The sequence below is a fragment of the Spirillospora sp. CA-142024 genome (assembly GCF_050942325.1).
Taxonomy (GTDB): Bacteria; Actinomycetota; Actinomycetes; order Streptosporangiales; family Streptosporangiaceae; genus Spirillospora.
In genome coordinates this window covers 4,270,121-4,326,956 of the sequence record NZ_CP192077.1, presented here as the reverse complement: position 1 = coordinate 4,326,956, position 56,836 = coordinate 4,270,121, and the positions used below count along the sequence as shown (strand labels likewise).

The following is a 56,836-nucleotide window of genomic DNA, read 5'->3' as shown; positions in this document are numbered from 1 at the left end:
CGGCGCGGCGCAGGCCGTCCTCGATCAGGACGGTGGCGGGGGCCCAGATCGGGCCGCGCCAGTAGCCGTCCGGCCGGTAGTGCGGCGAGCGGGGCGACTCGGTCGCCAGCCCGTATTCGGTCAGATGCGCTTTGATCCGCTCGGCCAGGACGGCGGCGATGTCCCGCGGAAGCTCCTCGCCCAGCACGATCGGCATCAGGTCCAGCAGGCTGGAGGTGGCCCGGGTGCTCCCAGTGCCGAGGCCGCGGGCCGTGAAGGCACCGCCGTCCCACAGGCGGTCGATCAGGTCGCCCCGAAGCCGGTCGGCGGCCGTCGTCCAGCGGCCGGCCGCGCCGTCCTCGCCGAGTTCGGCGGCCAGGCCGGCGAGACAGCGCAGCTGCAGGACGAGGAACGCCGCCAGATCGGCCGACTCGACGACCCGCTCCCGGTCGAAGGTGGTCGCGTTGTCCCAGCCGCTGTCGTTGCCGTGCTGGTAGTGCGGCAACGGCTGCCCTGGAGCGCACCGGGCGTCCAGCCAGAAATCGGTCCAGGCCACGAGCCGCCGGTAGATCTGCGTCAGGGTGTCCCGGTCGAGGTCATCAGGGAGGCGCTCGCGCAGGTGCCGCAGGGCCCAGCCGTGGATCGGCGGCTTGACGAAGTTGTGGAGGATCTCCGAATGGGCGACGGAGTCGGGCAGCGCTCCGGCGGCGTCCTGGTGGTCGAAGGGGAGCTGGAACTGGTCGACGGCCAGCCCGGGCGCTCCCCCGCCGAGGGCGATGGCGTTGAAGCAGTGGTCCCAGCTCCAGACCTTGTCCATCCAGTGCTTGGACATCAGCACGGCCGGCCGGGTCAGGAATCCGGCCGGGCGCACCGTCGCCGACCAGAGCACGTAGGCGGCCAGTTCCGCGGCGGGGGTGGCGGTGCCGCGCCACGGGGCGATCGCGTCGGCGAACGCGGTGAACCGGTCGTGGGCGGCGCGCACCACCTCCGCGAACGGCGCCCGCGGAGTGTAGGACGGGCGCGCGGTCTCGTACTCCTCGATCGCCACCTCCCATTCCTGATCGGCGGGAAAGATCAGGCCGCGTTCGGACGAGTTCAGCGCCTGCTCCCCCACCGCGGCGGCGGGCGGCCCGCCGACCAGGGTGATCCGGTAACGGCGTCCGGTCTCGTACACGGTGAACACGTACGCGCCGTCGACGGGGTCGCGGTAGAAGTAGGGTCCGCTGAACGGAGTGAGGGACGGGTTCGCCGCGACGATCCGCATGCCCAGCGCGTGGCCGCGCACCCGGATGGTGTCGGTGTCTTCGTAGGCCAGCTCGACGCGTCCCGTCCCGTGGATCCAGCTGAGCCGGGCCGGGGTCGCGGTGACCGTGGCGTCGACCCGGTGGTCGCCGTCGGTGGGGACGAGACGGAGCACCGGATGCAACCCGGTCTGGTGGGAGACCAGATGCAGGTCGTCGGCGTAGGTCTTCTCGGCGATCACGGGCGAGATGTCGAACCAGGACCCGTGATGGCTGAACGGCATCTCGGCGACGGAGAACGTGGGGGACGAGGGGACGGCGGTCATCGGGGACTCTCACTTCTGCGGCGACGCGCGACCGTTCGGGTGTGCGCGTGAACGTTCACGGGCGTGCGGAACCGAACCGAACGCCGTGACGCTCGGCGGAAAGGCTGGGCGCGGGCGGCTAGTCCTTGACGGCCCCCGAAGTGACTCCCGCGGCGACGAAGCGCTGCGCGACGACCAGCAGCACCGCGGCCGGAATCGACGCCACGACCGCGGTGGCCATGATCGCGTTCCACTCCTGGTTGTTGTTGCCGATGTAGCGGTAGATCCCGAGCGTGATGGGGCGCAGCGTCCCGCCCCCGTCGAGGGTGGAGGCGAACACGAAGTCCGACCACGCCCACAGGAAGGCGAACAGCGACACGGTGACGGTGGCGTTGCGGCTGACCGGCAGGACGACCGACCAGAACGTGCGCAGCACGCCCGCTCCGTCGATCTTGGCGGCCTGGATGAGCTCGTCGGGGATCGCGGACATGAACGCGGTGTAGATCAGCACGGCGAACGGGACGGCGATGGTGGAGTCCGCGATGACCAGGCCGCCGACGGTGTTGAGCACGCCGAGCCTCAGGTAGACGGCGTAGAAGCCCATCGCCATGATGATCGCGGGGATCATCTGCGCGATCAGCAGCACGAACCCGAGCAGCCCGCCGCCGGCGGGCCGCAGCTTCGCCAGCGAGTACCCGGCGGGGGCGGCGAGGGCCACCGTCAGCGCCACCGTGCCGAGCCCGATGAGCAGGCTGGTGCCCAGATAGGGCAGCTGCTGGTCCAGGACCGCCCGGTAGCCGTCGAGTGTGCCGTCCACGGGGAACCAGTTCGGCGGGCTCTTGCGCATGTCGCGGTCCCGGGTGAACGACACGTTGATCATCCAGTAGACCGGGAACAGCATGACCGCCGTCAGCGCCAGCGCGGCCGCCGTCTTCCACCAGGTCCTGGTCGCGATCATGACGCGTACCGCCTTCGCTCCACCCGCAGGTACACCAGCCCCGCGATCAGGGTGACCACGATCAGCAGGTTGCCGACCGCCGCGCCCGGGCCGAAGGCGGGCAGCGTGTTGCCGAAGCCGAGCCGGTACGACCAGGTGGCGAGGGTGGCCGAGGAGCCGGCCGGGCCGCCCTTGGTCATGATCCAGATGATGTCGAAGACCTTCACGGTGTAGACCAGCCCCAGCAGCAGCGTGATCGCGGTGACCGGACGCAGCAGCGGCAGCGTGATGCTCCAGAACTGCCGCCACCCGCCGGCGCCGTCGAGGGCGGCGGCCTCGTAGAGCTGGACCGGGATGTTCTGCAGGCCGCTGTAGAGCATGACCAGGTTGAACGGGACGCCGATCCAGATGTTGGCGATGATCACCGAGGCCAGGGACCAGTCCGGCGAGGTGAGCCAGTTGACCGGGCCGATCCCGGCCAGGCTCAGCGCGGAGTTGACCACTCCCGAGTCGCTGTTGAGCATCCACGCCCAGGTGGACGCCGACACGATCAGCGGCAGCAGCCAGGGCACCAGGAACAGCCCGCGCAGCGTCACCGACAGGCGGAACGAGCGGCTGAAGAACACCGCCAGCGCGAGCCCGATCGCGAACTGGAAGACCAGGCACACCACGGTGAACACGGCCGTGTGCGTCAGCGCCGGGACGAAGGCCGGGTCCTCCAGCACGGTTCGGTAGTTGGACAGGCCGGCGAACTCCGCGCCGCCCTGGACGAACGAACGGACGTCGTAGTCGCGCAGGCTCAGGTCGAGGTTGCGGTAGAGCGGGTACGCGAAGAAGAGGGCCAGGTAGACGGTCACCGGGGCCAGGAAGGCCCAGGCCGCCCATGTCGTGGGGCGTGGCCGCCACCGCCGGCGGATCCCGTCCAGGGTCACTTGGTGGCGCTTTCGGCCGCGGTCTGCGCCTTGGCCAGCGCCTCCTGCGGCGAAGCCTTGCCGCTGAGCGCCGCCTGGGCCGCGGTCCACATCTGCTCGGAGATCTTCGGGTACTTCGTGCCCAGGTTGTCGCCGGTCCGGCCCTTGGCCGCCTTGACCGCGTCCACCCACACCTTCAGATCGGGATCGGCCGCCACCTGCTTGGCCTGCACCGCCGCGGTCGGGGCGATGTAGGACAGCGTGTTGGTCGTGGTGAACGAGTTGTCGGTGTTGGTCAGGCACTGCACCAGCTTCAGCGAGGTGGCGTAGCGGCCGGTCTGCTTCTGCACCGGGACGGTCACGAACTCACCGCCGGTCGGGGCGGGCGCGATGCCGCCGTTGACGCCGGGGACGGGGATGATGCCGTAGTCGAATCCGGCCTTCTCGGCGTTGGCCAGCTGCCAGGTACCGTTCTCGGCGAACGCGTAGTCGCCCGTGGCGAACTCCTGCCAGCTCGTGGTCTGGGTGTTGCTGATCACCGAGTTCGGGGCGTACCCCTTCTTCAGCCAGTCGGTCCACAGTGACAGCGCCGAAACACCCTGGGGCGAGTCCAGCTTGGTCAGCGCGGCGCCCGAACCCCAGAACCAGGGCAGGAACTGGAAGCTGCCCTCTTCGGTGCCGACCGCCGAGAAGGTGATCCCCTTCTTGCCCGCTTCCTTCACCTTGGCCAAGGCCGCGTTCAAAGAGGCCCAGTCCTTGACCGACGCGATGTCCACCCCGGCCTTCTTCAGAACCTCCTTGTTGTAGTAGAGCGCCAGGGTGTTGGCGCCGATGGGGATGCCGTAGGTCTTGCCGCCCGTCCGGCCCGCTCCGAGCAGGTTGGGATCGATCCCGGAAGTGTCGATCTTCGATTCCCCGGTGGTGGTGAGCGCGCCCGCGTCGGCCAGCGAGGACACGACCGGGTTGTCGACGATGAGCACGTCGGGGGCGTTGCCCTGCTGCGCCGCGAGCAGCGCCTTGTTGGTCAGGTCACTGGTGTCGTAGCCGGTGCGCTTCACCGTGACCCCGGCCTTGGTGCCGCACTCCTTCAGCAGCTTCACCCAGGCCGAACCGTCATCGAACTGCGGGTACGGATCCCACATCGTGTAGGTGCCCGACGCGGCACCGCCGGACCCGCTCCCCCCGCCACCGCAGGCGGCGAGCCCGCCCGTCAGGGCGAGCGCGGCCAGGCCCGCGCCCAGTGCCCGGCACCGCGCGATCCTTGTGTTCATGGAATCCCTCCTCGGACTCGACCCCGAGCCGCCGGTGCGCGCCGCCCCGGCCGGAACCGTGTCACCGCGCCGTCGTCACCGTGTGGCGAACCTCGCAGCGAATCGGTTCGACAGAACGTAGGATGGCCACGGGAGGCAAGTCAATACTTCGATGCGAGATTTCCCAGCTCCGCAAGCTGCGGCGTTGACAGGCGCCTACGGCGCGCCTAGCATGCTCGAATCGATTCGACGCTCAGCGAGGGGAACCGTTTGAACATCGGAGAGATCGCCCGCAGGGCCGGGGTGTCACGCAGCACCGTGTCCTACGCGCTGAGCGGGAAGCGGACGGTGTCGGAGGCGACGCGTCGTCGCATCCAGGAAGTGATCGACGAGATCGGCTACCAGCCCAACGCCAACGCGCGCGCGTTGAAGGAGGGCCGGACCCGGACCATCGGGCTCGTCATACCGCCGGCCGGGCGGCGGCTCACCGACATGCAGCTCGAGTTCGTCGCCAGCGTCGTGGACGCGGCCGCCCGCGCCGACCTCGACGTGCTGCTGTCGCCCTCCGGCGGCGATCACGACCGCTCGTTCGAACGCGTCGTCACCGGACGGCGGGTCGACGGCGTGATCCTCATGGAGATCCGCCTGGAAGACGCCCGGGTCACCCGGCTCCACCAGGCCGGAGTGCCGTTCGTCGGCATCGGGCGCACCGCCGAGCCCGACGACATGTCCTGGGTGGACGTCGACTACGCCGGACTCATCGCGCGCTGCGTGAACCATCTGGCCGATCTCGGACACCGGCACATCGCGCTGATCAACAGATCGGTCGAGCTCGCCGCCGCCGGCTACGGCCCGGCACACCGGGCGCTGACCGGTTTCACCGACGCCGTCGCACAGCGAGGGATCGACGGCGCCGACTTCTGCTGCGGCGACGACATCGTCTCCGGCGAGTCCTGCATGCGGCACATCCTGGAGACACGACCCGAGATCACCGCCGCGGCGACCATCAATGAGGCCGCGCTCCCCGGCGTCCAGCGCGCACTTGAGCAGGCGGGTCTCGCCGTGCCACGCGACTTCTCGGTCACCGGCGTCGCCGCTCAGCACTGGGCGGAGAACTTCCGCCCCCCGCTGACCGCCGCCGACGTGCTGGCGACCGACATGGGGGCACGCGCCGTCGAGCTGCTGATCGAGAAGATCTCCCGGCCCGACGCCCCGCCCAGGCATCTGCTGCTGAACCCGGCCATCTCCTTGCGATCCAGCACCGGCCCGGCACCACACCGCTGAGCCTCACCCGGGCGCGAATCGATTCGACGATGGACGCGCGGTGATGCTCATGCCGTTTCGCAGACATCATCCATGTCATTCCCACCAGGCTGAATGAGGTTGGAATCGGCTCTGGGATGTTCCAAATCGATTCGAGGCAGTCGAGCACGGCGAAAAGATTCGATAATTGCCCGCCGCCCACGCTGTAACACGGGTCTTGGCAGGGTATTCGGTCGCGGATAGCCTTTCCGTCATGCATCGCAGTCGAGTGGTCGGAATCCTCATCGACACTCCTGCCGCGCAGATCGGCGCGGCGGTGGACTTCTGGTCCGCCGCGCTGGGCGTCCCTGCCCGGCCCGCGCCGGGCGAGGAGCAGTTCACCGTTCTGAAGGGCGCCGTTCCCGAACTGTTCACCGTTGTCCAGTCGGTCGACGACGTGGGGCGGTACCACATCGACATCGAGACCGACGACCTGGCGGCGGAGGTCGCCCGCCTGACGGCGCTGGGCGCGGAGCCGGTCTCCCGCTGGCAGGACGCCCGCACACTGCGCGCGCCAGGTGGCCACCTGCTCTGTGTGGTGCCCGTGCACAGCGATCCCGAGACATTCGCCAGGTCAGCTCGCACCTGGTCGTGAGGCCGCACTTGATAAAGCACTTCGTCCCGGCGAAAGGGAGACGAAGTCGATCTTGGACTGTTAACGTCGGGGGCGCCGTTCGGCGCCTGCGGGAAACGCTGTCGGGCTGGGTGGCAGCGTCTCCTGTGGAGACCCCCATCGAGAATGAGGAAGGCTCCGTTGAAACGACGTTCCACGTTAATGGTGGCCGCGGTGACCGCCGTGTTCACCTGCACGGTTGCGGCTCAGCCCGTCTTCGCGGATGATTCCGGCACCGCCGTTGTGGTGCCGGTGTCGGGTAAGAGTGCGCTGCCCGCCGGTTGCGGTCAGCCCGAGGGCGACGGATACGTGCTGAACCCGAACACCGAGGTTCAGCCCATGGTGGCGCGGGATTCGAAGCGGCCGTGGCATCTCGTCACGGTGTACCAGCAGGACCGGTGGAACCGGTACGGCGGCAACGGAGCCGTCACCGCCGTGTCCGACGACTACGGCGCGACCTGGCGTCCGTCGGCGGAGAATCCCGTGTTCTCCAGGTGCAACGGCGGTACCGCGGCCAACGGCGGCGACTACGACGTCACGACGGACCACTGGGTCACGGTCACCCCGTCGGGCGCGGCCGTGGCCGCCTCGTTCTCGCTGTCGCGGACCGGTGAGGTCACGGCGATCCTGGTGTCGCGGTCCGGCGACGGCGGCGAGCACTGGGACGCCCCGGTGACCCTGCAGCGGGACGACGACCCGCGGTTCTTCAACGACCGCCCGGCGATCACCGCGGACCCGTACCACCCGGGAGTGGTCTACGCGGTGTGGGACCGGGTCGACACCCAGTCGGCGGACAACTGGGTACAGCCCGTCTACATGGCGAAGTCGACCGACGACGGACGCACCTGGACCACGAAGAAGGTGTACGACTTCCCCACCAACAGCGGCGTCATCGGGACCGAACTGGTGCCGATGGCCGACGGGACGCTGTTGATCGGCATGCACCACGAGACGAACACCACCGCCGCCACCCAGGTCATCCGCTCGACCGACGGCGGCGGCACGTGGTCGGCGCCGACGCTGAACGTGGCGGCCCCGTTCGCCGTGGGCACCAAGATCCCGGACCCCGACGGCTCGGGTGACCCGGTGCGCAACGCGTCGCTGCCGCTGCTGGCCGCCCGGCCGAACAGCAAGGTGGTGAACGCGGTCTGGCAGAGCCAGGACGCCGACGGCACCTTCCACGTCGTGTACGCGCGGTCCACCGACTCCGGGAAGACCTGGTCGAGCCCGGTTCGCGTGGACAAGACACCGACCGGCTCGGCCGCGGTTCCGGCGATCGCCGTGTCCCCCCAGGGAACGGTGGCGATCACGTACTACGACTTCCGGAACAACACGTCCGCCGCCACCCTGCCCACCGACTTCTGGGCCGTGACCTGCGCGGAGAACTGCACGCAGGCCGGATCGTGGCGGGAACGGCACATCGAGGGCCCGTTCGACGCGCGGACGGTGCCGTCGACGAGCTCCGGCCGGATGCTCGGTGACTACACCGGCCTGGTCTCGACCGGCTCGGCCTTCGTGGCCGTGTACGGCGTGTCCACGGGCGACACCGCCAACCCCGTGGACCTCCACAGCGCGACCTTCCGCAGCTGAGGCAGGGTGCGACCCGCCGGCGCGGTCTGCGCCGGCGGGTCGCGCGATGACCCCGGCCATCCCGGGGTTCGGGTGTCCGTATGGGTATTTCTACCCTCCCCGTGCTCGCCGGCACGGAGCATGCTGGTGGCAATGCAGGATTTCACCGCGACTCCCGTGCCGAGGAGAGCGAACCCGGTGCCGGTGTCGGCCGCCCCGCCCGTGTGCGTACGCACCCGATCACGCAGCGCGCTCACCGTCCGCGATCTTGGGCAGGTGCGGGGCCCTGCCGGCACCGGGATCGCGATCTGCGACGGCCGCGGGAGCCGCCGTCCGGCGGGCACGCCGTCACCGTGTGGTGGTCAGGTGCGCCCGCCGCGGCGGTGGTGCCCGGCAACGCATTCCCGATCCGTCATTGGAGCGGCTTGATGACCCACAGCACGGAGGACTTCCCTCTCTGGGGCGGTGTGGCGACCGTCATGGTGGAGGAGCCCGGCCGTCTCGGCGCGGCCCGGCGAGCCGTCGATCAGGTGATCAACGACATCGACGCCGCGTGCGGCGCGTTCCGCGAGGATTCGGAGCTGGCCCGGGTCAATGCCGCCGCCGGCCGTCCGGTACAGGTCGGCGCCACCTTTCTGGCGGTGTTGTGGACGGCTTTGCAGGCCTGTGAGCTGACCGGTGGGCTGGTCGATCCCCTCGTCGGTGGCCGCGGCTCCGAGAGCGGGACGGTCGTGATCGACGACCCGCCCGGAACGGTGATGATCCCCGCCGGGACGACCCTCGACCTGTGGGGCATGGCGGTGGCGTTCGCCGCCGACCGGGCCGCCGAGGCCGCCGCCGGGGAGGCCGGATGCGGCGTCTGCGTCTGTTTCCCCGGCAGCGTCGCCACCGCCGGACGGCTCCCGGATGCGGGCTGGCCGGTCCATATGGCGGGCGGTCGCGGCCAGGCACATCGCGACGAGCCCCACCACGGGCAGCGGATCGTGTTGCGGGCGCCCGGACTGGCCACCTCCTTCCTGCCCGCGCCGGGCGGCCCGGCGCGGCGCCTGCGGGCCAACCTGATCGGGCGGCCACGAACCGTTCCCCGCGCCGACCGTGCACGGCCCCCCGTGGGTGAGCATCGGCCCTGGAGCGCGGTCTCGGTCATCGGTCTGTGCTGCGTCGCCGCCAAGGCCGCGAGCATCGCCGCGCTCGCGTCGGGGAACACGGCCGCCACGTGGCTGGGGTCGCGCGAACTGCGGGCCCGGATGGTGGACGCCGACGGCGGGGTGACCACCGTCGGGAGCTGGCCCGCCGGCCCCTTTCGACCGCCCGCGGCGCTGAAGCGCGAACCGGCGTTCAGCTGCTGATCGCGTAGGAGACGGCGGCCTCCAGGCTCAGCCTCGCGCCCGAGTCGTAGGCCGCGGTGAACGCCCGTCCGCCGAGTTCCCGGCGGGCCCGGGCATCACAGTCCTGGTGGGAGCGTGTGAAGACCTGCAGTCCGAGAGGCGGGATGTCGAATGCCCGCCAGAGCCTGCTCGCCGCGCCCAGCAGCCGGGCGGCCCTGTCGTGTTGCCCTTGTGCGCAGGCGGTCCACGCGAGGGCCTCCAGGCACTGGATCAGCCCCCAGCGGTCACTGATCTCGGTGAGCTTGGTGGCCGCCTGGCGCATTCTGGCCCCGGTCAGGTTCAGGTCCCCCTGCCACCAGGCCGAGTACCCCAGGGTGATCAGGGCGTACGCCTCGAAGATCTGTGCCTGGTGGGCCTCGGCCAGGGCGAGGAGTTCCTCCCCCAGGGCCGCGGCCTGCCCCGGGCTCCGGGCGGCCACGCCGAACGAGGCGGCGTAGTAGAGGTTCACGGCGACGGCGTCCAGATCTTCCCTGGCGCGGTGACGGGCACGCGCGTCCTCCAGGAGCGCGAACCCCTGGCCGGTGTCGCCATCGGCCAGCGCCACGACCCCGCGGGCCTGGAGAAAGAACGCGAACGCCGCCTCGTCCCCGCAGCCTTCGGCGGCTGCGCCGCACTCGTCCGCACGCTGCCTGGCCGTTTCGAGATCCTGCTGGTAGGCGGCGAACAGGACGTCGACCCATAGCGCCATGACGCGATCGCCGTCGGTCGGACGTGCCAGGTCGATCGAGCGTTCCAGCCAATGGCGGCCCTCGTGGACCGCGCCCGCGAGCAGCCACGCCGCCCACAGGCTGATCGCGATCCGCAGTCCGGACGGGTCGTGGCGCCGAAGGCACAGATCCAGCGCCAGTCGCAGATTGGGGATCTCCGCCAGTGCCGCCCGGTAGCGATCGAACTGATCGGGAACCAGCAGATCGATCCGGTTGTGCTCGGCCAGCCGCCGGTAGTGGTCGCGGTACCGCCGGTGCAGTGCCGGCTCGTCCCCCGGCGCCAGCCGCTCGCGCCCGTAGGCGCGGAGGCTCTCCAGCATGCGATAGCGGCTGCGGCCGCCGCCGTGGACGCTGATCAGGACGGACTTGTCGACCAGCCCGGAGATCAGGTCGAGGATGTCCTCGGGCTCGATCCCATTGCCCGAGCAGACCGCTTCGGCGTCGTCCAGGTCCGCCCCGCCGGGGAACACCGCCATCCTCGTCCACAGCCGTTGCTCAGCGGGCGTGCACAGCCCGAAGCTCCAGTCGATGGTCGCGTAAAGGGTCCGGTGCCGCGGCAGGACCGCTGTGTCCGGGCCGGTGAGCAGGTCGAACCTGCGATCGAGCTCGCCCGCCAGCTCGGTCAGCGGCATCGTCCGCAGCCGCGCGGCGGCGAGCTCGATGGCCAGCGGGAGCCCGTCCAGTCGCCGGCACAGCCCGGCGACCGCGGGCGCGGTCGCCTCGTCCACCGTGAACCCCGGCCGCGCCTGGACCGCCCGTTCGGCGAACAGGCGCACCGCTTCACTGCGCAGGATCTCCTGGGCGGCGGTGCCGGCCGGCGGGACCGCGAGCGGGGGCACCACCAGCACCTGTTCACCGCCCACTCCCAGTGCCTGCCGGCTGGTGGTGAGGATCCGCAGCCGCGGCGCACCGCTCAGCAGCCTGGCCGCCAGTTCGGCGCATTCCGGCAACAGGTGCTCGCAGTTGTCCAGGACGAGCAGAAGGCGTTTGTCCGCCAGGTGGTCCACGAGGGCCGGCAGGGACTGCCGGCCGGTGTCACGAACTCCCAGCGCGGCCGCCACCGTCGTCTCCAGCAGGTGACCGTCCTGCACCATGGCCAGATCCACGATCCGGACCCCGGCCGGGAACCGTGCCCCCAGCGTCGACGCCACTTGGAGCGCCAGCCGGGTCTTACCGACACCACCGACGCCGGTCAGGGTCAGCAGGCGCGTTCCGGGCAGCAGGTACCGCACCCTCGTGAGCTCCTGGACGCGTCCGACGAACGCGGAACCCTCCGCCGCCCGGTCCGGCATGATCTTCCGTTCAGTCATGGCGCCCCGTCACCCGGCAGGCCCCGCCCCAGCGGCCCTGTCGTGTTCGTTGATCCAGCCGGCGATCTGAACCCGCGAGTTGAAACCGAGCTTGTTCATGATGTGCTCGATGTGCCCCTCCACGGTGCGCTGGGAGATCACCAGCGTGGCGGCGATCTTCTTGTTGCTCTCCCCCTCCGCCACCAGCCGGGCGATCTGCGTTTCCCGCGGTGTCAGCGGGGAGGGACGGCCGGCGTCGCGGTCCCCCGCTTCCGTGGCCGCGGTCTCCTCCAGTGCGTAGGCGAGGCCGTCACCGTCGGGCAGATCCGCGCCGTGCTCGACCTCCGCGAGGAATGCCGCCGAGCCGAGGGCCCGGCGGGTGTCGTCCACGCACGCGTCGTGGTACCGCATCAGGTGCCCGTACCCGGACAGGACCGCGCCGACCGCCTTCCACACCGCCTTGGCGATCCCGAGGAGCCGGGCCGCCCGCGTGAACTGCTTCTCGCCCGCGGCGACCCAGGCCAGCACCTCCAGATTGACGCCCATGCCGAGAGGATCGTCGAGCGAGCGGTTGAAGCGCAGGCTCTCCTGCTCCATCGAGGTGGCGCGGGCGGCATCGCCCTGCCGCCACAGCTCCACTCCCAGGGCCATCATCGCGTACGCCCTGTGCCAGCCCTCGCCGTGCGCCTCGCACACCGCGATGCCCTGCTCGCCGATGGAGACGGCGAGTGCCGAGTCGCCCAGGAAGGAGTGCGCGAGCGAGAGCCTGATCAGCGCCAGCGCATGGCCCACCGGGTCCCCGGTGGCGGTGTGGCGTTCCACCGCCTCCTTGTAGAGACCGATCGCGGTGTCGGCGTCCTGCCGGAACATGGCGATCATCCCGGAGTACAGCACCACGTACCCCAGGATCTCCTCTCGCCCCAGCCGCTCCCCGATGGCCCGGCTCTCCCGCAGCATCGCGGCGGCGTCGTCCAGGTCGCCCTGAATGATCGCCAGCCAGCTGTTGGACCACAGCGCCCGGGCACGGACCTCGTTCGCGCCGGAGTCCAGGGCCAGCGCCCGGTCCATCCAGTCGCGTCCCTCGGTCAGGTAGAAACTGGTGATCCAGTGGTAGAGAAGGTCGGCGCCCATTCCCAGAGCGGCCTCGACCTCTGCCGGGTCGGAGAGGCAGTACTCCAGTGCGGCGCGCAGATTGGCGTGTTCGAGTTGCAGCCTTTCCAGCAAGTCTGGCTGACCGGGGCCGAAGAGCCTGAAGCGGGCTTCGGCCGCCATTCTCTGGTAGAAGTCGCGATGGCCGCGCCGGAACCGCGCCGTCTGCCCGGACTCGGCGAGCCGCTCCCGGCCGTACTGCCGGATGCTCTCCAGCAGCCGGTACCGGACCGCGCCCCCATGATCCTCACGGCTCAGGATCGACTTCTCCACCAGGGCGGCGATCAGGTCGACGACCTCCTCGCGGACGATCCCGTCGCCCGAGCAGACCTCCTCGGCCGCCTCCAGATCGCAGCCGCCGGTGAAGACCGACATCCTCGCCCACAGCACGCGTTCCTGCTCGGTGCAGAGCAGGTGGCTCCAGTCGATCAGCGCGCGCAGCGTCTGGTGCCGTGGCAACACCGTCCGCGATCCTCCGGTGAGCAACCGGAAACGATCGTCGAGCCGTTCCAGCAACTGCTTCACCGACAGCACCCGGAGCCGCACCGCCGCCAGCTCGATGGCCAGCGGAAGCCCGTCCAGCCGGCGGCAGACCTGCTCGACCGCCGCCCGGTTGGCATCGGTGACGGCGAAGTCGGGGACCACCGAGCGGGCGCGGTCGGCGAACAGTTCCACCGCCTCCGGCATCGGCGGCGTCCGGCCCGTCCCGGACGAGTCGAGGCCGCTCAGCGACAGAGGCGGCACCGAGAGCGTCTGCTCGCCGGAGATCCCCAGAACGTGGCGGCTCGTGGCCAGGATGCGCAGTTGCGAGGCCGAGCGCAGGAGCGTCTCGGCCAGCACCGCGCACTCGTGGTGGAGGTGCTCGCAGTTGTCCAGGACCACCAGCGCGTGCTTGTCCCGCAGGCGCTCCACCAGCACGTCCATCGGCGGGCGATGGGAATGGTCCCTGATCTCCAGCGCCTCCATGACCGTCGTGATCAGCAGTTCCGGCTTCTCCACCTGGGCGAGCTCGACCATCTGCACGCCGTCCGGGAACGCCCGCCGCACGACCGTGGCCGTCCGCGTGGCCAGCCGCGTCTTGCCGACCCCGCCGACCCCGGACAGGGTCACCATCCGCGATTCGGACAGCATGCGTCTGACCTCGGCCAGTTCCTGCCGCCGGCCCACGAAACTCGTCGTGTCCGCGGGCAGCCGCGACGGCCGATGCCCGCTTGCCGCGCTCGATGCCGCTGAAGCCATCACCGCCTCGCACGGCGTGATCCGCACTGCGTCACACCCGATCGACTTCCACCCTAGTGACCCGGCTCGCCCATACACGGCCATGCAGCGGTCAAAACGGCTCGATCGTACGCAATGGCGGAGCAAACGGCTCGGTCCGCGGATCCGCCGGGAGATCGGCGACGACACGCAGGGGCCCACGTAGGTGAAAGGCCGCGCTTCGCGAGGCGGACGCGCGGGTCCGCAGAGGGCGGTAAAAGGCAATGGCAAGGAGATCCCACTCCCTGCCATTTCCAACATATAGCGCACCGGGGGGCTTGCGGCAAGACCCGGGTCGTACCTCAAGATTGTCGGCCGAGACCAGAACCTGCGGAAATGGGGGACGCGAAATGCGTGTGGTGTTGACGACGTGGGGATCGCGCGGGGACGTCGAACCGCTGGTGGGACTCGCGGTGCGGCTGCGGGAACTGGGCGCGGACGCCCTGGTGTGCGCGCCACCGGACGAGGAGTTCGCGGTGCTGCTGGCACGTGCCGGTGTGCCGCTGGTGCCGCTCGGCCCCACGGTGCGCTCGGTGGTCGCCGGCGCGAAGCCGCCCTCGGCCAAGGACGCGTTCCGGCTCGCTCCGGAGCTGGTCGCCGCGCGGTTCGCCACGCTCACCGCGGCGGCCGAGGGATGCGACGCGATCCTGGCGACCGGCCTGATGCCGGCCGGCGCACGGGACGTGGCCGAGAAACTGGGCATCCGCTATGTGCTCGCCTGCTTCCACACCCTCGGACTGCCGTCGCGGCACTTCCCGCCGGGCATCCGGCCGGGCACGCCGTCCCCGCAGGGCGAGACCGACAACCGGGCGCTGTGGAAGCAGGACGCCGAGAGAGTGAACGCGCTGTACGGCGAGGCGCTCAACACGCATCGGGCGGCGATCGGGCTGCCCCCGGTGGACAACGTCCGCGACCACGTCTTCACCGAGCGGCCATGGCTGGCGGCGGACCCGACCCTGTGGCCGGCGCAGGGCAGGACGGACCTCGACATCGTGCAGACCGGGGCATGGATCCTGCCTGACGACCGCCCGCTCCCGGCCGAGCTGGAGGCGTTCCTGGACGCCGGTGAACCACCGGTGTACGCCGGCTTCGGCAGCATGGCCGCGCACGCCCCGGACGGCATCGCCAAGGTGGCCATCGAGGCGATCCGCGCCCACGGTCGCCGCGTGCTCCTCGCCCGCGGCTGGGCGGGCCTGGCCCCGATCGACGACGGCGACGACTGCTTCACCGTCGGCGAGGTCAACCAGCAGGCGCTGTTTCCCAGGGTGGCGGCCGTCGTGCACCACGGCGGCGCCGGCACCACGACGACGGCCGCGCGCGCCGGCGCGCCCCAGGTCGTGGTGCCCCAGATCGCGGACCAGCCGTACTGGGCCACCCGGGTCGCCGAGCTGGGCATCGGCGCGGCGCACGACGGCCGGAGCCCGACCGTCGATTCCCTGTCGGTCTCGCTCACAACGGCCCTGACCTCCGAGACCCGAGCACGGGCGAAGGCCGTTGCCGGCACGATCCGCACCGACGGGACAACCGTGGCCGCGAAGCTGCTGCTCGACGCTTGAGCGAAGGCCCTCGGTCGTCGATTCCGCGTGGGACGAGGGGGCCGGCGGCGCCGGCCCCCTCGTCCTCGCGGTCCCAGGTCGTGACTCGGGATCAGGACGAGGCCGGCGGCCCGATCCGGGGCGCCCGCGGTTCCAGCATGGGCACCAGGAACCGCCGGGCGATCGCGGCCAGTTGCTCGTCGTCGTCGAGGTCGACGAGGTGGCTGGGGATCGCCAGGAAGGAGGCGGAGATCCGGACCATCATCTCGGCCACGAAGTCGACGTCCAGGTCGCCCGGCACGTTTCCGGCGTGCTGCTCCCGGCGGAGCTGGCCCGCGACGAACCGCCGCACGACCGCCATGGTCCGCCCGCCATCGTTGATCATGGAGGGCACGACCGTGTCCGGCTCGGTGGCCATCAGCCCGCCGATCAGCGGGTTGCCGCGGATCGCGCGCAGCGAGCTCACGAAGCCCAGCACCACCCGGTCGGCGGCCGTGCCGGCCTGCTCGATGTCGGTCAGGAACCGGTCGAAGTACCGGCGGAACTCCCGGCGCACCACCTGCTGGACGAGAGCGTCCTTCGTGGCGAACCGCCGGTAGACCGTGATCCGCGAGACCCCCGCCCGCCGGGCCACGTCCTCCATGGTGGACCGCTGGATGCCCATCCGGGAGAACTGCTCGTACGCCGCGTCGAGCACGCGCGCCCGGGCCTCGTCCAGGTCGTCCACCTGCTCGACGGCGTCGACGTAGGCGCGTTCGAGCAGCGACTCCTGCTCCGAGGACGTCATGAGGAAGGACAGCACAGGTTCCACGATCCCCTCCTGAAACGACTGAATTCTGTCGCAATCGCGAACATTCGTCACGTTGGGTCTTGTGAGGGCCGACACCGTGTGCTGTCATGAGTGCCGCTGCCCTGATACGCAGATGCGAAGTCTGTTTCATCGTATCAGGAGTGCTCTCGGCCCCGAGGAGGAGCGAAGGCATGGAGAAACCCAGCAGGCGGAACGTGCTCATGGCGGGCGGGACGCTGGGCGCACTCGGCGCCCTGACCGTCGCGGCGCCCGCGAAGGCGTCGTCACTGTGGACGTGGTCGCCCAAGGGCTCGATCGCGGGCGAGGGCGAGGGCGCCGACCCCAAGTGGGTGTGGGACGGGGAAGCCGACCCGCTCGTCGCCTCCCTGATCGACCGCGGCGACGTCCCCGAGGTCAACAGGCTGCTCAAGACCTGGACCAAGAACGGCCAGCCGCTGCCGGACGGCCTGCCCGCCGACCTGCGCGACTTCCTGGACAAGGCCCGCAGGCTGCCGTCATGGGCGGACCAGGGCAAGCTCGCCAAAGCGTTCGAGTTCAACCAGAAGCGCGGGCTCTACCTCGGCGTCACCTACGGCTTCGCAAGCGGGATGATGAGCACGGCCATCCCCCACGAGGCGCGCGCGGTCTACTACTCCAAGGGCGGCGCGGACATGAGGGACCGCATCACCAAGACCGCCAAGCTCGGCTACGACATCGGCACCGAGAAGGCCTTCCAGCCTGACGGCGAGATGATCGTGACCTGCGTCAAGACGCGGCTCGCCCACGCGGGCGTGCGGCACCTGCTGCCCAAGTCGGCGTACTGGACCAAGGTCGCCGACGAGAAGATCCCGATCAGCCAGGCCGACATGATGGTCACCTGGCACAGCCTCCCCACGACCGTCATGAAGGAACTGGCGAAGTGGAAGGTGCGGATCCCCGACGACGAGGCCGCGGCCTTCCTGCACTCCTGGCAGCTGACCGCGCACATGCTCGGCATCCTGGACGAGTACATCCCCAAGTCGTGGGACGAGGCCGACGCCCAGGCCGCACAGGTCCTGGACCCGGTCCTGGCCCCCACCGCCGAGGGCATCAAGCTCGCCGACATGCTACTCAACCTCGCCGCCTTCGTCGACGGCGGCGTCCTGACCAAGCACATCCTCGGCGCGCTCACCCGCTACGTGCTCGGTGACGAGATCGCCGGGTGGCTGAAGATCCCCAGAGAACCGGTGTGGGACCCGATCTTCGAGAACCTCTGGCCGCCGTTCGTCGCCGTCCGCGAGGGCGTCCTCGACATCACCAGGGCGCCCAAGGAACTGCGGGAGGTCTACTGGGCCTTCGACGAGATCATCCGCCAGGGAGTCCTGCTCCTCCTGTCCGGGGCCGACTACCCGATCAGCATCGAAATCCCCCAGACCAACAACCCCCACTACTGACAATTCATGAAGTCAAGGTCATCATGGCGGTTGTCCGCCCCGATTCCGGCGTGGTCCGGTCCGGGGAAAGGGGGTGATCCCCCCGGAGGTACTCGCTCGTAGGAGGACCTGTGCTCAGCAAGCGCTCCCAACCGTCCTGGACGAAACGGGCGGCCGTCACCCTGGTCGCCGCGACATGCGCGATGGGCGTCGCCGCCAACGTCCCCGCCAGTGCGACCGTCTACAACTCGTGCACGATCTCACCCTGTTCCGACGGCCGCGACGCCGCGTCGGTGTGGGCCGGAAAGGGATGGCCGTCCACGTCGGGCTGGTACTCCTGGCCGGACGGCCGGTACAACTACACTGGCGGCGTCTACCACAACTACGACGGCCAGCTCCCCACCAGCGCCTCCTACCACGAGTACGACGTCTACTCGCGCGCGAGAGGCGCCTCGCGGGACGCCTACCGGATCGTCCACAGCAGCACCGGTACGGTCTACTTCTCCCCGGACCACTACTCCAACTTCTACAAGATCTCCTAGAACGGAGCCCGTCCGATGACCTCGCCGCCACCCTGGTTGACGCTCACCAGCGACCCGGTGCCGGCCGTCGTCGACGGGCACGCCTGCCGGACCCGCGCCGCCTTCTTCCGCGAGGCGGCGCGGGCCCTCGGCTTCCCCGCCCACTTCGGGCACAACTGGGACGCGTTCCTGGACTGCCTGCGCGACCTCGACCGTCCCGCCCTCACCGTGCCGCACGCCGACGAACTGCTCGCGGACGAGGACCCGCGGCAGTTCGCGATCCTCCTCGAAATCCTCGCCGAGAGGGAGCTGCCCACGACTTTCGCGGCCTCCCCCGACCGAATGGCCGCCCTGCGCGCCCGCCTGACCGCCGCCCTCCCCTGACAACCGCTTCGAGCGAGGCGGTCCACGAGACTAGGCTGGCGCGGCATGGCCGATCTCTACGAATTGCTGCTCACCGCCGAGCTTCCGACCGACCTTCCCGACGAGGAACTCACCGAACTCCGCTGGCATCTTGGGCTCGCTCCAGAGCCCAAGAAGTTCACCATTGTGACCGACTATCCAATGGTGTACGTCGGTGATGACGACCCCGGCCGGGACTCGGCCGACGATTGGGAAACTCAACCGGATCCGCTGCTGGCGCGCCGGGGCCCGGCAGATGCGCGGATCGGCGGTGTCGAGTTCTCCGAACTGGCCCTGCGGCAAGGACGTTTCCCCGCCTGGGTCCTCACGTCCCGCCAGGAGCTTCATGGCCCGACCCACTGGAACATGCTGATCGAAATGATCCAGTGGCTGGAACGGCAGGCCACCTCCCCCTGGGGAACCGATGGCCTCAGCTTCTATCTGCGCCACTGCGAGGAAACCGTCCTGACGGCGGCGATCCTCAACGGCGACAGGATCGTTTCTCGCCAAGACCCCGATCGATCGCTCTGACCTCGTGAAGGAAGTCACCGTCCATCAGCCGGAGGCGGCGAGCCGGCGTGCCCGCGCCAGGTCCCGGGCGGCGGTGAGAGTCCAGGGCTGGTCGGGGCCGAGGACGGCTTCCAAGCGATCCGCGGCGCGCTCATAGTGGGCGAGCGCTTCCGCGGTCCGTCCGGCGGCTTCGTAGGCGAACGCCAGGCCGTGCACGGTTATCAAGGTGTCCGGGTGGTCGGCCCCGATGACGCGTTCCTGGCGCGGCAGGACATGCTCGTAGAGCGCGACGGTTTCATCGGCTCTTCCCGCGTGGCGGTAGGCCCACGCCAGCCGCCCCTGGACGACCAGCGTCTCGGGATGGTCGGCGCCCAGCAGCCGCACCTGGTCGGAGACAAGCGTCTCGAACAGTTCCGCCGCCCGGTCGGGCTGCCCGGTCTCCACCAGCGCGTAGGCGAGGAAGAACCGGGAGGCGAGGAGATCGGAATGGTCGGTGCTCAGCGTCCGCGACTGGGCGGCCACGACGGTCTCCAGGAGGAGCACCGCCTCGTCCGCGCGGCCGGCCGTGGTGAGCGCCGATGCCAGCCCGGCCTGCGCCCGCAGCGTCTCGGGCGCGCCCTCGCCCAGGATCCGGGCCCGCCGGGCGACCAGGTCCCCGAACAGGTCCACGGCCTCGGCGGCCAGGCCGGCGAATTCATATGCGTGCGCAAGCGTGTACGTGGCATCCAGGGTCTTGCAATGGTCGGGGCCCATGACCTTCTCCCATCCATCCACGACGGCCTGCGCAACCGGAATGGCTCGGGCCCCGTCATTGAGGTAGAGGAGATGTTCCGCGGTCGCGTGGCGGACCTTGAGCAGCGTTTCGGCGACAGCCCGGGCCTGCTCGGCGTTCTGGTCCAGGAGCGGTTCCAGAGGTTCCCACAAGGCGGTCGCGTGCTCGTCCACCGCCAGGATCGTGGGCAGCCTCCTGCCCGTGTCCTCCTCGGCGATCCGCTCGACGAACCGCAGCCGTAGCGCGGCGCTCTCGATCAGCGGCAGGAGCACGCCGTCACGGACGGCCCCGTCCCGGACCACCCGGCGCACCAGACGGTGCACCAGCGCGGTCGATCCGTCCCGGGTGAAGGCCACCAGCGACACCGCGCCCAGCCCGGCAAGCGCGCCGTCGGCCTCGGGTCCCAGGATCTCCAGGCTCACACCCGACGCCGAGAGCACCGCCAGCTCCCCGAGAAGCCGGCGGGCCGGCGGGCCGACGCCGTCCAGGGCCAGCGTGATCGCCTGCCCGACGCCCCGCGGGTAGGGCTCGCCCCTCGGCCTGTCCAGCAGGACGTCCACCGGAGTGCGGCGGACCCGGGCCAGGTAGGAGCCATAGCCGACGCGTGGCGGGCCGACGAGCGCGGCGGCGGCGATCGACAGGGCCAGCGGGAGCCGGTCCAGCTCTTCGATGAGCTCTCCGGCCGGGTCCTCGTCGCCGGACCCGCCGACCCGGTCGCGCAGGTACCGGCGGGCCTCGGCGGCGGTGAACCGCGCGACCGGCAGCGGTGCCGCGATCCGCTCGAAAGCCATGTCGTTCGTCGTGATCAGCACCCGTGCGCCGCCCCTGGCCGGCAGCAGGAACGCCGGCATGTCGGGGTCGTCGGCGTTGTCCAGCACCACCAGATAGGGCTGGTCCCGGTCCTCCAGCCAGGCCCTGAGCTTGCGGACGACCGCCGTGGAATCGTCGGCAGCCCCCCGGAGCCCGAGCTCGGCCGCCATCAGATGCAGCGATACGGTCAACTGTCCCTCGGTCTCGGCGTGCAACCAGGCGACCGGGACTCCCCGTGCGGCGCAGTCCCTGGCGTACGCCGCCGCGATCTGGGTCTTCCCGACGCCCCTCGCCCCCACCAGGGCACAGACCGTCGCGGCCCCGCCGTCGCGGAACACCGCCTCGATACTCGCCAGAAGATCGGGACGCGGCTGGAACGCCCTCGGCTCGCGCGGAACGTCTCCGATGACGGCGGGTACCGGGCGGGAGCGCGGAGCAGGGGAAGCCTCCGCTTGACCGGCCCAGATGACCAGCGGCGTCCCGGGCACCAGCACGACCAGGCCCACCACGATCCCGCTGGCGTCCGGATCGACGCCGATCACCGCGCACACCCACCAGGCCAGCGCCCCGGCGGCCAACGGGAGGACCGTGGCGATCGAGACCTTCCCCCACCTCGGCACGACCCGCCCCCCGTCCGGAGCACGAAAGCAACCGGCACGCCCGTGCACGACCGCCGACCTTCAGCGAGTGTCACACAACCGCACACGACTGTCTGCCCGACGCTTGGGGATCAGATGCTCTCCCGGTGACCGGCCGTGCCGGTCACCGGGCCCGGTCAGTCTTCGCGGGGTCTGCCGAACTCTTCGATCAGCACGGGGTACTGCTCCGCCCCGTGTCCGGCGGCGATGGCGCGGTCGGCCATCGCCTTGATCAACTTCGGTAGTTCGGCGTTGACGCCCACCGCCTCGCTCTCCTCGATCAGGTGCGTCATCGCCCGCGCGTCGGTCTCCAGGGCCGACACCTCGGCCGGGAAGGAGCCGCTGTCGATCTGCTCGGCATATCCGGGAAGCCATTCGGCGACACCGGCGGCTATCTGCCGCGCGAACGGCGCGAACGTTGCGGCGTCGACACCGGCCGTCCCCAGCAGCGCGGTGCCCTGGAGCCAGGCGTTCAGGACGCTCCACATCATGGCCAGGCCTGCCACGTCGTACAGGGACGCCAGCCCATGGTCCGCACCAAGGTAGGTGACGGTGCCGAGCGCTTCGAGTGTTGACCGATGCGCCTCAAAGTCCGATCGCGGCCCGCTGTGCAGAATCACCGCCTCTTCGGTCCCGATCGCCGGCGGGATGGCCATGATGGCGCCGTCCAGGTAATGGGCGCCGCGCTGCTGAGCCCATTGGGCGGTCTCCCGAGCCTGGGCCGAGTCGCCCGACGTCATATTGACCAGCGTCGTGCCGTCCAGCTTGATATCGCTCGTCCCGAGCAACTCGCGCACGGCCTGGTAGTCGGTCAGGCAGATGATCGTCAGGGAGCCTGCTCTGAGCGCGTCGCCGACCGTCGGCGCCGGCCGCGCCCCCTCGGCCACCAACCGGTCGGCCTTGGATGCCGTACGGTTCCACACGGTCGTGGGATGCCCGGCCTTCAGGAAGGCGCCTGCGAGGGCCTGGCCCATCAGTCCGAGTCCGAGGACCGTCACGGGTGTATCGGTTCTGTTGTTCATGGCAGCATCGTCAACGTTGATACCGGTGTGAAGGTCAAGTGAGGTCTCGGTGCGGATCGGGGAACTGAGTCGTCGGACGGGCGTCAACGCCCATCAGCTGCGCTACTACGAGGCCCAGGGCCTGCTGGAGGCGGACCGCGGCGCGAACGGTTACCGCGAGTACGACGAGGACGCCGTGCTGCGCGTGAAGCAGATCCGTCACCTGCTCGGTGCCGGTTTGTCCTCTGAGGACATCGCGTACCTGCTGCCCTGTGCGGTCGGCGAGGCCCCGGAACTGCTCGGGTGTCCCGAACTGCTGGCCGCGATGCGGTCACGGCTGCGGCGGCTGGACGATCAGATGGACAGGCTCGCCCGATCCCGCGACGCCCTTGCCGACTACATCGATGCCGCCGAGCGAACCGGCGACGAGAGCTATCCGCCCTTCGACGATGCGCACCCGGAGCCCGTCTCCGCCTGACCGGCCAAGCTGCCGGCTACACCCGACCAGGCGCCGACGGAACGGCGGTTACCGGCGCGCACGACGTGGACGCGGCCGCCATCGGTGTGGGGGCCGCCGCACCCGGCTCGCTCAGCCTGGTCTCGGCACGTTCAGCATCAACCAGGTCGTCGCGGACGAGCCGCGCATCGATTCCCGCTGGCAGGCCAGGTCGTTCGTCAGGCCGCGGCAATGGCTGCACATGTCGACCTCGCCGTCAGGCGCGACGAACCTGGACTGGGCGGTGCGCCAGTTCGGCCCTTGGCACCCCGACGGCTCCCCCGACTTCGCCGCCGACCTCAAGGGCGCCGGCACCGCCCTCACACGCCGGGCCCCGCCGACGCACCGACATATCTACCGTTCCTCTACGGTTCCCCGCACGCCGCGACACTTGAGGCGGCGCTGACCGACCTGCGTGGATGGCACGACCAGGACGAGGTGATGAGAGCCGTCATCCAGGGCGCGGCGTTCAACCACGGGTTCCACGTCGATGCGCTCCGGGAGCGCTTCGAGATCCCGAGACCCGCACGGCGGTGCGGCGGCGGCGCCCGCAGCGAGGTCTGGAGCCAGCTTCTGGCCTACCACGGCGCCTTCCAGCCCATTCTGGCGGCGAGCCTGTCCATGGCACGCGCCGCCGTGGTGCCCGTGGCGGACCACCTCGACCACGCCACCCGGCCCGACCTGGTGGCGGAAGCGGTCGAGCACGGCGTCTGGGTCGAGGCCGAACTCGGCGAGGCCGAAGGCAAGGACGGCGTCCTCGACTTCGACCTCATCAGGCGACTCCGCATGGAGGTGCCGGTCCCGCTGGTGCTGCACGGGTCGAGCGGACTCTCCGACGCCGATCTGGCCCGCGCCGTGAACGCCGAAATGACCAAGATCAATATTGCGACCCGGCCCAACGACGCCTTCACCAGGACCGTCCGCGCCCGCCTCGCCGGTCTTCCCGGCACCGCGGACACGCGCAAGTACCTCGGCCCGGCCCGCGAGGCCGTCTCCGCGGAGGTCGCACATCTGCTCACCGTTCTCAGGAGCGCCGGCCGACGGCAACGGAGGGCGGGGGCGTCCGCAAACCGGCCGTGGACGTGATCACTTCACGTTTGTAGTCGCCCGCCAGCGAGATGACTTCACGTTAAAAGTGACTCGACTCGCTCATCACTACAAGCTTGTAGTAATGTGGCGGACATGGAGGACCGGCGGAGCCGCCTGGACCAGGGACGGCCGGGTGGCGGTCACGGCCGGTACCCCCGGCGCACATGCGCTGCGGTTTCGCGTGAGGCCACCAGTCACGGCCCCAGGTTTCCGCGCCAAAGCAGGCTTCCCTACGCACACCAGGAGCAGACGCATGCCCACCATCGCCATCGTCGGAGCCGGCCCGGGAATGGGCCTCTCGATCGCCAAGGCCTTCGGCGGCCACGGTTTCGAGGTCGCCCTGATCGCCCGCAGCAAGGACAAGCTCGACACCCTCGTGACCCGGCTGGCCGAGTCCGGCATCACCGCCGAGGGCTTCCCTGCCGACGTCTCCGACCGCACCGAGCTGACCGCGGCGCTGTCCCAGGCCGCCGAGCGGTTCGGCGCGATCGACGTCCTGGAGTACTCCCCGCACAGCGGCCTGACCATGGTCGACCCGCCCGACGTGACCGTGGACAACCTCCAGCCCGCGATCGAGCAGCTTCTCTATGGCGCGGTCGCCGCCACCCAGGCGGTGCTGCCCGGCATGCTGGCGGCCGGCTCCGGGACATTGCTGTACACGACGGGTGGCGGCGCCATCAACCCCTATCCGATGCTCGCCACCCTGAACACGGCTCAGGCCGCCCTGCGCAACTGGGTCTTCAACCTCCACAACACGCTCGCCGAGCGGGGGGTTCACGCTGCGACAGTGGCCATCAACCTCCTCCCCAGTACCACCGCCCCCGAAGGCGTCCCGCACGCGGACCCGGACGACATCGCCCAGCTCTACTGGGATCTCCACACCCGCCGCGACCGGCCCGAACAGCTGGTCTCCGCCTGACCATCTCGCAAAGGATCACGACCGTGAGCGCACGCATCACCACACCGTTCAACGGCGAGTCCACCGCCGCCGAGGTAATGACCGGCATCGACCTGACCGGCCGCCGGGCCATCGTCACCGGCGGCGCGTCCGGCATCGGTGTCGAGACCGCCCGTGCGCTGGCCGGCGCGGGGGCCGAGGTGACACTGGCGGTCCGCAATCCCCTGGCGGCCCACGGCACGGTGCGGGACATCATCGACGGCACCGGCAACAAGCAGGTCCTCACCGCACCGCTCGACCTGGCCGACCAGACGTCGGTCGCGGCGTTCGTCGCCGGCTGGCAAGGTCCCCTGCACATCCTGGTCGGCAACGCGGGGATCATGGGCCCGCCGCTGACCCGCACCCCGCAAGGCCGGGAACTGCACTTCGCGACCAATCACCTGGGCCACTTCGCGCTGGCCACCGGCCTTTACCCTGCGCTCACCACCGCCGGCGACGCGCGGATCGTCTCGGTCAGTTCCTCGCAGCATCGGCTCTCACCCGCCGTCTTCGACGACATCCACTACGAGAAACGCCCGTACGAACCGAACGCCGCGTACGGACAGTCGAAAACGGCCAACGCCTTGTTCGCGGTCGAGGCCGCCAAGCGGTGGACCGGCGTCAGCGTCAACGCCGTCATGCCCGGCGTGGTCCGCACCAACCTGATGCGCCATGTCGACCCCGAACTACTGGCGCGGTTCGAGGCGAGTGGTGCGCCGACACTGCCGTGGAAGACGGTGGAGCAGGGTGCGGCGACCTCCGTTCTCGTCGCCGCTTCTCCACTCCTCACGGGAGTCACTGGCCGCTACTTCGAGGACTGCAACGAGGCCCTGCCGCTCCACTCAGATGACCCACATGGGGGTGTCGCCGCCCACGCGCTGGACGCCGAGGCCGCCACCCGGCTGTGGGAGTACTCCATCAGGACCCTGGCCAGGCGCTAGTGCCCCGGACACGCCGCCGCCCCCGAGCACGACATCACTCGGGGGTCAAAGGCATGACCTTGCGGTAGACCGTGACCGCGATCAACGCGACGAGCACATGCATGACGAGAAGGGCCGCGACACCGACCGGACCGCCTTCGCCGAACAGGAAGAAATCCGGGACGAAAGACACCACGACCACGGTCGGAACGAGCCGGCGGAGCAGGGCCTGCGAGTCTTTCGACACTCTGCGCACCACGCCCCAGCCGACGGCGCCGGCCACGATGCCCACCGCGGTCAGGAAGATGTACGAGCCCGGATTCAACGGTCCGAAGTGGTCAGGTTTGTCAGCGAGGGCGCGGGCGAGAAGAGCCACGACGGCATTGACCGCGCTGGCGGTGACGATCGCGGCGAGCACGCCCGCCGGGATGATCAAGGGGCTTCGCCGGGCAAGGACGGGACCCGATGGAGTGGGCATCTGAACTCCTAAGTACCTGTTAGGACTTGGACCTCGGGGGCCGCCACGCCGCCGGACGTGCGTGGACCCGGCCGGGTCAGGAGGTGAACGAGTAGGGGCCGAGCCGGCCCCAGACGACCACGGCCGCCAAGACCAGCAGGACCGCGTTGACCGCGATCGACGACGCCTCCCCGCGGCGGGCGTGCGTGATCCCGCCGCCGATCATCATCAGCACCAGGCCCAGTGCGGCCAGCGGTACCAGCACCTCCGCGATGCCGAACAGCGCCGGGAGGATCAGTCCGATCGCGGCCAGGACCTCCAGCGCGCCGATGGCCTTGACCACGCCGGCACTGAAATCCTCGGTCCACTCCAGACCGGACTCCGCCAGCTTCTCCTTCGGCCGGCCCAGCTTCATGCCGCCCGCGAGGAGGAAACCTGCGGCGAGCACGCTCGCGACGACCCACAGCACGACGTTCATCGCCTGTCCACGCTCCCTTGATAGCTTCACGGTTGAAGCGAACATAGCACCTGGTCATTTTAAGCTTCAAGTGAAGCGACTTCACGCGTGAAGCTGGACAGTGGACCGCACATGACTTCACCGTTGAAGCTAAGGTGAGGACATGGAAGATCCGCAGGACCGCCGGGAACCTCGCTGGCTCGACGTGGACGAGCAGCAGAACTGGTATGCCTTCGCCTACGTGCTCACCCAGTTGCCCGCCGCCCTGGAGACCCAGATGCAGCGGGACGCGGGCATCAGCCACTTCGACTACCTCGTGCTGTCCTCACTGTCGATGGCGCCGGAGGGCACCTTGCGGATGAGCGAGGTGGCCCAGTACACCGGCAGCACGCTCTCCCGGCTGTCCAACGTCGTCGGCAGGCTGGAGAAGCGACGATGGGTGAGCCGCCGCCCGGATCCGTCCGACGGGCGCTACACCCTCGCCGTCCTCACCGACAGCGGCCGGGACAAGGTGACGGCCGCCGCGCCCGGCCATGTCGAAGAGGTCCGCCGCCTGTTCTTCGACCCGCTCACCAAGGCGCAGCAGCGCCAGATCGCCGCCGCCGCCCAACGCATCCTGCGGGCCATGGACGCCCCCTGCCCCACCGACTGGCCCGCCGAGGCCGCCCTTCCTCGCGACGAGTGATCACAGCGACGCCATCCGATCGCCGCGGTTCTCCGGTAGCAGGCGCCAGGTGTGCAGTGCCATGAGGTAGTCCAAGGCGTGTGCGGCGTCGTGCAGGTCCGGCCCCAGCAGGTCACGCAGCCGGCGGATGCGGTTCCGGACAGTCTGCGGGTGGGTGCGCACGCGGGCGGCGGTGCTGCTGCCGTTAAACCCGCATTCGAAACAGGCCGGCAGGGTCTCGGCCATGCGGTGCCGTTGCGCAGGGCGGAGGCGGCGGAGAGGCGCGAGCTTGCGGTCGGCGAGGCTGCGGGCCAGTTCCGGGTTCTGGACGAGCAGCAGCGTGGGGATGTGCTGGTTGACGTGCACCGGCCCGTTCATCGTGGCGGACGGCGGCAGTTCCAGGCCACGGCGGGCCAGCCGAAGCGACAGGACGGCGCGGGCGACCTCCACGGTGGGCCCGACGACGGACGGGTGGTCACCGAGCATCGCCGGACGAGCATGCCGCCGCGCCGCGGTGTGAGACCGAGGTGGTGGCGGAGGGCATGGAGCAGATCACGGTGACCGGACGGCGCCCCCACGCGTAAGGGACTACCTGGGCCCGTGCCGCGCTCGCCGCCTCGGCCGCGACGTCCGGGAGCGCACGCCGGAGACGCCGCATCGTCGTGCGGTCCGGCCATGGGCCGGGTGAGTGCAGGTGCTGGAAGATCGGCGCCGTCATCGGATGCAGGGCGAGCGGTCGAGCCGGGAGGGAGGCGTCCGGCGCTCGTGATGAGGGACGGCGGCGACCGCCAGCACCGACAGCGCGAGGGCCACGATGGTCTGGGCACGGTGGTCGGGCCACCCTTCCCCGTAGAGGACCGTGGCGACGATGAGCAGGTAGGTCTTGGCGGTCGCCGTGGCGACGAGTCCGACGATTGCCAGGCGGCTGCGTTGCAGCGCGATCTGGAGCTGGCCAAGGGCGAGCAGCGCGGTGACCGCGAAGAGGTAGAGGTAAGGCGTGGTGGCGAGCACTCGGGCCGAGTTCACGATGTCGGCGGCGCCGGTCAGCAGCACCTCCCCGGTGCCAGTGAGGATGCCGACGTTGATGGCGAGAGCGACGCCGGTCAATGGACGGGCGTGCGCTCCCTTGCGCGAGAGGTCGCTCGCAAGGAATCCCGCAGACGCAACCAGCAGGGACGGCAGCGCGACGGCCACGACGAGCGAAGCGCCCGGCAGGGCGATCCCGGGAGCCGCCCCCTCGTCGGCGGGCACGGCATGTGCGAACAGGGCCGTTGCGATGCCGAGGAGCAGCACGCATCCCCATTCGCGCGATGTGAGGCGCTCGCGCAGGATCGGGACGGCCAAGACGAGCAGGATCGCCAGCCCGGCCAGGAACATCGGCTGCGCCTGGAACAGTGAGAGCCTGGTCAGGGCAACGGTCTGGACGGCGGCGCCGACGGCGATGAAGACGGAGCCGGCGACCCACATCCGGTTGCCGAGCAGTTCCCTGACCAGGTGCCAGGGCCGGGACCCGCGCAGCGGAGGCATGTCGGCGGCGGTCAGTTTGAAGTAGGTGAGCCCGCTGAAGTAGATGCCGGTGGACAGGGCGGCGAGTGCCTGGAAGCCGGGGTGCATGGCGCGACCTTCCGGGCCGCCCGCGGCCCTGCCGTTCGGCGCGCTGGGCAGGGTCGCGGGCGGCGGTCTCCTGCTACGGTTTCGCGGGGTCCCACAAGTCGAAGGCGTTGGCCTGACCGGCCTTGAACCGGCGGTCGTCATCGTCGTAGAAGCCCTGGAACTCCCGGGGCAGGTACATGTTGAAGATCTTGGCCGGGGTTCCGCCCGCGCCGGAGGCGTCCAGGATCGCGTTGGCGGCCTTGCGTCCCGCGGTGTTGGCGGCCTCCATGGTGGCCAGGTTGATGCCGGCCCGGACGTAGTCGGAGGCCAGGAACAGGTTCGGCAGCGCCGTGGTGGCCTCGGGCCGGTGGTTCCAGGAACTGGGCCTGTTGATCAGCAGCGGCTCGTCGTTGGCGACCTGCGGGGTGCCGTTGCCGGTGATGGCGGGATCGATGAAGTAGGAGTGGATGTTGGCGTCGTTCAGCACCACCGGCCCCCAGGGGATCGCCTTCCGCAGCTGCGCGACGACCTCCTTGAAGACCTGGTCGGACGTGCAGTCTCGGGCGGCCTTGCCGTACAGGATGCCGGGGACGTCCCAGGCGGACAGGTCGATCGACAGGCACTCGTTGACCTGGCCGTTGCCGTAGGTCGCGCCGAACTTCCTCTTCCAGAACTGCGCCTGGCCGATCGAGGTGAGCGCCCATGGCTGCCCGGCGTAGGCGACGTGCCCGCGCGCCAGGCAGATCGGCTGCCGCAGGTAGATCATGATCCCGTTCATCCAGTCGGTCGTCAGTTCCCGCAACGACTTCAGGGACGGGTCGACGGCGAGGATGCCGTCGTTCAGCAGCGGAACGGCCCGCTCGACCGGCACCGCCAGCACGTAGTGGTCGGCGTCGACAGTGCTCGTGCCGTTCGTCCCGGCCACCTGCGCGCCGCTGATCTTCTTGTCGGTGACGGTGAGGCCGGTCAGCGTCGCGTCCGGCTGGAAGACGACGCCGAGGGACTTCAGATGGGTCATCCACGGGTCGATCAGCGCATCGTTGGTCGGGGCGTTGAGCAGCCGGTCGGGGGCCTTGTAGCCGCCGAGACCGAGGGTGCTGTACACCCACGCCTCGGCCATCAGACCCATGGTGTGGGCGTTGGCCTTGTCGGGCTTGGCCGCCACGAGGGTGCCGGTGAACATCTGCACCAGCAGCTCGTTGTACGGCTTGGACATCTTCTCGGCGTGCACGAACTGGGAGAAGCTCATGTTCTCCCACTGCTTGTAGCGGCGCTCCGGCCCGCTGGTGACGAACCCGATCATCTTCTGCAGGAAGTACGCGACCTCGGTGGCGGGCACCGCGCCCACCAGGTTGACCGCTGTGTTGAGGAACGCCAGCAGCGAGTCGGGGCTGAGGGTCCCCTCGATGGAGCCGGCCGCGGGGAGGGTGAACTTGGTGCCGTTGTAGAAGGCGGCGACCTCCTTGCCCGCGACGAGATTGTCCAGGGCCTTCCCGCCGCCGGGCAGCGGGATCCGGCCCATGGTGTCGGGCAGGTTCTGGTAGAAGCCGGGGAAGAACCGGAACCCGTGCTCGCCCGGCAGGTCCTGCCTGCCTCCGCTTCCGGTGTTCGGCACGGGCATGCTGCGGCACTTGCCGCCCCACGCCTTGCGTTCGTAGACGGTGACCTGGAAGCCGCGCTCGGCGAGTTCGTGGGCGGCCGACAGCCCGCCCATCCCGCCACCGAAGATCGCCACGCGGCGCCCGGCCGCGGCCGCCTTCCCGGTTCGGGGGGCGCTGCGGGCACCGGGCGTCGCCGCTGCGGCGCGTCCGGGGCCGAGGGCCCTGGCCGCGGCGAACGCTCCGGCGGTCGCCAGCGCCCCGGTGACGAACCGGCGGCGGCCGACCCCGCCCTGGTTCCCCGGCTGCGCGTCCTGCGACGGCGGGGGCGATGACTCGGGCTGCGTTGACTCGGGCTGCGATGGAGTCCTGTCCTCCACGGCGCGCTCCTTGGGATGGAATAACCGACACTTGTGTCGGTTGCAGTGGGCCCCCACTATGAGCACGCCGCCGCGGGGCGTCAAGGCCCATTCCGCATCGGGTTCATCGGGCGGCGCACTGCGCCGGCGCGCTAGGCGGGACGTCTCAGCCCTTGCCAGAGAAGCCGCGTCACCCCCTCCACCAGCCTCGATCTGGGCATGTCGGGGTTGCGCTCCCACCACTGCGCAGCGCCGTCGAGTCCGGCGATGATGAGCTCGACCATCGCCTCGGCGATCGGCTCGTGCGGATCCACCCCGACCGTCCGCATGTCGTCCACGAGCAGCACCGTCACGACGTGCGCGCGGGACCGGCGGATGCCCTCGCGGACGGTGCGGATCTCCGGGTCGTCCTCGTCCGCCTGGTCGAACAGCAGCCTGCGCCCTGCCGACCCCGTTTCGGCGAAGCTGAAATAGGCGTCCACCGTCGACCGCATGCGCTCGTCGGCCGAACCCGACGACGTGATGCGCGCACCGACGTGTCTCATCAGGGCGGCGTTCTGCTCCTGCATGACCGCCAGCAGCAGAACCCGCTTGGACGGGAAATGGTCGTACATCACCGTCCGCGCGACTCCGGCCTCCGCGGCGATCTCGCCCAGCGAGGCGCCGTTGTAGCCCTTGCCTGCGAATACCCGCAGCGCCGCCGCCGTGATGGCCGCCCGGCGCGCCGGTGCCCGCATCCGCGTCCTGGGCGGTTTCTCGCCCATCGCCTTGACTCCCTCCTCGATGCGGGCCACCCTAACCGACATGAGTGTCGGTAAAGAGTTCTCGATAGCCGTCGTCGGCAGCGGGTTCAGCGGCATCGGCCTGGCCATCGCCCTGAAACAGGCCGGATTCGACGACCTCACGATCTTCGACAAGGCCGATGGGCTCGGCGGCGTGTGGCGAGACAACACCTATCCCGGCGCCGCCTGTGACGCCCCGTCCCACCTGTACTCCTACTCCTTCGAGCCCAAGCCCGACTGGTCGCGCAGGTTCGCCGAGCAACCCGAGATCCTCGCCTACCTCCGGCACTGCGCCGCCAAGTACCGCCTCACATCGCATTTCCGCTTCGGCACCCAGGTCACCGACGCCCACTTCCACGCGGCGTCCGGCAGATGGCGCGTCCACACCGCCGACGGCCGGACGAGCGAGTTCGACCTGCTCGTGGCGGCGTGCGGTCAGCTCTCGAACCCGGCCGTGCCGCGGCTGCCCGGCCAGGACCGGTTCGCCGGGACGATGTTCCACTCCGCCCGCTGGGAGCACGACCGTGACCTGGACGGAAAGCGGATCGCCGTGGTCGGCAACGGAGCCAGCGCGATCCAGTTCGTCCCGCACATAGCTCCCACCGCCCGGCACCTGACGGTCTTCCAGATCGAGGTGCACTGGATCAGCCGCAAACCCGACCGCGTCTACCCCCGCTGGCGGCACACCCTCAACCGCCGCCTCCCCCTCGCGCAGAAGCTGTCCAGGTTCGGCATCTTCCTGTGGTTCGAACTCATGCTCAATCCCGCACTGATCTCCCCGCGCGGGCGGACGCTTCTGTCGGCCCCGATCCGCGCGTTGTGCAGGTACGCGTTGCGGTCGGTCCGCGATCCGCGGCTGCGACGGCGACTCACTCCGCGTTACGAGCCCGGTTGCAAGCGCATCCTCACCTCAAGCGATTACTACGACGTCCTCAACCGGCCCAACGTCACCGTCGTCGACAGCCCCATCACCGACGTCACCGAGCATGGCGCCCGCACGGCCGACGGAGACCACCACACCTTCGACACCCTCATCTGGGCCACGGGATTCCGCTCCCAGGACTTCGTCGCCCCCATGCGCGTCATCGGCGTCCATGGCACCGAACTCAACGCCGCCTGGAAGGAGGGTGCCCGCGCCTACCTCGGCCTCGCCGTCACGGGCTTCCCCAATTTCTTCCTGATGTACGGGCCGAACACCAACGTCGGCTCCGGATCGATCGTCCACATGCTCGAAAGCCAGGCCGCCCACATCGTCCAGGCCGCCCGCCTCCTCGCCGGCGGCGTCACCTCCATGGACGTGCGCGCCGATGTCCTCGACGCCTTCGACACCGCCGCCCAACGCCGCCTGTCCACCACGGTGTGGAACCGGGGCGGCTGCGACAGCTGGTACCTGGACGCGGACCACCGCAACACCAACAACTGGCCCGGCTCCATGACCGGCTACCGCCGCCTCACCCGCCGCCTCGACCCCGCCGACTACCACCTCGGGCATTGAGGAAGAGGACGGGCCGACCCAACGCCGGGGTCCAGTCCACGTTCTGATCGCGTCCACTTTCGGAGTACCGCATGTCAACAGTGAACGGGAGCGCGGCCGCGCAGGCCGCCACTGACCGGCACCCCTTCGACTACTACTACCGGAAAGGCATGGCGCTGCGGCCGGGCCCCGAGGCCGCCACTGTCTCAGAGCTGTGGCTGACCAAGCCCCATATCGAGCAGTTCTCCCCCTGGATCCCGGTAGGTCCCGTCCCCGTCCAGACACCGCTGACCCGACTCTTCGACGACCACCGCTGGCAGGGCGACGAGCTGATGGACGCCGTCGTTCACGCCTTCCGCGACATCGGGATGTCGCGGGGGCGCGAGATGCTGGAGCAGGCGCTCGATCAGGGCATCGACGCGGTGACCGATCCCCCGCCGGCCCTGGTGGCATTGTTCCGCCAGTTGGACGACCCTCCGGACTGGTTCGCCCCCGGCACCTGGGAGAAAGGCCGCCGCTTGTGGATCAACGCCTCCCTCGCGGGGAAACTCACCATGATGCTCAGCGACGCCATGGGCACCTTGGTCGGCGCCGAAGTCTCCTCGGCGACCGGACAGACCCGCAGATTCCTCGCCGACTTCCGGCGACGGGAACTGGAGACGGTCACCTGGTTCCATGACATCACCCGCCCCGGAGGCGCCGACCGTCATTCCCCGGTCTTCAAGAGCATCGTCCGGGTGAGGCTGATGCACGCTCAGGCGCGGCTTGCCCTGCGCCGTATCTGGGGCGATGACCACTTCGCCCGCCACGGCAACCCCATCTCCAACGCCATGACCATGGGCGCGGCGGTCACCTTCGGGCTGCTCCCACCCTTGTTCGACCACGCGCACGGCAGGCGGATCTCGTCCACCGACCTGGACGCCATCATGATGTATTGGGCCTACATCGCCCATGTGATGGGCGTCGCCGACGAACTCATCCCGCGCAACGCCACCGACGCCCTCCAGATGGCCCACCACATGATCCTCACCGCCGGCGGCCCGACCGAATGGACCGACATCACGGTCAACGCCGCCTGCGCCGGCGTCCTCAGCCACAACCCCGTGTTGCGGCGACTGCAGATCCAGTCGGCGGCACCAATGATCGGCCTGGTCTCCGCGCTGACCGGAGAGTCGCTCGTCCGGGCGCTGCTGCGGTCTTCACCGTTGGCGTCGGTCGGACTTCAGCCCTGGCAGGGCATCGCCGAACGTCTCGTGCACCTCATCGTGCTCCTGCGCAGGGCCGGCGACCGGTTGCCTCACACCGACCGCAGACTGCGGCGGCGGGCCCGCCACGGTGACGCCTGGCAGCGAGCGGGTGTCGCCCTGGCGACCAGGGTCGCCGCCAGGTCGGGCGTGTCCGGCACTCCCTATGATCACCACGACTCCAGCGTCGGCTGAGAGAGAAGCGGCGCCACAGACCACGGTCGTCCTTCAGCGGCCGTTTCCCAGCCCCGCCCAGAGCAGTCGCATCGCGCCTTCGACCAGCATCGATCGCGGCATGTCGGGATTGCGCTCCCACCACTGCGCCACGCCGTCGAGCCCGGAGATGATCAGCTCGACCATCGCCTCGGCGATCTGCTCCCCCGGTTCGACGCCCACCGTGCGTATGTCGTCGGCCAGCAGCGCCGTGACGGCGTGCGTGCGCGATTCACGGATCCCCTCGCGGACGATGCGGATCTCCGGGTCGTCCTCGCCGGTGCGGTCGAACAGCAGGCGCCGAGCCTCCGGACGGCTCTGCGCGAAGCTGAAATAGGCGTCGATCGTGGAACGCATCCGGTCCTCGGCCGACCCGGAACCGCCGATGCGGATCCCCACATGCTCGATCAGCGCCGCGTTCTCCTCCTGCATGACCGTCAGCAGGAGCACCCGCTTGGAAGGGAAGTGGTCGTACACCACCGTCCGCGCCACTCCGGCGGCGGCCGCGATCTCGCCGAGAGAAGTGCCGTGGAAGCCCTTCGCCGCAAAGATCTTCAACGCCGCCGCCGTGATCAGCGCCCGGCGAGCCGATGCACGCAAACGCGGTTTGGGAGTGGCACCGGCCATTACCGCAGTCCTCACCGTAGCCCGCTGGGTCGGCACCGCCAGGGCGATGCCGTGGCAGCAGCCTATGGGGCCGATGTCATGCGGAACGAACGCATCGAGAGTTCGTGCCGTGCCGGTGCCTCTCCCGACGATCTAGCCGACCCGGGTGTGCACGTTCTGCCGCGGATCGGGAGTTTCAAGGCTGCGGTCGAGTTCCGCTCCTTCGATGTCGAAGTTCGGCAACGCCTTCTCCAGTGGGCGGGGCAGCCACCAGGCCGCGCGGCCCAGAAGCGACATCGCGGCCGGCACCAGGGTCATGCGGACGATGAAGGCATCGACGAACACGCCGACCGCCAGGGAGAACCCGATGGACTTGATGACGGGGTCGGGAGTGAGCATGAACCCGGCGAACACCGCGATCATGATGAGGGCGGCGGCGGTGACGACGCGGGCGTTGTGGCCCAGGCCGTTGATGACGGCCTGCCGGGGCGTGGCGCCGTGGACGTGGTCTTCGCGCATCTTGGAGACCAGGAAGACCTCGTAGTCCATGGCCAGGCCGAACAGGATGCCGATCAGAAGGATGGGCAGGAAGTTGACCAGTGGCCCCGGTGTGCCGACGCCGGCCAGACCGGCCAGGTGGCCCTCCTGGAACACGGCGGTCGTGATGCCGAAGGCCGCGCCGACCGTCAGCAGGAAGCCCGCCGCGGCCTTGAGCGGCACCAGTACCGAGCGGAAGACCAGCATCAGCAGCAGGATCGACAGGCCCACCACCAGCAGAAGATAGACCGGCAACGCGTCGGTGAGCTTCTCGGAGATGTCGATGCCGACCGCGGTCGCACCGGTCAGCGCGACCCGGGCGCCAGAGATGTCGGCGACTCCGTCGCGGATGGCGTGGACGGTGTCCTCGGTGGTCTGGTCGGTGGGCGCGGTAGTGGGGACGATGCCGATGAGCGCGGTGGTCCCGGCCTTGTTGAACTGCGCGGCCGCGACGCCGTCGACGCCGTCGACGCCGCGCACGAGCGTGACGGTCTTTCGGGCCGCGGCACGGGTGGCCCCGGCATCGTCACCGGAGACCACGGCGATCAGGCGTCCGTTGTAGCCCGGACCGAAGCCTTCGCTGACCAGGTCGTAGGCCCGATGTTCATGCGTGTTCTCGGCCGCGGTGCTCGCGTCGGGCAGTGCCAGCCGCATCCCGGACACGGGAAGGGCGAGCGCGCCCAGCGCCAGGACGCCGACCAGAAGGACCGGCAGACGAAACCGGGTCACGACGCGACCCCATCTGTACCCGATGCCGGACTCCGCCGACGGGGAGCCCGAGGAATGGTCGACGCTGCCAGAGCGCCGGCCACGGGGCAGAACCCTGGTGCCCACGAAGGCCAGCACGGCCGGCAGCAGCGTCAGCGCGACGACGACGGCCACCGCGACCGTGGCGGCTCCCGCGAGGCCCATGGCGGTCAGGAACGGGATGCCGACCACCGACAGTCCGGCCAAGGCGATGACCACGGTGGCGCCGGCGAACATCACCGCGGACCCGGCGGTGCCGACGGCCCGCCCGGCGGCCTCCCGCGCGTCCAGCCCTTCCAGGAGCAGCTGACGGTAGCGGGACGTGATGAACAGCGAGTAGTCGATACCGACGGCCAGGCCCAGCATGAGCGCCAGCACCGGAGTGGCGTTGTGCAGTTCCACCGCGCCTGTCAAAGCGAACAGCCCGGCCATTCCCGCGCCGACGCCGACCAGGGCGTTGACCAGGGTCATCCCGGCGGCCACCAGGGAGCCGAAGGTGATGATCAGAACGACCGCGGCGACCGCGACGCCGATCACCTCGGCGGCTCCCGCCTCGCTCGCCCCTTTGGCCGCTTCGCCGCCGGTCTCCACGCGCAGGCCGCCGGTGTCCCCGCTGATCCGCGTGAAGGCCGTGCGCTGCGCGTCGGACAGGTCGGCGGCCGGGGCCGCGAACTGCACCTGAACCAAGGCGTAGCGACCGTCCGGCGACACCGAACGGGCCGTGAAGGGGTCGGTGACCGCGCTGACGCCGGGAACCGTCTTCGCCTGTTCGATGACGGGCTCGACCTCGGAAGGCTGCAGTCTCCGGTCCGCCGGGGCGGCGATGACGATCGTGCCGGTGGCGCCCCCTGCCTGAGGAAAGTGGTCTTTCAGCACGTCCGTCGCCCGTTGGGACTCGGTGCCGGGCATGCGGAACTCGGAGGTGGTGGGGGCGCTGAACGCGGCGGCCGCCCCGCCCAGGACGACCAGCAGAAGCAGCCAGGCGGCCAGGACGAGGCCCCTGCGCCGGTAGCTCCAGCGGCCGAGTCGGTAGAGCAGCGCAGCCATGGGGAGTGGGCCCTTCTTTTCGAAGCTCGGTGACGGTTCAGCGCGGGATCGGCTGGGCGAGGCCCAGCGTCCGCAGCGCGCTGCTGGTCATCGCCTCGCGCAGGACCTGATGCTCGAAGCGCACGTCAGTGGTGGCGGTCACGAACATCCCGCCCAACGCCATGAGTGCGGCCACCCGGTCCTGCGGCAAGGTGGATCGGCCCGCCAGTGCGTCGACGAGCCGATCCTCGATCCCCGTGACCCCCACCCCGGGCAACGCGGTGGCCTCGGACAGGTTGTCGAACAGCACCTTCAGCTCGCGCCGGTAGCGCAATGCGAGGTCGACGAACCCGGCGACCGCGGTTCTCGCCGCATCTTCGCCGCCCAGGTCCGTCAGCCGGCCGTCCAGCACCGCGGCCTCCTGCCCGACCGGGATCAGCAACTCGGCGAGGATCGCCTCCTTGTTGCTGAAGTGGTAGAGCAGCGACGCCTTCGAGCAGCCGGCGTCGGAGGCGATGTCCTGCAGCGACGCCCCGCGGAAGCCGTGCAGGGCGAACAACCGCAGCGCCGAATCCAGGATCTGTCCCCGAAGGGCGGTGGAGGTACGAGGCATGGACCCCACCATAACTGTCCGATCGGTCAGATCTGACCGATCGGACAGGAGCGCCCTGTGGCCTTCGTCACCTCACCGGTGCGCGAGGTCGAGGCGGTGGTAGTGCCAGTACGGGGCGTTGTACTCGCGCTTGCAGAACTCGCCGAGCGGCGTGAGGCCGATGACGCTGCCGTCCTGCCAGCGGCGGCGCACCTGATCCAGCGGCTCGGTGCGGATGGCCTCCAGCGCGGCGCGCAGTCCGAGCCCCATCAGGACCCGGCTGGCGTTGGGCGCGGTCTGGATTCCCGCGCCCACCTCCCCGAGTTCCGCCGCCTGTTCCAGAACGGTGACGCGAAGTCCCCGCTGCCGCAGCGCGAGCGCCGCGGTCAGCCCGCCCAGGCCGCCGCCGACGATCGTGACGCTGTACGACTGGCTCGCCGACAATGCTCCTCCAAGAGATCGTCCGTGCTCGGACTAACTAATCCGAACACGGACGATCTCCGAAAAGCAAGACCCCGGGAGGAAGTAACCAGGGCGGGGTTAGGCCAGGGGCGCGCAGTGCCGGGTGATCGCGGGCGAGTCGGTCGGCCAGTCGTACAGCCGTGGGAACTGCACGGTGTCCCAGCCGGCCACCGGCAGCAGCACCGGGACCGGCTCCTCGGGGTGCTGGTCGCGGGTGGCCAGCGGGTGTGGCAGCAACTGCATCGCAAGGGTGGTCTGCCCGAGCCGTGGCCGCCAAGGATCACCGTTGCGTCCCCGGGGCCATGATCAGCCGCTTCGCTCGACAGCTCGTTGGATCAAGATGCCAGTGGCCATCTCTTCGGCGACCTGGCTCGGGCGCTCGTCAGCACGCCTGCGTGCCTCGTCCTCTCCGAGGAGCTCCAGGTAGCGCCAAGCGCGGCTCCGTTTGGCAACGTCGCTCGCGCTGACTTGCTTCTCATAGTCGTTGAGGGCCTCGTCGTGGATCGTGTGCCACATTTCCGGGTAGTCACCGAGGGCCTTGAGCGCTTCGAGGTGCTCATCGGCCAGGGAGTCGGCTAGCTGTCCGCTGACCTCGCGTGCGTGCCGGATCTCCTGTGTGATCTCTAGGGCGCGCTTCAGGATCGGGCCCTTCACCTCGGTGAAGTTCGGCTTAAGCCGGTCTTCGTCGTTGGGTGAGCTTGAGCCGCTCATCACGATCCATGTCGCTGAGGGTAGAACTCGTACTTAGCTCTGCACTGGAACCCCTACACCGACATCCCCTCTTGCGGCTTCGATATCCGACGCACTATCGTCCGCTCTAACGATTCGATTTCCGAAGCGCTTTGGGAGCTTCGTGAGGCGATTGTTGCCGGGTTGTGCGACCGGCTGGGCATCAAAGGTGGTGGTGCCGGTATGGCGACGGCCGGAGATCTCCGGGATGTTGTGGTCGCTCGCTCCTGAACGGAGGTTGTCATGCACAAGCTGATGGTCTTGTATCCCGAGCCCGCCGATCCCGACCACTTCCGCGACTACTACGTAACCCACCATCTCCCGCTGGTCACGCGCATGCCGGGCCTGCTCGCGTGGCGCTACAGCTTCGAGGTGGCAGCGACGCAGGGACAGACGCCGTACTTCGCGGTCTTCGAGGCCGAGTTCGCTGACGCTGCGGCAATGACCGCGGCGAGGGCGTCTCCGCAGGGCCGGCAGGTGGCTGCCGATGTCGCCAATTACGCGACTGGTGGTGCGGTCGTCATCCACTATCCCGTGCAGAACGGCACTGCTGAGCCTGGCCCTGAGGCACCGCCGCATCCGCGTTGAGCCATGTGTCGGCTTACTCCTTGAAATGCAGAGGTGAGTACGGGTGAACGCCGTTCGGGCCCTCAACTGCTCGCAGGCGATCCGCTGGGCTGCGTGAGCTCCAAGACTTGGGCTTCGAGGCGTGCGATCCGGGTGTCGAGGAAGCGGTTGTTCTCGCGGGCTGCCGTGAGCCGCTTGGTGATCTGATGGTTCTCGGTGGTGAGCCTCCGGTTCTCCTGCGGGAGCGTCCGGTTCTCGGTGGTGATCCGCTCGATGGCGTCGGCGGGCAGGTCGAGTTCAAGCTCGCGGGATCTGGCCGAGGAGTCGGCCGATCTGGCCGCGCTGGTTGTTGATCTCGGCGTAGGCGGTCTTGAGCGGCGGTGCCGTCCGCGGTGGCCTCGGCGAGGCGGCTCGGCGGGCGACCACCGCCATTTTGGGCGGGGCGTGGTCGAGGCGCATCTGGCGCAGCGGCCGGTCCCTTCTCCAGGCCGGCGATGGCTCGTGCGGTCGGCTCGAAGACCGAGTAGTCGGCCGCTTCGTCGGAGGGGGAGCGTTCGGCAATGAAGCGCCGCTGTTCCTGCTTGCGCCGCCATCCGCGGTCGGCTTGCGGGCGTGCAGATGCTCGAACCGGGTCAAGGTCTTCTGCCGGCGGGCGTCGATCCGGTCGTAGAGGGGCTCGGGAATGCGAACGCCGGCGTTGTAATTGCCGACCTTTGTCTTCATGGTCACCGGATCGGTGAACCAGGCGGACTGGCGGCGCAGACGGCCCTCGTCACGGTAATCGATGACGCTTGTGCACCGGCACGGGCGCCAACGCAAAGGAGACACCACCATGAAGAAACCGGTTCAACGTGCCCTCACCGCAGTCGGCATCGCCGGCATCGTCGTCTTCGGGCTCTTCGTCATCGTCGGGATCGCTGTCTTCGGCGCTGACACCGTCCGCGCCGAAGTCTTCGACGAGTTCGACATCGAAGGCGGCACGCTGACCATGATCGTGGTCATCATGATCGAGGGTGCATCACTCGGCATCCTCGGTACCGGCCTTGGCATCCTCTGCGGCATCACCAGATGGCCGCCGGTGTGGATGCCGATCACCACCTTCGCGGTCGTCACCACTGTCTGGGCGATCGCTTACGCTACCGCTGAGGGCGTCGACGGCGACTTCTTCATCGCTGTCGGCCACTTCATCAGTCTCTGGCTTGCCACCGTCCCCGGCATCATCGCGGGCGCTCGCGCCGCCACCGACTGAGCCTCGGCGAGGGGCGACGCTCATCGCCTCTCAACCCACCTACCAGGGCCCGGCACCACCGGGCCCTGGCGCTTGGCCGTGCCGCATCAGGCCCAGCGCGCCAGGTCGGGCGCCCGCGAACTGACGCGCGAACTCACCTTCACAAGTGGTCTTCCAGCAGCCCTTCCCAGTGACCGGCCAGCGCGGTCATCTCACGGAGCCACCGTTCGCGCTCGGCGGCGGAGTAGCCGCGCATCAGGTCCTCGTCGAGGCTGCGGGTGCGCCGCTCGGCCTCTTTCAGCCGCCGCTCCCCCTCGTCGGTCAGGTACAGCAGCTTGCGGCGCCCGTCATGCGTGGCGGTGTGGCGGACGATGAGGCCGTTGTCCTCCATCCGCCGGACGATGTCGGCCATGGTCGACCGGTCGAGGGCGACCGTGGCGCCCAGCGACCCCTGGTCCACCCCCGGATAGGCGTTCACGGCGGTCAACACGGCGAACTGCGGACCGGTCAGGACGGGATCGACCGCCCGCGTCCACAGCGCCACATACGACTGGTACAGCCGCCTCGCCACGTACCCCGGGGCGGCCAGCAGCTCCTGAGGTGTGGTGATCTCCCCGCCCCGTTCGGATGCACCCTTGCCCACGTCCGCCATGTCCTTAGCTAATCATGACCTTGAGGTCACACCTCCAAGACCCCGGCCGGGAACGGCGCCCGCGCCGCCACGACGGTCGCCGCCGGCCTCATCGACGTCGCCGTCCCCGGCCACCCCCTGCCGGCCCGGCAGTAAGATCCTTTTGGTGAGCTCCTCCCCTCGCGACCCGGAGCTGGCCGCGCTGGCCGCCGGAGCCGGAACCGACCACCCGCGCAAGCTCAAGTCGGCCTTGACCAGACTGGCCCGGCCGCTGTCAGCGGCGGACCGGATCTCCTTCTTCGAGGACGCGTGCCGCGCGTTCGTGGCCGCGGCTGTGTCGGAGACGGCTGCGGAGCTCGCGACATGGTCCTTCACCCAGGCCCGCAAGGCCGAGAAGGACGACGCGAGCGCGCGCGACCTGGAACGGCTGCACACGACGCTCCTGGAGTTCGTCCCGGCGGGAGTGGTCGGTCCGGCCGTCTTGCGCGACCACGCCAAGACGCTCAGCGGGCTCCTTCCGCCGGACGAGGCGCATGCTCGGTTCCGCGAGGTGGTCTGCGCGGGGTTCGACGCCGGGCTGATCCCGTACGCACGCCTCTTCCCCGACCTGCGGAAGCTCGCCGTCGCGACCGGGATCGCCAAGCACGATGAGGAGGAGTTCCTTGCCGCGCGGTTGCTGCGCGACGGGCTGCTGCCCGGCGCGTCCCAGACGATCTGGGCCGCTGCGCGGAAGGCCCTGGCGGCGGTGGCCGGCCGCGACGGCGACCTGATGGAGCTGCTCATCGCGGCCGAGCCCGACCGGGCGCGGCACGAGGCGGAGGGCGGGGCCGAGCTCGCCGAGAAGATGCGGCAGATGTGGCTGGCGACGCTGGCCGACGCGGGAGCGGGTGCCCGGTTGCCGGCGGACTGGTTCGCCACCACCGGGCGCCGCTGCGCCGTCGACGTGCTGCTGACGCTGGTCGACCAGGCCGGGGAGCGCCTCTTCCGGGACGGCGCGGAGCCGGGCGGCGACATCGACCCCGACGGCGATCCGGCGGCCATCCCGCCCAGGCGCGCGCGCTGGAGCGATGCGCCTGACGCCGAGCTGAGGACCCGGCTGAAGGCCGACGTCGAGGCGGGCTACCTCTACCGCTTGAACCGGGCGCTGTCGTGGCTGGTCGACGAGGGGTACCGGTTCAGGGAGCGCAATCCCGGATTCGCGCGGGAGATGGAGTTCTGCGATCCGGTGGAGGCGCTGCTGACGGAACTGCGTGCCGGCATACCGGAAGAGTTCGCGATCCCCGTCTCATTCACGGACAATGTCGCGCGGTCCGTCGTCCAGCATCGCGAGTACCTGTCCGTGCGGACCCGCCGGGAGGTCGAGGTCGACGACGGCGGCGGATCCCCGTGGAGGGTGCATCTCGGCCGCTTCCCGAAAGAGATGATGCCCTGGTACGACGGCGAGACCATGCGCGTGTCGCGGGTGGGGCCCGGCGGCCGCTGGCAGACGTTCCGGGCGGAGGGCCCGGTCGCCGCCGGGCCGGAGAGCGAGGAACTCGCGCTGACGTACGAGCCGGGAGCCCGCACGGCGCGTCCGGAGGCGCCCGGGGCCGGGGAGGTCACCTATCCGGGGGCCTCCGCCCCGAGCCGGGTCCGCCTTCATCAGGGCCGGATCAGCGTCACCGCACCTGACGGCTCACAGAGCGCCCGGCTGGGCTACTCGCCGAGGGACCCGTCCGTGCCGCCGCCCGCCGTCTGGGGCAGGCGGAACCCTGTCGACCCGGCCGGGTCGGTCGCGCTGCGCACGCTGGACCGGGACACCGCCGTGCGCATCGTGACGGCCGCGCTGCCCGCCTCTCGCTGGGTGCTGCGGCCCGTACGGGACGAACTCCTCCGCCTGGTGCCCGAGATCACCGAGTCTTCGCTGATCGCCGCAGTGACTCAGCGGATGCACAGCACGGCGCAATGCCTGCTGAACGAGCATTGGCTCCGGATGAAGGATGGGGCGGCGCCCCGGCCGCCGTGCTCCCCGCTGCTGGAATTCCATCCCGAGTTGCCGGTGATGGGCGTGCGGGACCTTGTGTCGTTGCGGGTATTCGAGAAGCACGCGCTCGCGGCGGCGGAGGGGCCGAACCCCGCGGAGCCCGAGTTGCTGTACAAGGTCGAGCAACCGCACGGGGCCGACCGTCTCGTCGAGGATTTCGGTGGGCTGGCGCGCCACGTGACACCCGTCCTGTGGCCGTGGCAGCGGCCCCATGCCGTGTGGAGCCTGGACGAGCTGAGCACCTGGGCCAACTCCGGATGGGGCGACGGAAGCGGACGCTACCGGCTTCTCTGGTTCGAGCAGCCGTCCCCTGGCCCGCCGTCAACGCCGAACATCCAGGTATGGCGTACTCACAACGGATCGCTGCTGTCGTTCAGCGGGTGGCATCGGCGGGGGTTCGCGGCGGTCGAGTACTCGCCTGACGGACGTTTCGTGCCTATCCGCCTTCCGGAGCGGGACCTCGTTGGCGACCCCGTCCCGCAAGGATGGCTCTCCCAGGAGAGGTTGCTGCGGCTGAAGCGCCTGCTGACCGAGAACGGGCCGCCTCCGGTTCGCGCCGAGACCGTGCGGGAACTGGCCGCCCGGACCGGCCTCACGACCGCGCAGGCAGTCGACCTGCTGTACGGGGACGCGGACGGCAACCTCCGCCCCCGGGCACTGCCGTCAGGCGCGGACCCGGGTCTTCCCGCCGAGATCGCCGACCTGCTCGAAGCCACGAGGAATGAAAGGCCGGACCGGAATCACCAGTTCGCGTTCCGCCGCGACTCCGGCCGCCTGGGACTGATCCGGGAACGGCTGATGCCCGACGACCCGGCCGACCTGTGGAACTCCGGCTTCGACGTCGCCCGGGCCGCCGACTGGTGGCGGCTGGAATGCGAGCGCCAGGGCTGGTGAGAAACGCGCCTTGATCCGGATCGCACGTCAAGGTGATCGGGAGAGCTGAGGGGGGGCGGCCTCCTCCATGACCCTGCGCGCGTCGCGCTCGAACGACGCCCTCGCCCCCAGCGTGAGGAGCCCGCCGGCTACCGTCGGGATCACCAGGATGTACATGCCGGCGAGCAGCGACCCGAGCCGGTCCGAGGCGATGCCGACGACGAGGGGGCCGAAGGCGCTGCCGGCCGTCATGAGCAGTTGGAGGACGGCGAAGCCGAGACCGCGCGACGCGGCCGGGAGCACGTCCGCCAGGCACGCCGTGAGGTTCGGGATCGCGATGGCCATCAGCGAGCAGGAGAGCAGGACCAGCGCGGTCAGCGGGCCGATCGACTCCATCGACAGCGCTCCGGCCAGGACCAGTGAGCCCGCCGTGATGCCGCTGCCGCCGGCCAGCAGTCGGCCGCCCCGGCGGGAGCCGTGCCACTTCCCGCCCAGCCACGAACCGGCCAATGTGCCGGCCAGCGTGCCCGCGACCGGGATCAGTCCACTCAGCGAGCCCGCCGTGCCCGTGCCGGCGCCGAGGGTGCGCACCATGAACGTGGGCAGCCAGTAGAAGATCCCGGCCAGGCCGAGGATGAGCAGGGACTGCCCGGCACAGACGAAGACCAGGGTGGGGATGGCGAGGACCTGCCGGACCTGCCCCCGGAACGGAGGCTTGGGCAAGGGTTCCGCGGAGGCGGTGGAAGTGGACATGGAGGCGGCGGCGTCCGGACCAGCCGCGACCGGCGGGGGCGGGGACACGGCGTCGGCCGCCACCAGGCGGTCGAGCTCGCCGCGCCGCGGCTCGCGCAGCAGCCAGACGAGCATGGCCGTGAACACGCCCGGCACCACCATGACCAGGAACGCCGTCCGCCAGGAGAACGCCTCCGCCAGCACCCCGCCCAGCAGCGTCCCGATGCCCCCGAGGTGAGCGGTGACGCGTGTGAGCCCGTACGCCTGGGCACGGCCGGCCGGCGGGTAGTAGTCGGCGAGAAGGCTGCCCGAGGCGGGGTTGTCGATGTTCTCGGCGGCCGTGAGCAGCACGCGCATCAGGTAGAACATGACGAACCCGGTGGCCAGCCCGGAGCCCAGCGTGGCGATCGCCCAGAAGAAGACGACCACCGCGATGATCCGGGTGCGGCTGAACCGGTCCGCCAGATACCCGGCGGGCAGGCACACCACCGCCGCGGCCAGGGCGGCGGCCGTCGGGATCGAGCCCGCGGCCGTGTCACCGAACCCCCACTCCCGCTGCACGGCCGGGAGCACGCCGGACAGCAGGTTGTGCTCGATCCGGTCCACGAGTCCCACGATGAACAGGACGACCAGCGGCGCCCAGCCGAACGGCGCGCGCGAACCCGCGTCGATGACGCCGCCGGACCGAGGGTCGGTCACAACCTGCCGAGGGCCTTGGCGAGGGCGGTCGCGGTCGAGGCGATCACCTTGTCATCGTGCGGGGCGTCGTCGACGCTGCGGTCGCTTGAGGCGTCCTTCTCGCCGATGGTGGCACCCGCCGCATGGACGAGGACGCCGAGCAGGGCGGAAGCGGTCAGGGTTGCGGGTCCAAGTCGCAGCCGGAGGCGTCGTGTCATGCCGAGAAGAACATCAGAGACCATCCACGTCGGTCCAATACCGATATGGATCAATCATTGATATGTGAATCCATATCAATGCTGGTTCTCTGCGGGCCCGATGCAGGGTGGTGCCATCAGTGTTGTGCCGGGTGGTTCTGCAGAGGCTCGTTGCGGCGTGAACCATCGGCCGGCGTCACGCGGGTCAGGGGGAGCCGGAGGACGAAGCGGGCACCGCCGCTGGTGGATTCGCCCACCTCGAGCGTGCCGTGGTGGGCGTGGGCGATCTCGCGGGAGATCCCGAGGCCGAGGCCGGTGCCGTCGCGGTCGCGTTCGCGAGAGGCGTCGAGCCGGACGAACCGCTGGAAGATCTTTTCCCGATCGGCCGCGGCGATGCCGTCGCCGTCGTCGGAAACGATCAGTTCGGCGCTGTCGCCGTTGCGGCAGGCCTCGACCACGACCTTCCGCTTCGCGTGCCGCTGGGCGTTGTCCAGCAGGTTGGCGAGGACCCGGGCGATCTCGCCGCGGACGCCGGTGACGGTCACGCCTGGTTCGAGAGCCTGCCCGGCGGCGAGCTGGTCCGGCCGGTGAGCGAGCTCCGAGGCCACCAGTTCGGCCAGGTCCATCACCTCGGGCTTTCTGCCCCCGCTCCCGTTGTCGCCGTTCGTCGCCTCGGCCTGGGACAGCAGGCGCAGGTCGGTGACGATCGCCTCCAGCCGGCGAACGTCGTGCAACGCCTCTTCGACCAGCTCGTCCATGGAGGTCTGGTCGGGGTACAACTGTGCCTCCTCCAAGCGAGCGCGCAGCCCTGCGATGGGGTTGCGCAGCTCGTGGGAGACCTCGGAGGCGAACCGGCGCTGCTTCTCTAGCGCCCGCTCCAGCCGTCCGATGCGCCGGGTGAGGAACCGGGTGAGCCGAGTGGCCAAGCGCGTTCCGGGCGCCGTGGAAGTCTCGGCGGGCACGGGGATGCTCTTGTCGCCGTCGGCTGTCGGCGGGATGCTGAATGTCCTGGTGGGCCGATGCACTCTGATCAACTGTTCCATGCAGGTTGTCCTCGATCTGACCGGCGCGGTGCCGCCATGGCCGAGCGTCCTTCTGGTACAGCCCAATACTTGCCAACGGCCCGGCCCCGCATATCCCCCATCCATGCGGGTTGTGGTGGCGATGTCGATGACCATGCCCGCGGGCCCTGTCGGTCGATGTGCTCACCGGCCTCACGAGTCACAGGAGGTATCAGCCGCCGGCCGAGTCGCTCCCGGTGTGCCGGCCCGCCACGGGCCGGTCGGTGGACGACCCCGCGCCGGCGTTCTCCGGATCCAGCAAGGCGCGGGCGACGCCCAGCAGTACGTTGACATCGGCCGGTTTCTGCACGTACTCGTTGGCGCCGGCGGCGATCGCCTTATCCCGTTCCCCGGCGATGACCTTGGCGGTGAGCGCGATGATCGGAAGATCGGCGTAGCGCTGATCGCTCCGGATCGCCCGCATGGTCTCGTAGCCGTCCATGCCGGGCATCATGACGTCCATCACGACGAGCGACACGTCGGGGTTCCGGTCGAGCGCTTCAATGCCCTCTTCACCGTTCGTTGCGTGCGCAACCGACATACCCGCTCGTCCAAGGACGTGGGTCAGGGCCGTGACCATGCGGGGATCGTCGTCGACGATGAGGACCTGCGCGTCGGACAGACTCTGTGGCGCGCGGTGCTCGTGAACCGCATGGGACGTACGGTCTTCCTGCCCGGCGTACGCGGTCCGATCGGCCGTCGGGCTGTCAAGGGAGGCGTCGCGCGACGGCGGCCGGGCGAGCAAGGACTCCGCGGAGCCGGAGCCCGTCGTCGCTGGAGCGGGCTCCTCGGTGACGGGCCATGCCGCGGCCTCGCCACGCTGCGGCGGCTGTTCGAGCAGGTCCGCCGGCAGCGGTTGCGCCACGGGCACCAGCAGGGTGAACGAGCTGCCGCGGCCCGGCTCGCTCCTGGCCGTGATCTTGCCGCCGAGCAGGCCCGCGAGTTCACGGCTGATGGACAGGCCGAGGCCGGTGCCGCCGGTGCGGCCGTGGGGATCGTGCGCCTGCTCGAACGCCTCGAAGATCGTGGTGAGCTTCTCGTGCGGGATGCCGATGCCGGTGTCCTCGACGGTGAAGGCCACGAACTCCTCGTCGGGCCGAGGGGGCTCCTCGTCGCTGCTGGTGGCCTTCTCCACGCGCAGCCTGACGTGACCTTCGGACGTGAACTTGAACGCGTTGGACAGCAGATTGCGCAGGATCTGCTGGAGCCGCTGGCCGTCGGAGTAGAGGTCGTGCGGGGCGTCCGGGGCCACCTCGATGTCGAAGTCGAGCCGATGGTCCGCGGCGATCGGCCGGAAGGTGGCGTTGACGTAGTCGAGGAGCTTGGCCAGCGGAAGGTACCTCAGCTGGATGTCCATCCGGCCGGCCTCGACCTTCGACAGATCGAGGATGTCGTTGATCAGCTGCAGAAGATCGGAACCCGACTGGTAGATGTTCTGCGCGAACAGCTGCTCGTCCTGGGAGAGGTTCTGTTCGGTGTCGTCGCACAGCAGCCGGGCGTAGATGAGCAGCGAGCTGAGCGGGGAGCGCAGTTCGTGCGACATGTTCGCCAGGAACTCCGACTTGTACCTTGAGGCGGAGGCCAGCTGTGCCGCCTTCTCCTCCAGTTGCTCGTTGGAGCGCCGCAGCTCGGCCTGCTGCCGTTGCAGCTCCACGGAACGGTCTTGGAGCTGGGCCGTCAGCTGCTGGGACTGGCTGAGCAGCGCCTCGGTCCGGGAGTTGGCGATGATGGTGTTGATCGCGACGCCGATGGTGTCGACGAACTGGTCGAAGAAGGCCAGGTGCACATTGGAGAAGCGGCTGAACGAGGCCAGTTCGATGACGCCGAGCACCTTGTCCTCGAACGGGATCGGGATGATGACGACGCTCGTCGGCGCCCCCTCCCCGATCCCGGAGTTGATGGTGATGTAGCCGGGTGGGGCGTCCTCGACGAGGATGCGCTTCTTCTCCTGGACGGCCTGCTGCACCAGGCCGTGGGCCGGCATCTCGCCGGTGTCGACGGTCCGCTCCTGGGAGGCGTAGCCGGCGATGTACGCGAGCCCCTTGCCCGGGGCGCCCCTACCGTCGGTGTCGGCCAGGAAGAAGGCGCCGTACTGCGCCTTCACCAGCGGGGTCAGCTCGCGAAGGACCAGGTCGGCGACCTCCATGAGGTCGCGGTGTCCCTGCATCAGCCCGGCCAGGCGGGTGAGATTGGACTCCAGCCAGTCCTTGGCCTGGGTCGTCTCCCGCAGGTTGGAGACCATCTGGTTGATGTTGTCCTTCAGCTCGGAGACCTCACCGCGGGTCTTGACGGTGATCAGCCGCGACATGTCACCCTGCGTGACCGCCGAGGTCACCTCGGCGATGGCGCGTACCTGGTTGGTGAGGTTGAGGGCGAGCTCGTTGACGTTGCTGGTGAGGTCCTTCCACACCCCCGAGACGCCGCGGACCTGGGCCTGGCCGCCGAGCTGACCTTCGGTGCCGACCTCGCGGGCCACCCGGGTGACCTCGTCGGCGAACGCCGACAGCTGATCGACCATCGTGTTGATCGTCGACTTGAGTTCCAGGATCTCACCACGGGCATCGACGTCGATCTTCTTGCTGAGATCGCCCTGGGCGACCGCCGTCGCCACCTGGGCGATGTTGCGCACCTGAGAGGTCAGGTTCCCGGCCATGAAGTTGACGTTCTCAGTGAGGTCCTTCCACACCCCCGACACACCGCGGACGTGCGCGCGGCCACCGAGCTGACCTTCGGTGCCGACCTCACGGGCCACCCGCGTGACCTCGTCGGCGAACGCCGACAGCTGACTGACCATCGTGTTGACGGTGTTCTTCAACTGCAGAATCTCACCCTGAGCGTCCACAGTGATCTGCTTGGACAGATCCCCCTCGGCGACCGAGGTGGTGACCTCGGCGATGTTCCGCACCTGGTTGGTGAGGTTGAGGGCGAGCTCGTTGACGTTGTCGGTGAGGTCCTTCCAGATTCCGGACACGTCCCGGACCTGGGCCTGGCCGCCGAGGTTGCCTTCGGTGCCGACCTCACGGGCCACCCGGGTGACCTCGTCGGCGAACGCCGACAGCTGATCGACCATCGTGTTGATCGTCGACTTGAGTTCCAGGATCTCACCACGGGCATCGACGTCGATCTTCTTGCTGAGATCGCCCTGGGCAACCGCCGTCGCCACCTGGGCAATGTTGCGCACCTGAGAGGTCAGGTTCCCGGCCATGAAGTTGACGTTCTCAGTGAGGTCCTTCCACACCCCCGACACACCGCGGGCGTCCGCGCGGCCACCGAGCTGACCTTCGGTGCCGACCTCACGGGCCACCCGCGTGACCTCGTCGGCGAACGCCGACAGCTGACTGACCATCGTGTTGACGGTGTTCTTCAACTGCAGAATCTCACCCTGAGCGTCCACAGTGATCTGCTTGGACAGATCCCCGTCGGCGACCGAGGTGGTGACCTCGGCGATGTTCCGCACCTGGTTGGTGAGGTTGTAGGCCATGAGATTGACGTTGTCGGTGAGGTCCTTCCACACCCCCGAGACACCGCGTACCTGCGCGCGCCCGCCGAGCCGTCCCTCGGTGCCGACCTCGCGGGCCACGCGGATGACCTCGTCGGCGAACGCCGACAGCGTGTCCACCATCGTGTTGACGGTCAGCTTCAGCTCCAGCAGCTCACCGGTCGCCTCGACGGTCACCGACCGGGTCAGGTCGCCGCGGGCGACGGCGGTCGTCACCAGCGCGATGTCCCGCACCTGGGCGGTGAGCCGGCCGGCCATCGTGTTGACGGCCTCGGTGACGTCCCGCCAGGTGCCGGCCAGGCCGTGCACCTTGGCGCGTCCGCCGAGGCGGCCTTCGATGCCGACCTCGCGGGCCACCCCGGTTACCTCGGCTGTGAACAACGACAGCTCGTCGACCATGTGGTTGACCGTCTGCCCCAGCCGGCGCAGCCCGCCGCGCAGCGGCCTGCTGTCGTCATGCAGGTCCACCCGCTGGCTCAGGTCGCCGCTGGCGACCGCCTCCAGGACTCGGCTGGCGTTCATGGTCGGCACGACCAGGGCGTCCATCAGCGTGTTGGCCGCCTCGACGGTCGCCGCCCATCCGCCCTGGCCGGGGCTGGGCGACAGCCGCTCGTCCAGCCGGCCATGGCGGACGATCTCGCGGCGGACCCGTCTCAGCTCGTCCGACTGGTGCAGGTTGCGGTCGGCGATCTGGTTGAAGACGATGGCGAGCTCGGCGGGCACGCCGCCGCGGTCGACCGGCAGCCGGACCTGGAAGTCTCCGTCGCGGAGCGCCTGCATCGCCGCCAGCAGCGGGTGCAGGTCGGCCATCTGAGTCGGATCTGAAGCCATAAAACCACGCTATAACCCATATGCGGACTTTTGCTTTTCATGGTGTCCGATTGGGAATCGCATTACGTCGCGGGGTCCTGCGCATTTTTTCGCTGATTGCCGGAGAAGCTCGCACCATACGCCTCACGTAGCTGTTCGTCGAGCGTTCGCGCAGGTCGCGACGGAGGCGGGCCACGGGTAATGACAGTTCCAAACGTTGCGCGCGGGCCTGCCGCGTTGTGTCATGGATCCATGGAGGCGGACAAGGGAAAGGATCGGCCGCACGACACGGGGGCGGGAACCGACGCATCCTTGTCCCGTCCCGGATGGCGCGGCCGGACACGCGAATGGCGGCCCATCGCCGAATTGCTGAGGGCGATCAGGCACGGCCGAGGTGGCGTGGTCCTCGTGGAAGGCCCTATGGGGGTGGGGAAGACCCGGCTCCTCCATGAAGCCGCGGAAGCGGCCGCGCGCGAGCGGATCGCGGGCACGGACGCCGCGGGCGACGAGTTCGGGCGCCTGGTGCCGCTGGCCCTGCTGGCGACCGCGCTCAGGGAGCCGGCGCTGGGCTCACCCGAACCCGCGCTGTCGTGGCGCGCGCTGACGGCGGAACCGCCCGGTGCCGAGACGGTCGATCTCCGGCCGTCGCTTGTGGAGCGGCTGCGCTCCCGATTCGAAGAGCGGGCAGGCCGCGGCCCCTTGCTGATCACGCTGGACGACCTGCAGTGGGCCGATCCGACGACCCGGCTGGCACTGCGGTCCCTGCTGCCGGAACTCGCCTCCTATCCGCTCGGGTGGATCCTGAGCCGTACAAGCGGTATGGGTGATCAGGCCCTGGACGGGCTGTACAGTTCGCTCGCGCGGCATGGCGCCACCCGTGTCGTGCTCGGGCCGCTGGACGACCATGCGGTCGCGGAGATCGCCGCGGACGTCCTCGGCGCGCCGCCCGGTCCCGACGTCCTCGACCTGACGGCCGACGCGGACGGAAACCCCTTCCTGCTCATCGAACTGCTCAAGACATGGGAGCTCGAGGGTGCGGTCGAGGTCGCCAAGGGCGGTGCACGGCTGACCCCGGCGGCACGTGTCCAGGCGAGCGCGCGGAGCAGGCTGCTCCGGCTGCCCGAGCCGACCCGGCAGCTGCTCCAGGTGGCGGCGATCCTGGGCCATTCCTTCTCGGTGGACGATCTGGCCGAGATGCTCGGCGAGCCGGTCGACGGACTGCTGACGCGGCTCACCCAGACGATCCGGGCGGGCATCATCGTGCCCGACGTGGATCAGCTGGCGTTCCGGCACGACATGCTGTGGCAGATCGCCACTGAGATGGTCTCCAAACCGGTGCGCCTGGCGCTGCAGCGGCAGGCCGGAGAGATGCTGCTGCGTCGAGGCGCGGTCGTGCCGGCCGCCGGCTACCTCGTGCGCTGCGCCAGGCCGGGAGACGAGCGAGCGCTCGACGGGCTGGAACGGGCGGCACACGCGATCCTGCCCTACTCGCCGCCCTCCGCGGCGGACCTCGCCGTCCGGGCGCTCGAACTCACCGACCCGTCCGATCATCCCGCGCTCCTCGCCCGCACGATGACGGCGGTGGACGCGCTGAAGGCCGCGGGGCGGCTCACCGAGGCGATGGACTCCGCCCGCGAGACGCTGCGGCAGGCGCCCGCCGGTCCATGGGCCGACCGCCTGCGGTACGAACTGGCGTCCATCTTCCTGCTGAGCGGACGGCCCGCCCAGGCCGTGACCGAGGCGGAGGACCTGCTGATGCGCCAGGACCTCGGCAGAGAACTGCACGATCTCACGGAACTGGCGAGGTTCCAGGGTCTGCTGGCGCTGCACGAGTTCGGACGGGGACGGGCGCGGGCCAAGGCGATCCTCGCCGACCGGCCCGGGCATGCCGACACCGCCCTGGTCGGGGCGTTGCTGCTCAGTGCGCACCTCGCGTGGGAAGAGGCCCGGGCCGACGACGCCTTCCGCGACCTCCATGAGGCCGTGCGCCTGGCGGACAGGGGATCGATCGGGGCCCGGCTCGCCTACCCCCGCCTTTTCCTGGTCCGCTGCCTCACCGGGATGGGACGGCACAGCGAGGCCGACAACGTCCTTTGGGCCGCGACCGCGGACTTCGAGACCTACGGGTCGGTCGCACACGCCGCCACCCCGGCCTTCTTCCGGGCCTGTCTGTCACTGGCCGCCGGCCAGACCGACGACGCGGCGGCGGAGGCCGAGACCGGACTGAAGGCCGCGGACGAATGGGGCACCTACGCGTTGACACTGCTCGGCCTGGCCACACTGGCCGTCGTCGCGGTGCGGAAAGGCGACCTGGAGACGGCCGAGCAGCACATCGAGCGCCTGGAATCGGAACGGCGGGCGGCACAGGGCGAGCTGTACGGGTCGCTCTGGAGCACCTGGGCCGTCTCCCTCGTCAGGGAGGTCCGAAGCGGCCCGCGGGAGGCGATGGAACCGCTCCGCGACTGCTATGCCAACGTACGGGACCGGTGCTGGATGCTCATGCTCGAACCCAACGCGGCGGCCTGGATGACCCGTATCGCCCTGGCCGCGGGCGACCACTCGGCGGCCGCGGACATCGTCGAGACCGCCCGGCAGATCGCGCACGACAACCCGGGCTATCCCGCGCTGGCCGCCGCGGCCGCCCACGCACAGGGAATCCTCAACGGCGACGCCACGGCCCTCGTCCAGGCCGCGGCACAGCACAGCGACCCCTGGGGCACCGCATCCGCGACGGAGGACCTCGGGCTCCTGCTGATCAGTGATCGCGAGGCGGCCATCGAGAAGTTCGACGAGGCCGCCGAGGGCTACCGGAGGATCGGCGCGCTCCGGGACGCGGCCCGGATCCGCGCCCGGCTGCGGAACCTGGGCGTACGACGCCGCCACTGGTCCTATGCCGACCGGCCGGCCATCGGATGGGACAGTCTCACCGACTCCGAGCGCAGCGTCGCGTCCCTCGTGGCCCAGGGCCTGACCAACCGCCAGGTGGCCGCCCAGATGTTCCTCTCCCCCCACACGGTCTCGTTCCACCTGCGCCAGGTCTTCCGCAAGCTCGACATCGGTTCCCGGGTAGAGCTGGCCCGCATCGTCCCCGAACAACCCGGTCCCGACGAGAACGCGGTCGACTGATCCGCACGTGGCCGAAACCGTTTGAGCGAGGCGGCGCCCCGCTGCTACTGTCTCGGTCGGCCGTGAAGACGTCGCAAGGAGGTGAGACCCGTGAACACAGTCACCCATGGGTGCTCCCTCAGCCCGTCACGGTCCGGCGGCTGACGTTCGGTGTCGCCAGGAGCGCCTGAGATCGAGGCACTCCTGGAAGGAGACTCCGATGAACACGAAGCCTTTCACATCCGGCCTGAGCGAGAACGCGGTGATGATCACGCGCGTCGCGGACAGGCATTGGCATGCACTGGACGACGACCTGGTGGTCGGCCGCGGGTATGCGGAGCACCGGCCCGACGGACGCTTGTTCGTCAGCATCGACGCCTGGCACGACGCCGCCTTCGACCGGCTCGCCGAGGCGATGTCGGCGGAACTGCCGGCGCCGCTGTACACGGTGGTCGACGAGGCCGACGCCGAGCTGACGGCCGGCTGGCGGCGGGCCGGCTTCAGGATCCGGCGCCGCGAGTGGGAGTACGTCGTGCCGACCGACCCTCGGGTCACAGGGCTTGAAGAAGTCCTGCCGCCTCCGGGCGTGACGATCGTGCCCGCCGGTCAGGCGGACGAGAGTCTGCTGCGGGCGGTGGACCGCGCGATCCGTGACGAAGTCGAGGCGGCCGTCGGGTGGTGGCAGTCGATGCCCGCGGAGGTGCTTCCCCGCCCCGAAGGCGACACCATCGTCGACCCGTCGAAGTACGCGGTGGCCGCGGCGCCGGACCGCTACCTGGGTCTGATCCGGGTGGTGACGGTGAACCGGCCGCGCATCGGGCTGGTCGCGGTCCGGGCCGACGAGCAGCGCCGCGGCATCGCGCGGGCGCTGCTGGCCCACGCGCTGGAGACGCTGCACCGCTCCGGGTTCGACGCGGCCTGGGCCGAAGTCCACGAGTCCAACCGAGCGGGCTCGGCGCTGTTCGAGGGCATCGGGGCCCGGCCGGTGGGCAGCAACCTGGAGCTGGTGCGATGACCAGGAACAAGAACGGCATCGAAGTCGAGGGCAAGGTCGTCGAGTGCCTGCGCAGCGCCATGTTCACCGTGGAGCTCGAGAACGGCCACCGGGTGCTCGCGCACGTCAGCGGTAAGATCCGCAAGAACTACATCAAGATCGTGCTTGAAGACCGGGTCCTGGTGGAGCTCACGCCCTACGACCTGACGCGCGGCCGGATCGTGTTCCGGTACCGGAACTAGCGGCCGTCGGTACCTTCCGCGGGAGCCGACCCTGGGGCCCCGGTCACGGCGTTTCCGTGATCGGGGCCCCGATGGCCTTTTCGGGACCTTCTATGGCGCAGATCACGTACCCGCACCTGTCACAGGAGGCGGGTCGTCGGCATCTGGTGTTCGACAGCCTTCAACGGAGGAACGGAAAGTCATCATGAGCAAGGTCTGGTTCGTCACCGGTTCGTCGCGCGGTCTGGGCCGCAGCTTCGTCGAGGCCGCTCTGTCTCGGGGCGACAAGGTGGCCGCGACCGCGCGGAACACCGACGGCTTTGATGAGTTGGTCGCCGCCTATGGCGACGCGGTGCTGCCGCTTGAGCTGGACGTGACCGACAGGGCCGCCGCCTTCAGGGGCGTGAAGCGGGCCAAGGAGCATTTCGGCCGTCTCGACGTCATCGTCAACAACGCCGGCTATGCCCAGATCGGCGCGATCGAGGAGTTGAGCGAGCGGGAGCTGCGCGACCAGATGGAGACCAATCTGTTCGGCGCGGTGTGGGTCGTTCAGGCCGCGCTGCCCCACCTGCGCGAGCAGGGCTCAGGGCACATCGTTCAGTTGTCTTCGGCCGCCGGCCTTGTCGCGATGCCGCTCGGCGGCGCGTACCACGCCTCCAAGTGGGCGCTGGAGGGCCTGAACGAAGCCCTCGCCCGCGAGGTCGCCGGCTTCGGCATCAAGGTGACCGTGATCGAGCCCGGCGGATTCGCCACCCGGTCCGGCGAGAACCCCGATCCACTCGCCAACGGCCACATGGCCGAGACCAACCCGGCCTACGACGGTCTCCGCCGGCGCCTGGCCGAGGTCGCGGGCAAGCAGCCCGCCGGAGACCCGGCCGCCGCCGCCCGGACCCTTCTCAAGATCGTCGACTCCGACGACCCGCCCCTGCGGGTGCTGTTCGGGCAGG

50 protein-coding genes (2 of these 50 cut by a window edge) are annotated in these 56,836 nt (G+C 69.8%); 23 read left to right on the top strand and 27 right to left on the bottom strand.

The annotated features are described in order from the left end of the window. From ACQPZP_RS20825 to ACQPZP_RS20810, 4 genes are all read right to left on the bottom strand, one after another. Positions 1-1,546, bottom strand: partial view of an amylo-alpha-1,6-glucosidase gene (locus ACQPZP_RS20825; protein WP_433479259.1) — the 5' portion only. The gene continues 203 nt to the left of window position 1, outside the view; the window shows 1,546 of its 1,749 coding nt (coding positions 1-1,546); its start codon is at positions 1,544-1,546; its stop codon lies off the left edge, out of view. A 118-nt stretch (positions 1,547-1,664) separates the two neighbouring features. Beyond that, the gene (locus tag ACQPZP_RS20820; protein WP_433479258.1) at positions 1,665-2,483 is read right to left on the bottom strand and encodes a carbohydrate ABC transporter permease; all 819 of its coding nucleotides are present in this window, start codon (positions 2,481-2,483) and stop codon (positions 1,665-1,667) included. Then, on the bottom strand, positions 2,480-3,319 hold the full coding sequence (locus tag ACQPZP_RS20815) for a carbohydrate ABC transporter permease (RefSeq protein ID WP_433479257.1): 840 nt from the start codon (positions 3,317-3,319) through the stop codon (positions 2,480-2,482). The genes ACQPZP_RS20820 and ACQPZP_RS20815 overlap by 4 nt, the downstream gene beginning before the upstream one ends. A 71-nt stretch (positions 3,320-3,390) precedes the next feature. Beyond that, positions 3,391-4,644, bottom strand: a complete 1,254-nt coding sequence (locus tag ACQPZP_RS20810; protein ID WP_433479256.1) for a sugar ABC transporter substrate-binding protein — start codon at positions 4,642-4,644, stop codon at positions 3,391-3,393. A gap of 249 nt (positions 4,645-4,893) precedes the next feature. Between ACQPZP_RS20810 and ACQPZP_RS20805 the strand changes: the two genes are divergently transcribed. The 4 genes from ACQPZP_RS20805 (at position 4,894) to ACQPZP_RS20790 (ending at position 9,456) form a co-directional block, all read left to right on the top strand. Then, entirely contained in the window at positions 4,894-5,907 is a 1,014-nt protein-coding gene (locus ACQPZP_RS20805) for a LacI family DNA-binding transcriptional regulator (protein WP_433479255.1), read from the top strand. 232 nt (positions 5,908-6,139) lie between these two features. Next, the gene (locus ACQPZP_RS20800) at positions 6,140-6,520 is read left to right on the top strand and encodes a VOC family protein (protein WP_433479254.1); all 381 of its coding nucleotides are present in this window, start codon (positions 6,140-6,142) and stop codon (positions 6,518-6,520) included. Positions 6,521-6,712: 192 nt separating this feature from the next. Continuing rightward, positions 6,713-8,128, top strand: a complete 1,416-nt coding sequence (locus ACQPZP_RS20795; protein WP_433479253.1) for a sialidase family protein — start codon at positions 6,713-6,715, stop codon at positions 8,126-8,128. Between the two features lie 407 nt (positions 8,129-8,535). Beyond that, positions 8,536-9,456, top strand: coding sequence for an FAD:protein FMN transferase (locus tag ACQPZP_RS20790; protein ID WP_433479252.1), 921 nt, complete (start codon positions 8,536-8,538; stop codon positions 9,454-9,456). Here ACQPZP_RS20790 and ACQPZP_RS20785 read toward each other — a convergent pair. Together ACQPZP_RS20785 and ACQPZP_RS20780 are read right to left on the bottom strand one after the other, a co-directional pair. Then, on the bottom strand, positions 9,446-11,512 hold the full coding sequence (locus tag ACQPZP_RS20785) for an ATP-binding protein (protein ID WP_433479251.1): 2,067 nt from the start codon (positions 11,510-11,512) through the stop codon (positions 9,446-9,448). The genes ACQPZP_RS20790 and ACQPZP_RS20785 overlap by 11 nt on opposite strands. Positions 11,513-11,521: 9 nt before the next feature. Next, positions 11,522-13,879 carry a LuxR C-terminal-related transcriptional regulator gene (locus tag ACQPZP_RS20780; RefSeq protein ID WP_433479250.1) on the bottom strand — a complete coding sequence of 786 codons (2,358 nt, stop codon included), beginning with the start codon at positions 13,877-13,879 and terminating at the stop codon, positions 11,522-11,524. A gap of 368 nt (positions 13,880-14,247) precedes the next feature. Here ACQPZP_RS20780 and ACQPZP_RS20775 point away from each other — a divergent pair, with 368 nt between their 5' ends. After that, complete coding sequence (locus tag ACQPZP_RS20775) at positions 14,248-15,453, top strand: glycosyltransferase (protein WP_433479249.1); 1,206 nt, start codon at positions 14,248-14,250, stop codon at positions 15,451-15,453. Positions 15,454-15,544: 91 nt separating this feature from the next. Here the strand turns inward: ACQPZP_RS20775 and ACQPZP_RS20770 are convergent, their stop codons facing one another. Then, complete coding sequence (locus ACQPZP_RS20770; protein ID WP_433479248.1) at positions 15,545-16,243, bottom strand: TetR/AcrR family transcriptional regulator; 699 nt, start codon at positions 16,241-16,243, stop codon at positions 15,545-15,547. A gap of 170 nt (positions 16,244-16,413) precedes the next feature. On the opposite strand from ACQPZP_RS20770, the gene ACQPZP_RS20765 reads away from it, so the two are divergent. The 4 genes from ACQPZP_RS20765 to ACQPZP_RS20750 all read left to right on the top strand — a co-directional run bounded on the left by ACQPZP_RS20765 (position 16,414) and on the right by ACQPZP_RS20750 (position 19,088). Beyond that, entirely contained in the window at positions 16,414-17,655 is a 1,242-nt protein-coding gene (locus ACQPZP_RS20765) for an oxygenase MpaB family protein (protein ID WP_433479247.1), read from the top strand. Positions 17,656-17,765: 110 nt separating this feature from the next. Next, positions 17,766-18,176 carry a ribonuclease domain-containing protein gene (locus ACQPZP_RS20760; protein ID WP_433479246.1) on the top strand — a complete coding sequence of 137 codons (411 nt, stop codon included), beginning with the start codon at positions 17,766-17,768 and terminating at the stop codon, positions 18,174-18,176. 15 nt (positions 18,177-18,191) lie between these two features. Then, entirely contained in the window at positions 18,192-18,539 is a 348-nt protein-coding gene (locus ACQPZP_RS20755) for a barstar family protein (RefSeq protein ID WP_433479245.1), read from the top strand. Between the two features lie 45 nt (positions 18,540-18,584). Continuing rightward, a complete protein-coding gene (locus tag ACQPZP_RS20750) occupies positions 18,585-19,088 on the top strand; it encodes a hypothetical protein (protein WP_433479244.1) in 504 nt (167 codons plus the stop codon). Between the two features lie 24 nt (positions 19,089-19,112). On the opposite strand, the gene ACQPZP_RS20745 is transcribed toward ACQPZP_RS20750, so the two are convergent. Beyond that, complete coding sequence (locus ACQPZP_RS20745; protein ID WP_433479243.1) at positions 19,113-21,269, bottom strand: tetratricopeptide repeat protein; 2,157 nt, start codon at positions 21,267-21,269, stop codon at positions 19,113-19,115. Between the two features lie 155 nt (positions 21,270-21,424). Beyond that, a complete protein-coding gene (locus ACQPZP_RS20740; protein WP_433479648.1) occupies positions 21,425-22,309 on the bottom strand; it encodes an NAD(P)-dependent oxidoreductase in 885 nt (294 codons plus the stop codon). Between the two features lie 49 nt (positions 22,310-22,358). On the opposite strand from ACQPZP_RS20740, the gene ACQPZP_RS20735 reads away from it, so the two are divergent. The 4 genes from ACQPZP_RS20735 to ACQPZP_RS20720 all read left to right on the top strand — a co-directional run bounded on the left by ACQPZP_RS20735 (position 22,359) and on the right by ACQPZP_RS20720 (position 25,751). Continuing rightward, positions 22,359-22,766, top strand: coding sequence for a MerR family transcriptional regulator (locus ACQPZP_RS20735; RefSeq protein WP_433469467.1), 408 nt, complete (start codon positions 22,359-22,361; stop codon positions 22,764-22,766). A 459-nt stretch (positions 22,767-23,225) separates the two neighbouring features. Beyond that, positions 23,226-23,870 carry a class II fructose-bisphosphate aldolase gene (locus tag ACQPZP_RS20730; RefSeq protein ID WP_433479242.1) on the top strand — a complete coding sequence of 215 codons (645 nt, stop codon included), beginning with the start codon at positions 23,226-23,228 and terminating at the stop codon, positions 23,868-23,870. Positions 23,871-24,126: 256 nt separating this feature from the next. Further along, positions 24,127-24,792 carry an SDR family oxidoreductase gene (locus ACQPZP_RS20725; RefSeq protein WP_433479241.1) on the top strand — a complete coding sequence of 222 codons (666 nt, stop codon included), beginning with the start codon at positions 24,127-24,129 and terminating at the stop codon, positions 24,790-24,792. Positions 24,793-24,815: 23 nt separating this feature from the next. Next, on the top strand, positions 24,816-25,751 hold the full coding sequence (locus tag ACQPZP_RS20720) for an SDR family NAD(P)-dependent oxidoreductase (RefSeq protein WP_433479240.1): 936 nt from the start codon (positions 24,816-24,818) through the stop codon (positions 25,749-25,751). Positions 25,752-25,785: 34 nt separating this feature from the next. Here ACQPZP_RS20720 and ACQPZP_RS20715 read toward each other — a convergent pair whose 3' ends face one another. Together ACQPZP_RS20715 and ACQPZP_RS20710 are read right to left on the bottom strand one after the other, a co-directional pair. Further along, the gene (locus ACQPZP_RS20715) at positions 25,786-26,148 is read right to left on the bottom strand and encodes a DUF6069 family protein (RefSeq protein WP_433479239.1); all 363 of its coding nucleotides are present in this window, start codon (positions 26,146-26,148) and stop codon (positions 25,786-25,788) included. Between the two features lie 136 nt (positions 26,149-26,284). After that, positions 26,285-26,665: a DoxX family protein gene (locus ACQPZP_RS20710; protein WP_433479238.1), complete on the bottom strand. Its 381-nt coding sequence runs from the start codon at positions 26,663-26,665 to the stop codon at positions 26,285-26,287. Between the two features lie 142 nt (positions 26,666-26,807). On the opposite strand from ACQPZP_RS20710, the gene ACQPZP_RS20705 reads away from it, so the two are divergent. Next, the gene (locus tag ACQPZP_RS20705) at positions 26,808-27,329 is read left to right on the top strand and encodes a MarR family winged helix-turn-helix transcriptional regulator (protein ID WP_433479237.1); all 522 of its coding nucleotides are present in this window, start codon (positions 26,808-26,810) and stop codon (positions 27,327-27,329) included. Here the strand turns inward: ACQPZP_RS20705 and ACQPZP_RS20700 are convergent, their stop codons facing one another. The 4 genes from ACQPZP_RS20700 to ACQPZP_RS20685 form a co-directional block, all read right to left on the bottom strand. After that, on the bottom strand, positions 27,330-27,794 hold the full coding sequence (locus tag ACQPZP_RS20700) for a helix-turn-helix domain-containing protein (protein ID WP_433479236.1): 465 nt from the start codon (positions 27,792-27,794) through the stop codon (positions 27,330-27,332). Positions 27,795-28,022: 228 nt separating this feature from the next. After that, complete coding sequence (locus ACQPZP_RS20695) at positions 28,023-28,922, bottom strand: hypothetical protein (RefSeq protein ID WP_433479235.1); 900 nt, start codon at positions 28,920-28,922, stop codon at positions 28,023-28,025. 73 nt (positions 28,923-28,995) lie between these two features. After that, positions 28,996-30,879, bottom strand: coding sequence for a hydroxysqualene dehydroxylase (locus ACQPZP_RS20690; protein WP_433479234.1), 1,884 nt, complete (start codon positions 30,877-30,879; stop codon positions 28,996-28,998). A 131-nt stretch (positions 30,880-31,010) separates the two neighbouring features. Further along, a complete protein-coding gene (locus ACQPZP_RS20685; RefSeq protein ID WP_433479233.1) occupies positions 31,011-31,664 on the bottom strand; it encodes a TetR/AcrR family transcriptional regulator in 654 nt (217 codons plus the stop codon). Between ACQPZP_RS20685 and ACQPZP_RS20680 the strand changes: the two genes are divergently transcribed. Both ACQPZP_RS20680 and ACQPZP_RS20675 read left to right on the top strand, forming a co-directional pair. Beyond that, positions 31,663-33,135, top strand: coding sequence for a flavin-containing monooxygenase (locus tag ACQPZP_RS20680; protein ID WP_433479232.1), 1,473 nt, complete (start codon positions 31,663-31,665; stop codon positions 33,133-33,135). The genes ACQPZP_RS20685 and ACQPZP_RS20680 overlap by 2 nt on opposite strands. A gap of 71 nt (positions 33,136-33,206) precedes the next feature. Beyond that, a complete protein-coding gene (locus ACQPZP_RS20675) occupies positions 33,207-34,553 on the top strand; it encodes an oxygenase MpaB family protein (protein WP_433479231.1) in 1,347 nt (448 codons plus the stop codon). A 33-nt stretch (positions 34,554-34,586) separates the two neighbouring features. Here ACQPZP_RS20675 and ACQPZP_RS20670 read toward each other — a convergent pair whose 3' ends face one another. The 6 genes from ACQPZP_RS20670 to ACQPZP_RS20645 form a co-directional block, all read right to left on the bottom strand. Beyond that, a complete protein-coding gene (locus tag ACQPZP_RS20670) occupies positions 34,587-35,234 on the bottom strand; it encodes a TetR/AcrR family transcriptional regulator (protein WP_433479230.1) in 648 nt (215 codons plus the stop codon). Positions 35,235-35,330: 96 nt separating this feature from the next. Next, positions 35,331-37,508 carry an MMPL family transporter gene (locus ACQPZP_RS20665; RefSeq protein WP_433479229.1) on the bottom strand — a complete coding sequence of 726 codons (2,178 nt, stop codon included), beginning with the start codon at positions 37,506-37,508 and terminating at the stop codon, positions 35,331-35,333. 37 nt (positions 37,509-37,545) lie between these two features. Beyond that, positions 37,546-38,100, bottom strand: a complete 555-nt coding sequence (locus ACQPZP_RS20660; RefSeq protein ID WP_433479228.1) for a TetR/AcrR family transcriptional regulator — start codon at positions 38,098-38,100, stop codon at positions 37,546-37,548. 72 nt (positions 38,101-38,172) lie between these two features. Continuing rightward, complete coding sequence (locus ACQPZP_RS20655; RefSeq protein WP_433479227.1) at positions 38,173-38,523, bottom strand: FAD-dependent oxidoreductase; 351 nt, start codon at positions 38,521-38,523, stop codon at positions 38,173-38,175. 96 nt (positions 38,524-38,619) lie between these two features. After that, positions 38,620-38,784: a hypothetical protein gene (locus ACQPZP_RS20650; protein ID WP_433479226.1), complete on the bottom strand. Its 165-nt coding sequence runs from the start codon at positions 38,782-38,784 to the stop codon at positions 38,620-38,622. A gap of 63 nt (positions 38,785-38,847) precedes the next feature. Continuing rightward, on the bottom strand, positions 38,848-39,252 hold the full coding sequence (locus tag ACQPZP_RS20645) for a hypothetical protein (protein ID WP_433479225.1): 405 nt from the start codon (positions 39,250-39,252) through the stop codon (positions 38,848-38,850). 261 nt (positions 39,253-39,513) lie between these two features. Between ACQPZP_RS20645 and ACQPZP_RS20640 the strand changes: the two genes are divergently transcribed. Then, on the top strand, positions 39,514-39,858 hold the full coding sequence (locus tag ACQPZP_RS20640; RefSeq protein WP_433479224.1) for an EthD family reductase: 345 nt from the start codon (positions 39,514-39,516) through the stop codon (positions 39,856-39,858). Positions 39,859-40,134: 276 nt separating this feature from the next. On the opposite strand, the gene ACQPZP_RS20635 is transcribed toward ACQPZP_RS20640, so the two are convergent. Then, positions 40,135-40,560, bottom strand: a complete 426-nt coding sequence (locus ACQPZP_RS20635) for a hypothetical protein (RefSeq protein WP_433479223.1) — start codon at positions 40,558-40,560, stop codon at positions 40,135-40,137. A 109-nt stretch (positions 40,561-40,669) separates the two neighbouring features. Here ACQPZP_RS20635 and ACQPZP_RS20630 point away from each other — a divergent pair, with 109 nt between their 5' ends. Then, positions 40,670-41,086 (top strand): hypothetical protein, encoded by a 417-nt coding sequence (locus ACQPZP_RS20630; RefSeq protein WP_433479222.1) that lies wholly within the window; start codon positions 40,670-40,672, stop codon positions 41,084-41,086. Between the two features lie 139 nt (positions 41,087-41,225). On the opposite strand, the gene ACQPZP_RS20625 is transcribed toward ACQPZP_RS20630, so the two are convergent. Continuing rightward, the gene (locus ACQPZP_RS20625; RefSeq protein WP_433479221.1) at positions 41,226-41,708 is read right to left on the bottom strand and encodes a MarR family winged helix-turn-helix transcriptional regulator; all 483 of its coding nucleotides are present in this window, start codon (positions 41,706-41,708) and stop codon (positions 41,226-41,228) included. 154 nt (positions 41,709-41,862) lie between these two features. On the opposite strand from ACQPZP_RS20625, the gene ACQPZP_RS20620 reads away from it, so the two are divergent. Then, positions 41,863-44,613, top strand: a complete 2,751-nt coding sequence (locus tag ACQPZP_RS20620) for a hypothetical protein (RefSeq protein ID WP_433479220.1) — start codon at positions 41,863-41,865, stop codon at positions 44,611-44,613. 27 nt (positions 44,614-44,640) lie between these two features. Here ACQPZP_RS20620 and ACQPZP_RS20615 read toward each other — a convergent pair whose 3' ends face one another. The 4 genes from ACQPZP_RS20615 to ACQPZP_RS20600 all read right to left on the bottom strand — a co-directional run bounded on the left by ACQPZP_RS20615 (position 44,641) and on the right by ACQPZP_RS20600 (position 51,590). Beyond that, positions 44,641-46,023, bottom strand: coding sequence for an MFS transporter (locus ACQPZP_RS20615; protein WP_433479219.1), 1,383 nt, complete (start codon positions 46,021-46,023; stop codon positions 44,641-44,643). Further along, a complete protein-coding gene (locus tag ACQPZP_RS20610) occupies positions 46,020-46,220 on the bottom strand; it encodes a hypothetical protein (protein WP_433479218.1) in 201 nt (66 codons plus the stop codon). Before ACQPZP_RS20610 ends, ACQPZP_RS20615 begins: the two co-directional genes overlap by 4 nt. A gap of 116 nt (positions 46,221-46,336) precedes the next feature. After that, positions 46,337-47,125 (bottom strand): sensor histidine kinase, encoded by a 789-nt coding sequence (locus ACQPZP_RS20605; RefSeq protein ID WP_433479217.1) that lies wholly within the window; start codon positions 47,123-47,125, stop codon positions 46,337-46,339. Between the two features lie 307 nt (positions 47,126-47,432). Continuing rightward, the gene (locus tag ACQPZP_RS20600) at positions 47,433-51,590 is read right to left on the bottom strand and encodes a HAMP domain-containing protein (protein WP_433479216.1); all 4,158 of its coding nucleotides are present in this window, start codon (positions 51,588-51,590) and stop codon (positions 47,433-47,435) included. A 180-nt stretch (positions 51,591-51,770) separates the two neighbouring features. Here ACQPZP_RS20600 and ACQPZP_RS20595 point away from each other — a divergent pair, with 180 nt between their 5' ends. From ACQPZP_RS20595 to ACQPZP_RS20580, 4 genes are all read left to right on the top strand, one after another. After that, a complete protein-coding gene (locus tag ACQPZP_RS20595; protein WP_433479215.1) occupies positions 51,771-54,695 on the top strand; it encodes a helix-turn-helix transcriptional regulator in 2,925 nt (974 codons plus the stop codon). Between the two features lie 199 nt (positions 54,696-54,894). Then, positions 54,895-55,689 carry a GNAT family N-acetyltransferase gene (locus ACQPZP_RS20590; protein ID WP_433479214.1) on the top strand — a complete coding sequence of 265 codons (795 nt, stop codon included), beginning with the start codon at positions 54,895-54,897 and terminating at the stop codon, positions 55,687-55,689. Next, positions 55,686-55,910 (top strand): translation initiation factor IF-1, encoded by a 225-nt coding sequence (gene infA / locus ACQPZP_RS20585; protein ID WP_433469446.1) that lies wholly within the window; start codon positions 55,686-55,688, stop codon positions 55,908-55,910. The genes ACQPZP_RS20590 and infA overlap by 4 nt, the downstream gene beginning before the upstream one ends. Positions 55,911-56,094: 184 nt before the next feature. Continuing rightward, on the top strand, positions 56,095-56,836 hold the 5' portion of the coding sequence (locus tag ACQPZP_RS20580) for an SDR family NAD(P)-dependent oxidoreductase (protein ID WP_433479213.1). It continues 113 nt past the right edge of the window; only the first 742 of its 855 coding nucleotides appear in the window; it begins with the start codon at positions 56,095-56,097; its stop codon lies off the right edge, out of view.

What these genes read in the sequence shown, in the direction of transcription:
- ACQPZP_RS20645 (WP_433479225.1), bottom strand. Translation starts at nt 39,252, where the DNA reads ATGAGCGGCTCAAGCTCACCCAACGACGAAGACCGGCTTAAGCCGAAC.
- ACQPZP_RS20705 (WP_433479237.1), top strand. Translation starts at nt 26,808, where the DNA reads ATGGAAGATCCGCAGGACCGCCGGGAACCTCGCTGGCTCGACGTGGAC.
- ACQPZP_RS20790 (WP_433479252.1), top strand. Translation starts at nt 8,536, where the DNA reads ATGACCCACAGCACGGAGGACTTCCCTCTCTGGGGCGGTGTGGCGACC.
- ACQPZP_RS20765 (WP_433479247.1), top strand. Translation starts at nt 16,414, where the DNA reads ATGGAGAAACCCAGCAGGCGGAACGTGCTCATGGCGGGCGGGACGCTG.
- ACQPZP_RS20780 (WP_433479250.1), bottom strand. Translation starts at nt 13,879, where the DNA reads ATGGCTTCAGCGGCATCGAGCGCGGCAAGCGGGCATCGGCCGTCGCGG.
- ACQPZP_RS20660 (WP_433479228.1), bottom strand. Translation starts at nt 38,100, where the DNA reads ATGCCTCGTACCTCCACCGCCCTTCGGGGACAGATCCTGGATTCGGCG.
- ACQPZP_RS20750 (WP_433479244.1), top strand. Translation starts at nt 18,585, where the DNA reads ATGGCCGATCTCTACGAATTGCTGCTCACCGCCGAGCTTCCGACCGAC.
- ACQPZP_RS20710 (WP_433479238.1), bottom strand. Translation starts at nt 26,665, where the DNA reads ATGAACGTCGTGCTGTGGGTCGTCGCGAGCGTGCTCGCCGCAGGTTTC.
- ACQPZP_RS20700 (WP_433479236.1), bottom strand. Translation starts at nt 27,794, where the DNA reads ATGCTCGGTGACCACCCGTCCGTCGTCGGGCCCACCGTGGAGGTCGCC.
- ACQPZP_RS20680 (WP_433479232.1), top strand. Translation starts at nt 31,663, where the DNA reads ATGAGTGTCGGTAAAGAGTTCTCGATAGCCGTCGTCGGCAGCGGGTTC.
- ACQPZP_RS20755 (WP_433479245.1), top strand. Translation starts at nt 18,192, where the DNA reads ATGACCTCGCCGCCACCCTGGTTGACGCTCACCAGCGACCCGGTGCCG.
- infA (WP_433469446.1), top strand. Translation starts at nt 55,686, where the DNA reads ATGACCAGGAACAAGAACGGCATCGAAGTCGAGGGCAAGGTCGTCGAG.
- ACQPZP_RS20630 (WP_433479222.1), top strand. Translation starts at nt 40,670, where the DNA reads ATGAAGAAACCGGTTCAACGTGCCCTCACCGCAGTCGGCATCGCCGGC.
- ACQPZP_RS20685 (WP_433479233.1), bottom strand. Translation starts at nt 31,664, where the DNA reads ATGTCGGTTAGGGTGGCCCGCATCGAGGAGGGAGTCAAGGCGATGGGC.
- ACQPZP_RS20730 (WP_433479242.1), top strand. Translation starts at nt 23,226, where the DNA reads ATGAGAGCCGTCATCCAGGGCGCGGCGTTCAACCACGGGTTCCACGTC.
- ACQPZP_RS20640 (WP_433479224.1), top strand. Translation starts at nt 39,514, where the DNA reads ATGCACAAGCTGATGGTCTTGTATCCCGAGCCCGCCGATCCCGACCAC.
- ACQPZP_RS20810 (WP_433479256.1), bottom strand. Translation starts at nt 4,644, where the DNA reads ATGAACACAAGGATCGCGCGGTGCCGGGCACTGGGCGCGGGCCTGGCC.
- ACQPZP_RS20740 (WP_433479648.1), bottom strand. Translation starts at nt 22,309, where the DNA reads ATGAACAACAGAACCGATACACCCGTGACGGTCCTCGGACTCGGACTG.
- ACQPZP_RS20785 (WP_433479251.1), bottom strand. Translation starts at nt 11,512, where the DNA reads ATGACTGAACGGAAGATCATGCCGGACCGGGCGGCGGAGGGTTCCGCG.
- ACQPZP_RS20635 (WP_433479223.1), bottom strand. Translation starts at nt 40,560, where the DNA reads ATGAAGACAAAGGTCGGCAATTACAACGCCGGCGTTCGCATTCCCGAG.
- ACQPZP_RS20610 (WP_433479218.1), bottom strand. Translation starts at nt 46,220, where the DNA reads ATGACACGACGCCTCCGGCTGCGACTTGGACCCGCAACCCTGACCGCT.
- ACQPZP_RS20665 (WP_433479229.1), bottom strand. Translation starts at nt 37,508, where the DNA reads ATGGCTGCGCTGCTCTACCGACTCGGCCGCTGGAGCTACCGGCGCAGG.
- ACQPZP_RS20595 (WP_433479215.1), top strand. Translation starts at nt 51,771, where the DNA reads ATGACAGTTCCAAACGTTGCGCGCGGGCCTGCCGCGTTGTGTCATGGA.
- ACQPZP_RS20590 (WP_433479214.1), top strand. Translation starts at nt 54,895, where the DNA reads ATGAACACGAAGCCTTTCACATCCGGCCTGAGCGAGAACGCGGTGATG.
- ACQPZP_RS20675 (WP_433479231.1), top strand. Translation starts at nt 33,207, where the DNA reads ATGTCAACAGTGAACGGGAGCGCGGCCGCGCAGGCCGCCACTGACCGG.
- ACQPZP_RS20800 (WP_433479254.1), top strand. Translation starts at nt 6,140, where the DNA reads ATGCATCGCAGTCGAGTGGTCGGAATCCTCATCGACACTCCTGCCGCG.
- ACQPZP_RS20775 (WP_433479249.1), top strand. Translation starts at nt 14,248, where the DNA reads ATGCGTGTGGTGTTGACGACGTGGGGATCGCGCGGGGACGTCGAACCG.
- ACQPZP_RS20820 (WP_433479258.1), bottom strand. Translation starts at nt 2,483, where the DNA reads ATGATCGCGACCAGGACCTGGTGGAAGACGGCGGCCGCGCTGGCGCTG.
- ACQPZP_RS20725 (WP_433479241.1), top strand. Translation starts at nt 24,127, where the DNA reads ATGCCCACCATCGCCATCGTCGGAGCCGGCCCGGGAATGGGCCTCTCG.
- ACQPZP_RS20600 (WP_433479216.1), bottom strand. Translation starts at nt 51,590, where the DNA reads ATGGCTTCAGATCCGACTCAGATGGCCGACCTGCACCCGCTGCTGGCG.
- ACQPZP_RS20650 (WP_433479226.1), bottom strand. Translation starts at nt 38,784, where the DNA reads ATGCAGTTGCTGCCACACCCGCTGGCCACCCGCGACCAGCACCCCGAG.
- ACQPZP_RS20695 (WP_433479235.1), bottom strand. Translation starts at nt 28,922, where the DNA reads ATGCACCCCGGCTTCCAGGCACTCGCCGCCCTGTCCACCGGCATCTAC.